This is a genomic window from Sphingomonas sp. PAMC26645, from assembly GCF_004795835.1.
Lineage (GTDB): Bacteria > Pseudomonadota > Alphaproteobacteria > Sphingomonadales > Sphingomonadaceae > Sphingomonas.
This window is the reverse complement of sequence record NZ_CP039249.1, coordinates 2,606,373-2,664,043: the sequence shown is the minus strand read 5'-3', so window position 1 is coordinate 2,664,043 and position 57,671 is coordinate 2,606,373. Positions and strand designations below refer to the sequence as shown.

Below are 57,671 nucleotides of genomic sequence, written 5' to 3'. Positions count from 1 at the left end.
GCGGGTTCGAGTCCCACCGTTCCCACAGCTTGCCCCGCCAATTGCCGTCGAACGAGACCGCAATCCCGCGTTCGGTCGCGGCACGAACCGCGGCCAGCGCCGCTTCCGCCGGGACCGGGCCGAGCGCCGGGGTGATGCCGGACAAATGTAACCGATCGACGCCGTCGAGCAGCGAAGTCCAGTCCCAGGTGTCAGCAGGTGCCTGCGCGAACGACGACCAAGCCCGGTCGTAGATGACTTCTGTGGCGCGAAGGCCCGCGCCCGACGTCACGAAATACAGCCCCATCCGGTCACCGCCCAGTGTGATCGTCGACGTGTCGACACCGTGCCCACGCAACGTCGTGATCGCCGCGCGGCCGAGATCATTGTCGGGGACCATCGTTGCCATCCCGACGTCGTGGTTGAGCCGTGCAAGCTGCGTCACGACGTTCGCCTCGGCGCCTGCGACCCAAACGTCGAGCTTCGGCGTCTGCAACAGCAACTCACGACCTGGCGGGGAAAGCCGCAACATGATCTCGCCGAACGCCAGGAATTTCGTCATATTGCCCCTTCGTCTGATCCGCCCAGCAAAGGGAGGACGGCCTTGCTTGGTCGTGGTGAAGCGTGCGTGCCACGATGGATACGCCAGCGGAAGCCCCTTCCCATCAGGTTGAGACTGGCCCCCGCTTCCGTGCCGGGACGAACGTCACCGAGCGAGCCAGCCGCCATCGATGGCGAGGATGTGGCTCTTCCTCCTGGGCGTCGATCGTATCTGCCTTGCAGCGGACGGCCTTTCGACGGTCGGCTCTGTCGAAAGTCTATGATCAGTAGTGCTATCCAGAAGACTGGATCGTCGACGGCTTCTCATCCGAGGGCCCCGAATGGACCGCATACGGCTGGTTCCGCATGAAGGGCGGCGACCACTCGATGCCGCTCACCAAGCCAAAGGGTGGCGCCGCAGTCTCGCACGGCCAAGCAAATCCGACAATTTCGAGAAGCTCGCGCTTGGCACGAAATGGAGTTTTTTCGCCTGCGTCCCAGCTAGGCAAAGCGCGCATCGATCTCCGGCAACACGCTGACCTCGCCGCTAACGGCTCCGCGCCCGTGAACTCATCTCCGCTGTAGCTGATCGCCGGGGATACGCGGAACCGCTTCGACTGCGACTCCCGGCACCACTGTTGGGCTCCTCCTGTTCTACGACGACAAGCTTTATTGCGGTCTTGGCCTCGACGGGGATCGTTTCGTCACGCATCAATGTGGCGCCCAGCGCGGCCGCCCCGCCAACCCGCATGGCCGTTCGATGTGGATCCGCGTGACCAACAACCGCCACATCGTCACGTACGCCATGAGCGGAGATGGCGACCGGACTTGGCGCCGGTTCGATCGGCGGATCGAGGTTTCGGGTTTACCACCACGACGTCCGCGGCGGCTTCGTGATGCTCCGGCCGGGGTAAACGCTGCGGGAAGAGGTAGCGCACGCTTCCGAAATTTCCGATTTACTGCTATCTGATCGAGACTACCTGCCGGTCCTGTTGATCGCGCGCCTGCGTGCTTGCTGCGCGTCCAAAACCTTGGGGAGTCCGGTTTGCAGATTGTGACCTTGTGCCTGTTCATGTTGCTCGCCGTCGTGGTGAGCGGCATCGCGTCGCGCATGCTGCCGTCGGCACTACCGCGTCCGCTCGTACAGATCGCGCTCGGCGCACTCATCGGCATGGTTGCGCATGTCCGGGTCGAACTCGATCCCGAACTCTTCTTCCTGCTGCTCGTGCCGCCGCTCCTGTTCCTCGATGGCTGGCGCATTCCCAAGGACGAACTCTTTCGCGATCGCGGGGCGGTTTTGGGGCTCGCACTGGGGCTCGTCTTCCTCACCGTGCTGGGCATGGGCTTGTTCGTGCACTGGCTGATCCCGGCGATGCCGCTCGGCGTCGCGTTCGCACTCGCAGCGGTAGTGTCGCCGACCGATCCTATCGCCGTCTCCGCGGTCGCCCAGAACGCGCCGATCCCGAAGCGGATGATGCATATCCTCGAAGGCGAGGCGTTGCTGAACGACGCGTCCGGCCTGGTCTGCGTTCGCTTTGCGATCGCCGCCGTACTGACCGGCACCTTCTCGTTCGCCGATGCCGCCGCGACGTTCGCGTGGATGGCCATTGCGGGCGTCGCGATCGGTGTCGGGGTCGCGCTCGGCATCGTCGCGACCAAGAGCGCTTTCGCGCGGCGGTTCGGTGACGAAGCCGGATCTAATATCCTCGTCAGCCTGCTGATCCCGTTCGCCGCCTATCTACTGGCCGAACACATCCATGCGTCTGGCGTCCTCGCCGCCGCCGCCGCGGGTATTGCCATGACCTTTACCGACGCGACCACCGCGGTCGCCGCCGGAACGCGCATCCGCAGGCGCGCCGTGTGGGACATGCTGCAGTTCACCCTGAACGGCGTGATCTTCGTTCTGCTCGGCGAGCAACTGCCCGAAGTGTTCGTTCGCGCTCGCGACACCGTTACGTCGACCGGGCATGTCAGCCCGTGGTGGTTGGCCGTCTATGTCATTGCCGTCGTCGCCGGGTTGGCGATCCTTCGCTACGGCTGGGTCTGGGTTTCACTCCAGTTCACGCTTCTCCGAGCACGGCGTCGCAACGATACGACCGCGGGCGAAAGCCCACCACGGCGGATCATTGCGGCGATGTCGTGCGCGGGCGCGCGTGGTGCCATCACCTTGGCAGGCGCGCTCACGCTTCCGTTGAGCCTCGCCGACGGTACGCCCTTCCCGGCGCGCGATCTCGTTATCTTCCTTGCGTCGGGCGTCATCCTGTCGTCGCTAATCATTGCCGCCGTCGCGCTACCGTTGCTGCTGCGGGGCCTCAGCCTGCCGCCCGAAACCGGTATTGGTGCCGCACGCGATCAGGCGCGGCTGGTCGCTGCCAACGCCGCGATCGCCGAACTCGACCGCGTCCAACATCGGATGGCCGAGGGGCGCGACGATCCGGACCGTTTCACCGATGTCGCGGCGCGCCTGATGGACCAGTACCGCGAACGCATCGACAGCCTGTCGTCGCGGCCGGAGGACCGCGCGCGGCAAGGCGACGTCAAAATCGAACGGGACATGCGGCTTGCGGCGGTACGTGCTGAGCGCAACGCGATCTTCGACCTTGCACGACGCCGGGAGATTGGCGTCGAACTAGCGGAGCAACTCGGGCGCGAGCTCGACCTGATCGATGCACGGTTGTCGCGGCAGGGCTTGGCTTAACCGGAGCGAAATAGCGCCCCGTCCGTCCGTGTGACTGAAACCGACGGGGCGCTGAAGGTACGCGTTACTTGGGCGATGCCTCTACTTCGCGATATGCCGTTCGAGGGTGAATTAGAAATGAACGAGGTGCCCCGCCCGTCCGTGCGACACTCTCGTATCCGGGCAGGGCACCGAGGACGCAGCGCCCTTCGGCAGCGCGTCACTGTCACTCAAGCTAGCAGGCGGCGGCGAAGTTAGAAGCGCAGTCCACCACGGGAAAGCCTCGCTTTGCCCGATATTTGTTCCAATAAGCATGGTGCTAAACCGCGCGAGACGGAGTTAGGTTTCGGGCGTGCCGGGCAACTTAACCTGGCGCAATGCTGCGATCATTTTCCGCGCGCCGGGCGGAGCTACGCGCCGGAATAGATCGAAGAGATCGTCGTCATCGAACGACTCGACATCCGTGCCGATCGGGAGTGCGATCGCCTGGCGGCTACGGGCGCCGGGCTGCGCTTCCAGGACGATCGTCCGCCACGCCATGCCGACCGGAGGGTCGCCGCTCACGTCGCCGAACTCGCCCATAACCATGTTACGGATCCGCAGCCGGCGATCGGGATGCTTCTCGAACCAGGATGCGTCCCCCGCCGTCGCAATCTCGACCGCTAGTATCTTGCCGCTCATGTCTGTCGTCCATCACATTACGTTCCGTGGCTGGTGTTGCCATATTGCCGCAGAGGCAAGCGCTATCTGGATCGGTCGGAACGCGGCTATTGATAATAGTTATCAAAAACATTAGCGGGGCGCGATAACGTAAAGGGAATCATATGACACGTCGTCTTGGCATCGCCATCCTGCTGGGCACCGCGGCTTTCGCCGCCGCGCCGGGTTATGCGCAGACTATGCACGAAGACGCCTCGGACGTGATCGTCGTGACCGGACAGCACCCGCGAGACCAGGCTTCCTCCGGGACCAAGACCGATACGCCGCTCGCCGAGACGCCGCAGTCGATCACCGTCATCACCGCCGACGACATCGCCGGACGCAGTTTGCAGAACCTCAACCAGGCGCTCCGGTTCGTGGCGGGCGTGACCCCGGAAACGCGCGGGTCGAGCGGCGAGGTCTATGATCAGTTCAAGCTGCGAGGCTTCGATGCCCCGGTCTATCTGGACGGCCTGAAGCAGTTCGGCAGCCCGTCCGGCTACGCGGTGCCGCAGGTGGACGTCTCGCGGCTCGACCGGATCGAAGTCATCAAGGGCCCCGCTTCGGTATTGTACGGCCAGTCGAGCCCCGGCGGCCTTGTTGCGGAGTCGAGCAAGCTCCCGCTCGACCAGGCGCTCTACGGCGCGATCAGCGGCACCTACGGCAACTACGATCTCTACCGCGTCGATGCCGACATCGGTGGCCGTGCCGGCGAAGGCGTGCTCTGGCGGATCAACGGCAGTGCGAACGGTGCCGACACGCAGCAGAAGTTCGGCAAGCGCGAGCGCCAGACGATCTCGGGTGCGGTGACGGCGGGTGCGGGCAGCTCGACCAGCTTCACGCTGCTCGGCGCCTATTCGCATGATCCATACAACGGCGACTACGGCGTGTTTCCAGCCAGCGGCACGTTGCTCGCCAACCCCAACGGCAAGTTGCCGACCAGCTTCGACGGCGGCGAGGCGGGCAACCGTTTCAGCCGGGAGCAGGCCGCGCTCACCTACATCTTCCGTCATGATTTCGGCAGCGGCTGGGCATTCCGCTCGTCGGGTCGCTATCAGTATGTGAAGTCGGCGCTCGGGCTGATCTATACCGCAGGCGGGCTCGATACGACCGACCCGACGCAGCAGACGTATAGCCGCGCATCCTACGCAACCCGCGAGCAGCTCAACAACTGGACGTTCGACAACCAGCTGACCGGCACCGTCCAGACCGGCCCGATCAAGCACACGCTCCTGTTCGGCGTGGATCGGCAGGTCGCGCACTCGCGCGAGCTTGCCGCATTCGGCGTCGCGCCTCCCCTTAACGGCTTTGCCCCGGTCTACGGTACGGTGCCGGTCCCGACGACCCCGGAACAGATCGGCGGCCAGTTCGCGATCGATGTGCAGCAGCGTCAGCAGGGCGTCTACGCACAGGACCAGATGGCACTGGGCGACCTTCGCGTGGTCTTGAGCGGCCGGCAGGATTGGGCGCGTGCGCATCAGGACGGGCGTGACGCCAAGCACGACGAGAAGTTCACGTATCGCGCAGCCGCACTTTATACGCTGCCGTTCGGTCTTGCGCCGTACGTCAGCTATTCGACGTCGTTCGAGCAGCAGGCGAGTCCGATCACGCAGAGCAACGGCCAGCCCGGGCTGGCAGACCCATCGCTCGGCAAGCAAATCGAAGCCGGTGCGAAGTTCAGCATTCCAGGAACGCAGATCCTGTTGTCCGGTGCATGGTTCCGTATCGACCAAACCAATGTCCTGACATCGACGCCCAATTTCAGCGTATCTCGGCAGACCGGCGGCGTTCGTTCGCAGGGCGTCGAATTCGAGGGAAGTGCTCCCCTGCCCTATGGTTTCAACGCGCGCGTCGCGTTCAGCCGGCAGCGCGTCAAGGTCACCAGCGATGCCGACGATCCGGCCCGTGTCGGTCGCGGGCTCGAAACCGTCGGACGTGGCGGGACGTCAGCCTATCTCGACTGGGCGCCACGCAGCGGTGGCCTCGAAGGGCTGACGATCGGCGGCGCGGTGCGTCACGTCGACCAGGTCTATGCGGGCGTCACGCCAGGCGAGACCGCGGGCCGCAACAGCGCGTCCTACACAGTCTATGACGCGCTGATCCGCTACGACCTTGAGAAGTTCGCCCCATCGCTGCGGGGGCTTAGCCTTGCGGTCAACGGTGCCAACATCTTCGACAAGAAGTATCTGACGTCGTGCTTCGCCAACTATAACTGGTGCTGGTACGGCAACCGCCGGACCGTGCAGGCGACGATCGGCTACCGATTCTGAGTTGAGGGCTTTGCCGCGATCGATGCCGCTCCACGGTATCGATCGCGGCAAGCGCCGACTGTTTTCAGGATCAGGCGACCTGGACGCCCGCTCGGGTTATGCAGGTCCGATGATGCCGATCCTCTACAGCTTCCGACGGTGCCCCTACGCGATGCGCGCGCGTCTCGCGATCGCGGCGAACGATCATCAGGTCGAACTCCGTGAGATCGTCTTGCGGGACAAGCCGGCGGCGATGCTCGACGCGTCGCCCAAGGGAACCGTGCCGGTGCTGGTGCTGCCGGACGGGACGGTGATCGACCAGAGCCTCGACATCATGCGCTGGGCCTGCGCGAACACAGGCGATGCCGAGTGGCCGACTGGTAGCGACGCCGGATTGATCGCGACGAACGACGGCGCCTTCAAACACCATCTCGACCGGTACAAATACGCCGACCGCTACGACGTCGATCCGATCGCGCACCGCGACGCGGCGACGGTCTTGTTCGGCGCGCTGGACGAGAAGCTCCGTGCTACCGGCAGTCTCGGCACCAGCCCGCAGTCGATGACCGATCTCGCGATCATGCCGTTCGTCCGCCAGTTCGCACAGACCGATCGATCCTATTTCGACGGACTGCCGTTCGAGCGACTGCATGCATGGCTGGCGATGCACCTCGCGTCGGCGTTGTTCGCTCGGGTCATGATACGCCCGGCGCCTTGGCAGCCGGGCGATGCTCCGATCATATTCCCGACGAATACGGGCGCGCAGTAGGAGGCCCCGGCAAGACCGAGGCCCCCTGCCCGCGTCAGAAGCCGACGCTGATCGTCCCGAACACCTGGCGGGGTGCGACCGGGAACTGGTTGAACGTCCCGCTCGCCGCGCCGATGCTGAGCGTCGAGGCGGCGCGCTTGTTGGTGATGTTGGTGACGTTGAGGCTGACCGTCGCCGTCTTGACGATCTCCCCTTCCGACAGCGGTACGCGCGCGGCAATGCGGCCGGACAGCGTGAAGTAGGACGGCACCGACAGGTCGTTGGTGTAGGTCGCGAACCGCTTGCCGATATAGTCGCCGACGAGTTGCGCGTCGAAGATGTCGTAATTGGCCGATGCGGTGAACTTGTTGAGCCAGTCGGGGCTGCCCGGCACCTTCTTGCCCGCCGTCGCGACGGTGCTCGTCCCGCTGATGTAGTCCTTCTCGTACCGCGAGTTGTTGTACGACAGCGCATCGTAGAACGAGAAGTGCGAGCCGAACCGGAACGTACCGGCGATGTCGAACCCGTCGGTCTTCACCGCACCGACGTTCTGGAGGATCGCTGCGCCGCTGACGACCGCACTCACCACTGGCGTGGGACTAATCCCGAGCAGGCGGTTGCTGAAGTCGACATGATAGACGCTGATCTGGCCATCGAAGGCGGTCAGCGGGCCAAGGTTCAGCGCATGGTGCGATCGCAGGCCCGCCTCGTAAGTCCAGCTCGTCTCCGGTTCGCCGTTCCGCTTGAACAGGTCGAACGCCGCCTGGCTGCCGAGTGCGAACGGTGACAAGCCCGCCGCCGCGCTCGTCTGGAACTGGCGAATGTTCTTCTGGACGTTGACGAACACCTGCTCGTTTTCGGTCGCATCCCACAGCGCACCAAGCTGCGGCAGGAAGTATTTGTGCGTGTCGATCTTGCCGACCGGCAGCGCGACCGAACCGGTGAACGATCCCGGGATCGGCTGCGTCGGCACGCGCTGCGACGCGTTCTGGAACGTGCTCTTGACGCCGCCCTGGATCGTGAGCGTCGGCAAGACCTTCCAGCTGTCCTGGATATGCGCCTGGTATTCGTCGACGCGGACTTCGCTGTGATATTGCGTGATCAGAGGGGTCAGTTCCTCGCGCGGACGCTGGTACGGCGTGCTCGGATCGTTGACCGGGAACGGATACCAGCGGCGATACGCGGACGAACTCTGATGCTCGTACCAGGCGCCGAACTCGACATGATGCGCGCCGAGATCGAGCGCGACGGTTGAGACGAGGCCCCCGCGGTCGATCCGGTATTCGGTGGTACGTGTCGCGAGCCCCGAACCGCCGAACACCGACGTTAGGTTCTGGCCGGGGTAGTAGAACGAGAACAGCTTGGGCAGACCGGCGACGTCGATCGGGCCGCCGATGACACCGACGCCGTCATTGTGATGATAATAGGCCTGGTTCGAGAAGGTCACGCGGTCGCTGACGTTCCAGTCGTATTTCACGTATCCCAGATAATCGGTACGCGCCGCGACGCCGTAATAATTGCGGTAGTTCGACCCGTCCGCCTTGTACGCGCCGGAGTTGAGATAGGTCAGCATTGCGTTGAAATTGGGATAGACGAACGGGCGGACATACGGCGCGGTGCCTTGCGTGGCCGTCGTGACGACGGTCGCATCCTCGTTCGGTTCGGTCTTGTCCGAAAACGCGCCGTAGAGCGTCAGCTTGCCGTTGCTGTCGTCATGAACGAACTTCGCATTGGCCTGATAGCCGCCCTGGATACCGTTGAAATCCCACGCCTTGGCCTTCTGCCGCGAGCCCGAGATATAGAACGCGTTGCCGTTGCCCAGATCTCCGCTGTCGATCCGCGCGAACAGCCGCGAGGTAGAATGGCTGCCGAGCGTCTGGTCGACCTGGACGCCCATGTCCTTTCGTGGATCGCTCGAGAAGGTATCGATCGTACCGCCCAGATTGCTGGTCGATGCGGTACCGAGATCGCCCGCGCCGCTGGCCAGCGTGACGCGCGAGACGTTCTCCGAGATGATCGCACGTTGTGGCGACAAGCCATTGTAGTTGCCGTAATTCTGGTCGCCCAGTGGCAGTCCGTCGAGCGTGTAGCCGAGCTGCTGCGCGTTGAAGCCGTGGACGAACAGCGAGATGTTCTGCTCGTTGTTGCCCCATGGATCGGCGGTAAGGAAGGTAACGCCGGGGAGCGTCTGGAGCGCCTTCAACGGGCTGACGCCGGGAAGGATCTTCTGCATGTCGACGCCGCTGACCTGCGTCACCGATCGCGTGTTGGCGCCGGTGACGACGATCGTGTCATCCTGCCCGGCGGGCGGCGTTGCTGGATCGACCGGATCGGCCACCGGAGCAGGCGAACCCGGCTCCGCGTCCTTGGCGACCAGCGACTGCGCCGTTGCGGTGACGGGCACGCCGACCACGACAAAACCGATAGCGCCGCACAACAGCCGCGCGGCCGCACGAGAAAACATCGTCATTCTTGAAAACCCCTAGCGAGATCGATCGATCGTCACTCCCGGGGCTGCGCCTATTGGTACTCCGAGACAGTCGAATGACTGCTGCGCTACAGATTTAATATGGTGCGGTGCAGCGGTTGGAAAGGCCGCCGCACCGCCGTTCCCTTACTTAGCGGCCGCCGTCAGGCCGCGGTCTTCCAGCATTGGGCCGATATCCGGGTCCTTGCCGTAGAACGCCTTGAACATTGGACCGTAATCCTCGGTATGGCCCTTCGACAGGATCATGTCGCGGAAGCGCTGGCCGTTCGCGCGCGTGAGGCCGCCATGCGCCATGAACCACGCATAGGCGTCGTTATCGAGCATCTGAGTCCACAGATACGCATAGTATCCCGCCGCATAGCCACCCGCCCAGATGTGCGCGAAATAGCTGGTGCGATAGCGTGGCGGCACGTCCTTCGTGTCCAGCCCCATCGAGTTCAGCGCCTTGGTCTCGAACGCGTCGACATCCTGCGGCCCGGCCGAGGCTGGCAGCGAATGCCAGTCCTGATCCAGCGTCGCCGCCGCGACCAGCTCGCCGAGCTCATAGCCCTGGTTGAACTTCGCCGCGTTCTTGATCTTGGTGACGAGCGCCTGCGGCATCACCGCACCGGTGCGATAATCCTTGGCATAGTTCGCGAAGACCTTGGGATCGAGCGCCCAATGCTCGTTGAACTGCGACGGGAACTCGACCCAGTCGCGCGCGGTGTTGGTGCCCGACACCAGCGGATAGGTCTGGTTCGCGAACAGACCGTGAAGCGCATGGCCGAACTCGTGGAACATCGTCGTGACGTCATCGAACGTGATCAGTGCGGGCTGGCCCGGCGCGGGCTTGGTGAAGTTGCCGACGTTATAGACGACCGGCTTCGTCTTGAGCAGCTTCGACTGGCCGACGAAGTTCGACATCCAGGCGCCGCCTGCCTTGTTGTCGCGCTTCCAGTAATCGAAATACATCAGGCCGAGTTCGGAGCCGTCCTTGTCGTAGACGGTGAAGACGCGGATGTCCGGCTGGTAGGTCGGGATGTCGCGGCGTTCCTTGAACGTGACGCCGTAGAGCTGGTTCGCGGCGAAGAACACGCCGTCGGTCAGTACGCGGCTGATCTCGAAATACGGCTTCAGCTCGTTCTGGTCGAGGTCGTACTTGGCCTTGCGCACCTTGTCCGAATAGAAATCCCAGTCGGACGGTGCGAGCGGGAACGCGGCGCCGGTCGCGTTTATGGTCTTCTGCAACTCGGCCGCTTCGCGACGCTGCTCGGCTGCGGTCGCGGGGACGAGCTGCGTCATGAAGCCCTTCGCAGCCGCCGGGGTCTTCGCCATCTGGTCGTACAACGAATAGGCGGCGTAGTTCGGATAGCCGAGCAGTTGCGCCTTCTGCGCGCGCAACTGCGCGATCGTCCGGATCAGCGCGCGCGTATCGTTCGCATCGCCGCGCTGCGACCGGTTCCAGCTCTTCTCGAACAGCGCCGCGCGGGTTGCGCGATCGGAGAGCGAGGCGAGCGCCGGTTGCTGCGTCGTGTTCTGGAGCGACAACACGTATTTGCCGGGCATGCCGCGCTCCTTCGCGCCTTCCGCAGCGGCGGCGATCTCGGCATCGCTCAGCCCGGCGAGCTTGGCCTTGTCGTCGACCACCAGCGCGCCTGCCTTGGTGCCCGCGAGCAGCTTCTGCTGGAAGTCGGTCGTCGCGGACGAGATCTGCGTGTTGAGCAACCGCAGCTTGGCCTTGTCTGCGTCGTTCAGCTGCGCGCCGGCGTGGAGGAAGTCACTGTGGTAGATCTCGAGGACCTGCTTCTGCTCGGCATCGAGACCGAGCGAGTCCTTCTTCGCGTAGAGCGCCTGAACGCGCGCGAAGAGCTTCGGATCGAGATAGATCGCGTCGCTGTGCTGCGCGAGCTTGGGTGCCTCGGCGGACCGTACCGCGTCGAGCGCATCGTTGGTATTCGCCTGCGACACGCCGAAAAACGCCTGGCTCGCGCGGTCGAGCGTGCGGCCTGAGCGCTCCATCGCCTCGATCGTGTTGGCGAAGGTGGGGGCCGCGGGGTTGTTCGCGATCGCCTTCATCTCGGCGATCTGTTCCGCCATGCCTTGTTCGAGCGCGGGCTGGTAATCGGCGTCGGTGATCTGGTCGAAGCGCGGCGCCTGGAACGGCAGCGTGCTGGGGACGGTCAGCGGATTGACGCGTGACGATTTGGCGGGGGTTTGCGCAGAGGCGGCGCTGGCGATGCAGCACAGGATGGCGGCGGAACGAAGCAGGCTGGAACGCGACATTGACGACTCACAATGGCAGGAGTGATGCCCCTATCCTTGCCCTGCTCCGGCCCTTGTTACAATCGGTTAGCAAACCACCCGGTTGAGCGCTTGCACTGCCGCCCGCTCGCAGGCAGTAGGCGGTCAAACCCCAGGAGTTCCGACATGGCAAATACCCTCGAAATCGATCAGGCGAGCGTCGTCGACAACGACATCCAGAAGCAGATCGAATTTTCCGGCGAGTTCGACGGCGACGAATACGAGTTCGCGGTCAAGTACGCGGTTCTGAAGGAGCTGAGCGGCGACGAGCCCGAGGACGACGGCATCGAGCTGTTCAATCGCTTCAACGACGATATCGTCGATGCGTGCCTCGCGGCCATCGAGCGCAAGCCGAATGCATCGACGATCATCGTCGACGAAGACGACCTCGAATAGTCAGCACTTTAGCGGCGATCGGCGCCGTCTCGAACGCGCCGATCGCCTCTTTCGAGCGTACTCAGTCGCCGGTTACGAACCGCCGGATACGGGTCGAGTAGCGACTGCCGACCAGCAGAGTCACGCCGAACCGCATAGACGCTCCCCACATCGCCGCGAAGGCGAATATGACGATCTTCATCATGGCCGGCCTCCAAACCTGTTTCGCCGCGCGGCGCTGACGCCGCACACCCCGGATCCTCCCTGAACGCGCTAGCAATCGGAGGTTCAGGGTAACCCCAGCTGATTGACCAAGGCGGCTCGACGCAAAAGATAGATGTCCATGATCCAGCCATGGCGCCTGCGAAGGATGGCTCGAGCCTGGACTATCTCATCGGCCACGTCGTCCAGCGGACCGGCGATCAACGCCTGCTGCGCCATGCCGAGATAGGCACCCCACCAGATTTCGATACCGCGCGAATCCATCGTCTGGAACGCACAGTCGCCGTCGAGCATGACCGCGATCGTATCGACTCCCGCTGGCCACCCCCCTGCCCTCAACCTGCGTCCCGTCGTGATGAGCACCGGCGCGCCGATTGTGTTCAACGGGATGGCATGCGCGGCTGTCAACGCTTGGAGACTAGTGATACCGGGTTCGACCGTCACGGTGATCGCCAGACCTGCCGCGCATAGCCGGTCTGCAATGCGGAGCGTGCTGTCGTAGAGCGAGGGATCGCCCCATACGAGCAACGCCAAGCGGCCGCCCTTCGGCAAATGCTGTGTAATCTCGTCCCGCCAGCCGAGCGCGATCGCGTCGTGCCATTGGTCGACCGCGCTTAGATAGGGCGCATAAGTGTTGCGTTCGGGCAGGTCGAACTCGACGACGCGCGTGGCACCGGTCAGGACGTCTGCGCAGATGGTGCGGCGCAGGTCGATCAGGTCCGACTTCGTATCGCCCTTGCGCGGCAGGAGGATGAGGTCGGCGGCGTTCATCGCCGCGATCGCAGCGCGCGTGAGGTGATCGGGGTTGCCGGTGCCGATCCCGATGAGGTGGAGGTCGATCATTTACCGGCCTCGGCATCCATCAGCGGGCCGTAGAGGATCAGCGCGGGCTTGCTGGAGAAGCCTGCCCCCAGCTGCGCGGCCACGTCTGCGATCGTCGAGCGCGTCAGGGACTGGTCGGGATGGCCGACATTCTCCGCGATCAGCGCCGGCGTATCCGGCGAAAGCCCGTGCCCGATCAACGATGAGGCAAGCGCTGGAAATGTGCGCTTGGGCATGAACACGACCGTGGTCGCATCGGGATCGGCAAGCGCCGCCATGTTGCGTTGTTCGGGGAGGTCGCCCGTAACATCATGGCCGGTGACGAACTGGACTCGGCGCGCGCTGAGCCGGCGGGTCAGCGGGATCTGCGCTGCGGCCGCTGCAGCACTGGCCGCGCTAATGCCGGGGATGATCTCGAAGGCTATGCCTGCTGCCCTGAGCGCAATGATCTCCTCCTCAAGGCGGCCGAACATGCCCGCATCGCCGGATTTCAGGCGGACGACGCGGATGCCGGTTTGAGCGTACTCGACCAGAAGTTGCGAGACGTGCGCCTGACTAGGCGATGGGCGACCGGCGCGTTTACCGACAGCGACGAGATCGGCGCCTGGGCGAGCATGGTCGAGAACGGTCGAGGACAGGTCGTCGAACAGCACCGCGTCGGCGGCCTGCAACCGCGCGACCGCCTTCAGAGTCAAGAGTTCAGGGTCGCCAGGACCGGAGCCGACGAAGGAGACAAAACCGGTCATGGGGTGGCAGCGATCATGTGGAAGAAACTGCCCGAGACGCGGCCGCGGTACGAGCCGGTTTCGGGAACGGCGGTGCCCTCGGCATCGGTGACGTTCGCGAGCGGAGCGTCGGGCTGGTCGAGGATCGTGGAGTAGTGGAATTCATGGCCGGTCAGCGCGGCGCCCGCTTCGACGCCGCCCATCGGTGCGAGAAGAGTCGCGCGCCGATAGCCGAGGTGCATTTTCCGCTGGGCGTAGCTGGTGACGAGGCCGAGCAGGCCTGCCATCTCGTGCCGAACGCCGTCCGCATCGATTAGCGCCTTGCCCAGCGCCATGTAGCCGCCGCACTCGCCGTGGATCGGGCGGGTTTTGGCGAACTCCGTCAGGCCTGCCTGGAACCGGTGGGCTTCAGCGAGCTTGCCCGCGTGGAGCTCGGGATAGCCGCCAGGAAGCCATACGAGATCGGCATCCGCAGCGGGAGGTTCGTCGGCGAGCGGGGAGAAGGGTAGAATTTCCGCCCCCGCGCGCCGCCAGCCTTCGAGGACGTGCGCGTAGGTGAACGAGAAGGCTGCGTCCTGCGCGAGGGCGATCCGCTGAGCAGGGGGGCTTATCCAGCTAACCGCGCTTGGAGGCCTGGTGCTGGCGGTCGCGGCGTCGCGAAGCGCGGGGATGTCGACATGCGCGCGGAGGAAGTCCGCATATTCGGCGATCCGCGCATCGAGATCGGGATGTTCGACCGCCTGCACCAATCCAAGATGGCGTTCGGGTAGCTTCAGGTCGCCGCGCCGTGGAAGTGCGCCGAACACGCGTATGCCGACAGCGTCCATCCCGCTGCGCGCGAGGCGTTCGTGGCGGGGGCTGGCCACGCGGTTGAGGATTACGCCGGCGATGTGCACGCTGGGGTCGTAACGGCTGAAGCCGAGCGCAGTAGCGGCGACTGACTGCGCCTGGCCAGAAACGTCGATAACCAGCACTACCGGCCAGCCCATCCTGCGGGCGATATCGGCGCTGGCACCGTTGCCGGTCGCGCCCGGTTTCGCGACCCCGTCAAACAGGCCCATCGAGCCCTCCGCGAGCGCGAAGTCCGCGTCGCCGGCTTTGGCGGCGAGGGTGTCGACCATGGTAGCGGGCATCGACCAGCTGTCTAGGTTGAACGACGCGCGACCGCTGGCAGCGCGGTGGAAGGCGGGATCGATATAGTCTGGCCCGCTCTTGAACGGCTGGACAGCGAGGCCGTCGTCGCGGAGGGCGCGAAGAAGGCCGAGCACTACCGTTGTTTTGCCGGTACCCGATGCGGGTGCGGCGACCATCAAGCCGGGCGTCATTCCTCATCTCCCGCGAACTGCGAGTCCATCGATTGTGGCCGGAAGCGGCGGTCATAGCCTGTCGCGTAGAGGCTGCTCTCCGCAAAATCCTGCGCGGCAAGCGCTCGGCCGACCAAGATCAGTGCGGTGCGATCGGGTTTGCCCGCTACGGTGTCGGCGATCGTCGCGAGCGTGGCGCGTCCGATTTGCTGGTCGGGCCAGCTCGCCCGCCAGACGATAGCGACCGGGCAATCGGCACCGTAGAACGGCGTGAGGTCCGCGATTACCTTTCCAAGATTGTGGACCGAAAGATGGATCGCGAGTGTCGCACCGGTCGCGGCGAATGCGGTCAGATTTTCCGCAGGCGGCATGGTGCTGGCACGACCGGGCGTGCGGGTTAGCACCACCGACTGCGCGAGTTCGGGGAGCGTCAGTTCGACCTCCAACGCGGCGGCGGCGGCGGCGAAGGCTGGTACGCCGGGGGTGATCGTGAACGTGATGTTGAGCGCACGGAGGCGGCGGAGTTGCTCGCCCATCGCCGACCAGATCGACAGGTCGCCGGAGTGGAGCCGGGCGACGTCCTGGCCGGCGTCGTGCGCGGTCTGGATCTCGGCGATGATCTCGTCGAGCGACAAGGGCGCGGTGTTGACGATCCGTGCGCCGGGCGGACAATGATCGAGCATCGCCGCGGGAATCAGCGAGCCCGCATAGAGACATACGGGCGATCCGGCGATCCGGTCGCGCCCGCGGAGCGTAAGCAGGTCGGGCGCGCCTGGGCCTGCGCCGATGAAGTGGACAGTCATGCGAGTCCTTCTGCGATGGCGCACGTCGCCATGCGGTCGTGGGAAATGTGGCGCGGTGTCAGCAACCGCGCGCCGGGTCCTGCCGCAGCGAGTGCGCAAGCTTCGGCGACGCTGCCAGTCTGGCGTATCTTCAGGCCAAAAGCCGACTTCGTGGCCGTTTGTGCAGCGCATAGCGCATCTGGGTCGATAGCGACCAGGAGCAGATCCATCGCCTCGGCAAGCCGTTCGACCAGCGGAGCCTTGTCGCGAGGAGTGGCAAGCCGCGTAACTTGCGGTTGGCCGTATAGCGCGCTGGCAAGCGCATCTTGCAGCGATGCCAGCGTGGCATCCGCGCGGAACCCGAAGCCAGCGACGATCACAGCGTGACGCTCCATTGAACGACCGGATAGCTCGCGCGCCAGCCGCGTCGTGTGCCGAGCGGGGTGGCTTCCGACAGTTCTACGCGCAGCAGGGTGCCGGCCTTCAGTCCGTGCCAGCGCGACAACAACGCCTCGGATTCGAGCGTCACTGCGTTGGCGACCAGGCGTGCGCCCTCTGGCAGCCTCGCCCATAATGTTTCGAGCAAGGCTTCGGAGAGCCCACCGCCGACGAAGACCGCATCTGGAGCGGCGTAACCTTCGAGTGCTTCCGGTACACGGCCGCGGATCACACGAAGTCGATCGACGCCAAGGGCTGCGGCGTTGCTCTTGGCTCGGCTGGCGCGGATGGGGTCGGCTTCGAATGCGGTGGCATGCGTCGACGGATGAGCAAGCAACCACTCGATGCCGATCGAGCCAGAGCCCGCGCCGATGTCCCACAGCGTCTCGCCGGGCCTTGGGGCGAGCGCGGACAATGTCAGCGCGCGAACCGGGCGTTTGGTAAGCTGGCCGTCATGATCGAACCATGTGTCCGGCAGGCCGGATGTGCGAGGCACAACCATGCCCTGCCCCGCGAAGACGATCCCGACCGCAACGGGATGCACGATGTCTTCATAATCGAGGTCGGCTGCTGCGACGTCGCGAACACGCTCGCGGGGGCCGCCGAGCGCTTCAAGGATGTGCAGGCGCGATTGCCCGAAGCCGAGGTCGGAGAGATACCGTGCCAATCCGGCAACCGCTGCGCCGGCGCGGACCAGCACGATCGCGCGACGACCGGGTACGATGTGCTGGCGGAGGCGGGCAAAAGGTGCGGCGTGGAGACCCAGGCAACTGCTCTCCTCGATAGGCCAGCCAAGGCGCGAGGCGGCGAGACCAAATGTCGAGGGCGCAGGGTGCGTTACCCATTCGCCGGAATCGAGGTGGCGGGTGATCGACGTACCCGCGCCGAACCAGAACGGATCGCCGGACACGAGCATCGCGACGCGCTTTCCGCGGTGCGCGAGCATGTGCGGTATCCCGTCGCCGAACGGGACTGGCCAGGGTTCGACCGCGCTCTTAAGGTCCGGGAGCAACGCTAGGTGGCGGGTGGCGCCGGTCACGAGCTCGGCTTGCGCCAATGCGGCCTTCGCCGACGCGGACAGGCCGTCCACGCCGTCTTCGCCTATACCGATGATCGTCAGCCAGGGAGTGTCAGCCATGTCGAACATTCTGGTGCTGGGCGGCACGACCGAAGCCAGCGCGCTTGCCGCGGCGCTGGCTGCGCGGGGCAACGACGCGGTGCTGAGCTATGCCGGACGCGTCGCCAAACCGAAAACTCAACCGATCCCAGTGCGCATCGGCGGTTTTGGCGGCGTCGAGGGGCTTGTCCGCTATCTGAGCGAACATCGCGTGACGCATCTGGTCGACGCGACGCACCCGTTCGCGGCTCGGATGAGCGCGAACACGGTCGTCGCGGCGGAGCGTGCCGGTGTCGCACATATTGCGCTGACGCGGCCGGTGTGGTTGCCGGTCGCTGGCGATCGGTGGACGCGCGTGGCCGATATCGACGCTGCGGTTGCGGCGCTGGAAGGGCCGCAGCGGCGCGTGATGCTGGCGCTGGGGCGGATGCATGTCGATGCGTTCGCGGAGCAACCGCAGCACGACTATCTGCTGCGGTTCGTCGATGTGCCCGACCAGCCGCCGGGGTTGCCGCGTCATCATCTCGTGGTCGACCGTGGGCCGTTCGATGTCGAGGGCGATCGGCGGTTGATGGAGGCGCACGGCATCGAAGTCGTGGTCTGCAAGAACGCTGGTGGCACGGGGGCGTCGGCCAAACTGCATGCGGCGCGCGTGCTCGGGCTCCCGATAATCATGATCGATCGGCCTGCCCTGCCCGCTCGACGCGAGGTGCACGCGGTGGCGGATGTGATGCGCTGGCTCGATCATGGCGCCGACCGGGGGGTGTAGAGGATCGGTCCCGCCGGGCGATCGATAACGCGCGTCAGGCTGGAGCCGATGATGATCATCGTCCGCATGTCCGCCATGTCCGCGCGGGCTTCGGTCAGGGGCACGATGCGGAGCGTTTCCTCGGCCGTGGAGACGGCGCGGGCGAACAGGACGGGGCGGTCGTCGGCGCAGGTATCGCGAAGGAGGTCGAAGATGCGGACAAGGCCGTCGGGGCGCGCCTTCGATCGCGGATTGTAGAAGGCGATTGCGAAGTCGGCTTCGGCGGCGAGGCGCACGCGGCGTTCGATGACTTCCCACGGTTTCAGGTTATCCGACAGATTGATTGCGCAGAAATCGTGCCCGAGCGGTGCGCCCGCACGCGCGCTCGCGGCAAGCATCGCGGTGATGCCGGGGAGGACGCGGATATCGATGTCGCGCCAGCTTGGCGGACCGGCTTCGAGGGCTTCGAACACTGCCGCCGCCATTGCGAACACGCCGGGATCGCCGGAGGATACCACGACCACGCGGTGGCCTTGGGCTGCGAGTTGGAGTGCATGCGTGGCGCGATCGAGTTCGACGCGGTTGTCGGTAGGATGGAGCGTGAGGCCCTCACGCGGGGCGACGCGCGCGACATAGGGGATGTAGCCGATGACATCGGTCGCTTCGGCGAGCGCCGCGGTGACTTCGGGGGTCACGAGCGCTTCATCGCCCGGGCCGAGGCCGGCGATGGCAAGCCAGCCGGTCATGGCCGCCGCCCCTGCCCGTGGATCAGCAGGATCGAGAAATACGGCGTGATCGCCTCCGCATCGCACAGCCTGGTCACGCGCTGGTCGGCCATGGCGGCGTATTCGACCAGCCATGCTTCGGCCTCGCGCCCCGCAGCGGCGACGGCGCGGCGGAGCTTGGCGAGGTGGCGGCCGATCTTCATCACCACCAGCGCGTCGGTGTCGCGGATGCGGCGGACGAGGTCGTCTTCGGGGAGCGTGCCCATCAGGACCGTCAGGACGTCGTCGCCCCAGGTGATCGGCGCACCGCTGGCCGTCCATGCGCCGGACATGCCCGTGATGCCGGGCACGACCTTCACCGGCGCGATCGTCTGAAGGCGGGTGTAGAGATGCATGAACGAACCGTAGAAGAACGGGTCGCCTTCGCAGAGGACCACGACGTCCTCGCCTGCGGCTGCAAGGGTTGCGAGGCGGTCGATGCAGGTGGCGTAGAACGCGGACAGGCAGTCGTTGTAGCGCGGGTCCGAGACCGGGATCTCGGTGGTGACGGGGTATTCCATCGGGAATTCGATCACGTCGTCGCGGAGCATGCCGTCGACGATCTTTCGCGCCTGGCCGGGACGTCCGGCCTTGCGGAAATACGCGATGTGGCGCGCGCCGCGGACGAGGCGGTCCGAACGAACGCTCATCAGGTCCTGCGCGCCGGGGCCCAAGCCGACGCCGTGGATCGTGCCCCCAGTTCGTACGAGTGTCATTCGGTGCCGCTCGCTAGCGCGTTGATCGCGGCGACGGTGATCGCGCTGCCGCCCATCCGGCCCTCGACGACGACGCAAGGCACAGGCTGATCGGCCCACAGCGCCGCCTTGGATTCGACCGCGCCGACGAAGCCGACCGGGCAGCCGATGATCGCCGCGGGACGCGGGCAGTCGGGGTCTTCGAGCATGTTGAGCAGGTGGAACAACGCGGTCGGCGCATTGCCGATCGCGACGACGGCACCGGCGAGATGCGGGCGCCAGAGTTCGAGTGCGGCGGCGGATCTGGTATTGCCCATCGTCCGCGAGAGTTCGGGCGTTTCGGGGGCGTGGAGCGTGCAGACGATGCGGTTGTCGGCGGGCAGTCTGGTCTTGGTAATGCCTTCGGTGACCATGCGGGCGTCGCACAGGATCGGGGCGCCGGCCTGTAGCGCGCGACGCGCCTCGATGGCGAACGTCGGCGTGAAGCGGATGTGCTGGGCTAGGCCGACGAGCCCGGCGGCGTGGATCATGCGGACCGCGACGGGCTCCTCCTCGGGCGAGAAGCGGGCGAGGTCGGCTTCGGCGCGGATCATCGCGAAGGACTGGCGGTAGATCGCCGCGCCGTCGGTTTCATAGGCGTACGGCATTCAGGCGGCTCCGAAATGGGCGAGGATCTGTGCGACGTCGAGGCCTGCGCGGGAGGGTGGTGCGCCGGCACGCGCATCGAAAGCGAGGTCGTAGCGGCCTTCGCGGCCGGTGAGGGTGACGTCGGCGGGGGCGGCGCGGGCGCATCCCTTGGCGCAGCCGGAGACGTGAAGGCGGCCGGTGATGTGCGGCGCCAGGCGTAGGGCTAGCGCGCGCGTTTCGACGGTACCCTGCGGACAGGCTGGCGCGCCGACGCAGGCGTCGACATGAAGCGTTGGCGAGGCGGAGTCGGTGATGAAGTCGATTGGGTCGGGCTCAACGCGAAGCGCCGCGTCGGCTTCGCAGATTGCGATATGCCAAGGGGTAATGCGGATCGCTTGAATTGCTTGCTCGGTGTCGACGTAGCGTGCCAGCGCGCGCGCTGTGATCCGACCGAATGGGAGGCCTAGCGCGAGTCCGAGGGAATGCTTTCCGATGCGAAGTGGTGGCGCGCTTGCGGCTGGAGGGGTTGTTGGGGCTGCCCAATCCGGAAGTGTGGCGCTGTGGCGTACCATGCGGCCGCTGGCGGTGCCGCCGCTGTCGACGAACCAGTGCGCGAGTGCGATCAACCGGTCGGCTTCGGTGCCGGGCGATACCGGCGTGCCAAAGGTCCCGCCGTCCGCGCGCAGGATAAGCGCTCCAGACTCAGCGCGCTCGATACGGAAGTCGGCGGGGGCGTCTTGCAACACCGGCGCTACGCCAGCGTCGATCGCGAAGCCTATTTTGCCGGGGAGTTCGGGTAAGTCCGCCAGACGCGCGCGCAAGTGTTCGGCGATGCGGTGGGTGTCGTCGCCTGTCTGCCATTCCGGCGCGACGAGGATGTTCGCGCGCGCTTCCGGGATCGGATCGGGATCGATGAGGCCGAGATCGAGCAGCGTGTCGATCAATGGACGCCAGCTATCCTCGCGGACGCCGCGGATCTGGAGGTTCGCGCGGCTGGTCAGGTCGATCAGGCCGTTGCCGTGCGTCGCCGCCGCGTCGCACAGGCCGAGCGTTTGCTCGCGCGTCAGGCGACCGAGCGTTGGGCGGATGCGGATCAACAGGCCGTCGCCGGCCATCATCGGGCGCCATGCGTCGGGGCACCAGCCTTTGACGACGCCATTTTTGACAGGCGCGCTCATGCCGGCAGGTCCAGCGCTGCGAGGATCGAGTTGCGGCGGGTCGGCCAGAGGTCGGCTGCGTGCAGGGCTGCAAAACGCGCCTGCATCGCCGCGAGCGCGCCGGGGTTGGCTTCGGCGAGGAAGGCGTGGACATCGTCGCGGCCCAGCGTGGCGTCGTAATAGAGGTCGATCAGTTCGGGGCGGACTGCGCTTGCCAGATGCGCGAAGGCGCCGAGGTGATCGAGCGTCGCGGCAATCTCGGCACCGCCGCGGAAGCCGTGGCGCATCATGCCGTCGACCCAGGCCGGATGTGCCGCGCGGGCGTGGACGACGCGGGCGATCTCCTCGTTAAGCGGGCGGGCCTTGGCCTGGTTCGGATCGCGGGCGTCGAGATGGTAGAGCGTGGCGCTGCCTCCGGCGACCGCCTGTGCGGCGGCGAAACCGGCTTCGTGTGCGGCGTAGTCGGCGGCAAGAAGCAGGTCGGTTTCGGGCAGGTCCTGGACGTGGACGAAGGCGTCGGCGGCGGCGACCCGGTCGCGGATGCCGGCGGGATCGAAGCTGTCCTGGCCCCCTTCCCCATCGGCGTCGAGCGCGTGGCTGGAGGCGGACAGCCATGCTTGGCCGGCGGTCAGGCGCGCTTCCGGCGTGTAGGTCTGGGCCGCGTCACCCATGCTGAGGCCGTAGCGGCCGGGTTCGGGGCCGTAGACGCGCGCGGTGGCTGGCTTGCCGACGAACGGGTTCCGGTCCTGCGGCTCGTCGCGTGCGCCTAAGGCTCGAACAGTCTGGCCGAACATCGTGCAGAGCGTCGGGAAGGCGTCGCGGAACAGGCCGGATACGCGCAGGGTGACGTCGATGCGGGGCCGGTCGAAGTTCGCCAGTGGCAGGATTTCGACGCCCGTGACGCGGTCGGACTGCATGTCCCAGACAGGTTCAGCGCCGAGCAGGTGGAGCGCCATCGCGAACTCCTCGCCGGCAGTGCGCATCGTCGCGGAGGCCCATAGGTCGACGACGAGGTTGCGTGGGTAGTCGCCGTGGTCTTGCAGATGGCGACGGACGAGCTCGTCGGCGAGCTTCACGCCTTGGGTATGCGCGGCGCGCGACGGGACTGCGCGGGGATCGGTTGTATAGAGGTTGCGGCCGGTGGGGAGGACGTCGGCGCGGCCTCGCCACGGGGAGCCGGACGGGCCGGACGCGACTCGTTTGCCTTGGAGGGCCGACAGGAGACCGAGGCGCTCCGCTGCGCCGTGTTCGCCGCGGCCGTAGATGTGGAGCCCGTCGCCATACTGGCTCTCCTTCACGTCGCAGACGAACGTGTCGATGCGGGTGATCGCGTCGGCTTGGGACTGTGCGTCGTCGAGGCCCAGCGTCGCGGCGAGGCCGGTGGCGGTGGCTTCGTCGCGGATGTCGCGTTGCAGGCGGTCGCGGCGGGCTGGGTCGAGGCCGTCGGCGTTGGAGAATTCGTCGAGCAGCGCTTCGAGGCGGCCTAAGCCTTCGCCGGTGCGCGTGCGTTCGAGCGGTGGCGGGACGTGGCCGAGCGTGACTGCGCCGATGCGGCGCTTGGCTTGGGCCGCCTCGCCGGGATCGTTGACGATGAACGGGTAGATGACGGGCATCGCGCCGGTCAGAGCCTCGGGCCAGCAGGCATCGGACAGTGCGACCGACTTGCCGGGGAGCCATTCGAGCGTGCCATGCGCGCCGACATGGACCAGCGCGTCGGTGCCGCGCGTGCGGAGCCAGAGGTAGAAGGCGACATAGGCGTGGCAGGGGCAGCGGAAGAGGTCGTGATACTCTTCCGCGCGTTGCTCGGTTCGGCCGCGTTCGGGTTGAAGAGCGACCAGTGCCCCGCCCTGGTCGATCGCGGTAAAGACGAAGTCTTCCGTTGGGTCGCCCCAGCTTTCCTGGAGATCGCTGCGGAGCGCTTCGGGAAGATGTGCGAGGGCTTTGCGGTACTCGGCGAGCGGCCAGTGAATGCGTGAGGTAGCGAGATCAGTTGCGTCGGGCGTGATTGCGTAGCCCGCTTCGGCGAGGTCGTCGAGGATCGCTTGCGTGGAGGCGAGTGCGTCGAGGCCGACGGCGTGCGCCATCTGGTACGCCTTGCCGGGGTAGGTCGAAAGGACGATCGAGAGGCGGTGGTCGGCGATGGGTTTGCTGGCGAGGTTCGTCCACGCTTCGATGCGCGCGGCGATCGCGGTGATGCGGGCTGGGTCGGCGCGGTGTTCGCGGCGGGTGTATTCCAGGTCGCCGTCTCGCGCGGCGGCTTCCTTGAAGCTGGCGACGCCGACGAAGAGGCGACCGTCCACTTCGGGGAGGACGACGTGCATGGCGAGGTCGGCGGGCGACAGGCCTCGGGTGGCACCGGCCCAGGCGGCACGGTCGGAGGTGGCGAGCGCGATCTGGAAGACGGGGACGTCCGCGCCGTCGAGAGGCGTGGCGTCGGTGGCGCCGCGTGCGGAAAAGGCGGTGGCGTTGACGATCGCGGCGGGTTCCAGTGTCTTGACCCAGCGTTTCGTCCAGGCGGCGGCGTCCGGAGCTTTCAAAGAGGGCGCGAACAGGCCGATGACGTCGAACCCTCTCGCGGTCAGTTCGGCATGAAGCGCTTCGATCGGGTGGAGGTCGGCGGCGGTCAGGTAGGAGCGGTAGAAGACGATCAGGATGCGGGGGCGGTTCGCGTTGAGCGCGAATGCGGCCGGGCACGTCACGCCGTCATGCGGCTGCCAGCCGCCGACGTCGGCGATCGCTCGGACGCCGGTGACCGGGCCGGCGTAAATGCCAGCCGCGAGCGCGAACTGTGCCAGTGCCGCTTGAGCTGCGACCGCGCCGCCGGTGTCGCAAAGATGGGCCAGGCGGCGGAGCGTCGAGAGCGGGATCGTCGAGGCTGCGTCGAGGCGCGTGTCGATGCGACCGTCCGCGGCGAGAACCGCTAGCGCGATGCCCTTCTCGCGCGCGAGGTTCTCGACCTGTTGCAGGCCATAACTCCAGTACGAGCGTCCGCCGATCAGCCGGATCAGGATTCCCTTCGCGCCAGCGAGCGTCTGTTCGATGTAGGTGTCGACCGAGAGCGGGTGCTGGAGCGCGGTCAGGTTCGCTACGCGCAGCGAGGGCAACCGGCTTCCAGCAACATCCGCACGTTTCCAGCCCGCGGCGAACGCGCCGAGGTCACCGTCGGAGAACGAGAGGACGACGAGGTCCGCGGGGGATTGGGCGAGGTCCTGCGGGACCGCGCTTTCCTCCAGTCCGTGGGTATCGCGGAAGACGACGTGCATCGTGGGCCTCAGCCGTTCAGCGCGGCCTTGATGCGGGCCTCGTCGATCCGGTCGTGCTCGGCGATGACCACGAGTTGCGTGCGGCGCGGTTCGTCGGCCCGCCACGGGCGGTCGTACTGCGTACGGACACGCGCGCCGACCGCCTGGACGAGCAAGCGCATCGGCTTGCCGGTGACGGCGGCATAGCCCTTTACGCGGAGGATGTCGGCGCTGCGGGCGAGCGCCTCGATCTTCGCGGTCAGGTCGGCGGGGTCGGCGATTTCGCCAAGCTCGACGACGACGCTGTCGAAGTCGTCATGCTCGTGATCGTCCTCGCCGTCGTGATGCGACGGGCGGCTGGCGATATCGTCCTCGGCCGCGGCGTTGAGGCCGAGGATCACGCGAGGATCGATGATGCCGTCGGTCAGGTCGATCACCGGGAGCGGCCGTGCGGACTCCGCGGTGATGACGGCGCGTGCCTTGGCGACGCCTTCGGGGCCGGCGAGATCGACCTTAGTCAGGAGCACCAGATCAGCGCAGGCGAGCTGATCCTCGAACACTTCCGAGAGCGGCGTCTCGTGATCGACGCTGGGGTCGGCGGCACGTTGCGCGTCGAGCGCGGCCACGTCGGGGGCGAAGCGGCCCGCGGCAACGGCTTCCGCATCGGCGAGCGCGATGACGCCGTCGACGGTGATGCGCGAGCGGATTGCGGGCCAGTCGAATGCCTTCAGCAGCGGCTTGGGCAGCGCGAGGCCGGAGGTCTCGATCAGGATGTGATCGGGGCGCGGGTCGAGCGCGAGGAGCGCCTCGACGGTCGGGATGAAATCATCCGCCACCGTGCAGCAGATGCAGCCGTTCGCCAGCTCGATCACGTTCTCCGCCGGGCAATCGGGGATCGCGCAGCCCTTGAGGATATCGCCATCGATGCCGAGCGTGCCGAATTCGTTGACGACGACGGCGAGACGGCGGCCGCTCGCGTTGCGGATCAGGTGGCTGATGAGCGTGGTCTTGCCGGCTCCGAGAAAGCCGGTGACGATCGTGACGGGGACCTTTGAAAGATCGGGCATTGGTATTCTCCTGCGAGCACACGCACGCACGACCATCGGGGCCGCACGCGTTCGTCGCTCAAACGGAGTACCGTGCCGCGACCATCCCCTGGATCGTAGCAAGAGCGACCATAACGCTGGCAGGTCTCCTGGCTCGCGGGTCGAGGCTCGACGTACGCCTTCCCAGGTTTCCCCAGTGGCTGCCCTTGCGTAAAGGGCGTGTGCGTCTCGCTCACCGCTTACAGTTGCAGGGACAGCCGCGGCATTGGGAGGAACTCCCGCACCGCATTCCCATTCAAGCCCCGAAGGGCACCGGCGCGATCTGTGAGGTTCGGTGAAACCGAGCCTCGGGGGTGGGTTAGAGCAGTTTAGCGGGACTGCCAATTCGCATATCGCTAGTTTTCGATCCTCCCCCGCCAGGGGGAGGTGGCACCGGAGGTGACGGAGGGGGCGTACACGGAACAAACGTGATCGCCGTCCTCCCCCTCCGTCTGGCAAGTGCCAGCCACCTCCCCCTGGCGGGGGAGGATTCGAAAGCGCGTCGAGCTTGGGGAACGGAAGAGCTAGCCTATCCGTGCACGACTTCGATCTCGTCGAAGCGTTTCCAGCGGTAGATCGCGAAGCTCAGCACCCAGCAGAGCACGAACAGGCCGATGATCGCGAAGCCGAGGCCGTTGAAATTCTCGCCGAGCGCCGTTGCGACGTCCCATATGCCGCCGGTGTAGCCGAGCTTCGATCCGAGCAGCGCCAGCGTCTCGATACCGCCGATCGCGATCGCAACGATCGCGGAGATCAGCGTGATGGTGATGTTGTAGTAGAGCTTGCGGATCGGCTTCACGAACGCCCATTCATAGGCGCCGAGCATGACGACGCCGTCGGCGGTATCGACCAACGCCATGCCGGTGGCGAACAGCACCGGGAGGACGAGGATGACACCGATCGAGAGACCGTCGGTGGCCTGGCTTGCGGAGAGGCCGAGGATCGCGACCTCCGTCGCCGTGTCGAAACCCAGGCCAAACAGGAAGCCGAGTGGCGCCATGTGCCAGCTCCGCGTGACCAGCCGGAACATCGGGCGGAACAGACGTGCGAGCAGCCCGCGGTTGCCGAGGAGGAGGTCGAGGTCCTCCTCGACATAGGTGCCGCCGCCCCGGACATGGCCGAAGGTGCGCCACACCGAGCGGAGGATGATCAGGTTCATCGCGGCGATCGTGAACAGGAACACGGCTGAGATGACGGTCGCGACCACCCCGCCGACTTGCTTGAATGCCTCAAACTGCGACAGCGCATTGGCGGTCAATGCGATCGCGACGGCCGCGATCAGCACGATCCCCGAATGACCGATCGCGAACCAGAAGCCGACCGCGATCGGGCGCTGGCCGTCCTGCATGAGCTTGCGCGTCACATTGTCGATTGCCGCGATGTGATCGGCGTCGACAGCATGGCGAAGGCCGAGGCCCCAGGCGAGCAGCGCGGTGCCCAGCATCAGCGGTTGCGCGTGGAACAGCGAGAACGCCCAACACCATGCGGCGATGTTGGCCGCGACCAAGCCTGCGAACATCCAGCCGATGCGCTTTCGTGTCGAACCCCGCGTCGGTCGTTCCATCGTCAAAGTCGTCATGCAAAAACCCCGCAGCGTCCGACGAGGACCGGGGCCTGCCGCGAACGGCCGGGACATACGACGACCGGACGCCATGAGCGGCCGACGCACGACGCCGATGCGGCCCCCGCCACATGGTCGTCGCTCAGCCAGTGTCACGCAGGCGGCGTTCACCGTGCCTCGGCCACCCCCTGGACCGGGACAAGAGCGACCAGACGCCGGCAGGTCTCCTGGCTCGCGGGTCAAAGCTCCTCGCCACGCCTTCCCAGGTCGTCGACCCAGTGGCTGCCCTCGCGAAAAGGGCTCGTGCGTCTCGCTCACCGCTTACAGTTGCAGGGACAGCCGCGGCATGGGACGGCGAACCGTCCGCACCGCATTCCCAATCAAGCCCTTCCGGGCACCGACGCGATCACGGGAAACGGCTCGAAGCCGCGCCCCGCGTGTTCGGTACCCTGCTTTGGGTCGCGTGCCAACGGCCGTGCTATTTCGCGAGGCCGAGTTGTTGCAGCATGAACGCCTGCCACTCGGAGTTCTGGCGATAGCGCTCGAACCGGCCCGACTTGCCGCCATGGCCTGCCTCCATGTTGACGCGGAACAGCAGCGGGTTCGTGTCGGTCTTGAGTTCGCGGAGCTTGGCGACCCACTTGGTCGGCTCGTAATATTGCACCTGACTGTCCCACAGCCCGGTGCCGACATACATCGCCGGATACGCCTTCGCCTTGACGTTGTCGTACGGCGAATAGCTCAGCATGTAATCGTACGAGGCCTTCTGCGCGGGGTTGCCCCATTCGTCGTACTCGAAGGTGGTCAGCGGGATTGACGCGTCGAGCATCGTCGTGACCACGTCGACGAACGGCACCTGCGCGATGATGAGCTTGTAGTCGGCCGGCGCCATGTTCGCGACGCCGCCCATCAGCAGCCCGCCCGCGCTGCCGCCCATCGCCGCGACGCGGTCCTTGGCGGCATATTTCTGCGCGACGAGATAGCGGGTGACGTCGATGAAGTCGGTGAAGCTGTTCTTCTTGTTGAGCAGATGGCCGTCGTCATACCAGCCGCGGCCCATCTCCTGCCCGCCGCGGATATGCGCGATCGCGTAGATCACGCCGCGATCGAGCAGGCCGATGCGACCGGGGTCGACGCCCGGATCGCTTGAGATTCCGTAGCTGCCATAGGCGTATTGGAAGAGCGGTGCGGTGCCGTCTCGCTTGGTTCCCTTGGCGTAGACCAGCGACACGGGGATCCGCGTGCCGTCCCGCGCGGGCGCCCAGACCCGTTCGGTGACGTATTTCGCGGGGTCGTAGCCCGGCACCGGGGCTACCTTCAATACTCGGCGCTCGCCGGTCTTGGCGTTGACCTCGTAGGTCGTGGTCGGCGTGACCAGCGAGCCGTAGGTGTAGCGGACCCACGGCGTCGCGGTCTCCTCGTTGACGTCGAGCGACATGCGATAGGCGGGCTCGTCGGCCGTCACCGGCGTGGACTTGCCCGCATCGTTCAGGACGCGGATCATGCGGTTGCCGCCCTCGCGCTGGTCGATCGCGACGAACCCGTCGAACGGCTTGAAGCCTTCGATGAAGACGGTGTCGCTGGCTGGCGTCAGGTCGCGCCATGCGGCTGTGCCCTTGGCCAGATCGAAGTCGGCGACGGTGACGAGCTTGTAGTTCTTCGCGGCCTTGTTGGTGCGGATGATCCAGCGGTTGCCGATATGATCCGCGCTGTAGCGAAACTCCCGCGCACGCGATGCGACGATCGTGAAGTTCGTCGGCGCGGCGGCCGGTGCGCATCGTTGCTCGTCGCTGACCGTGCTGCTCACGCCGATGCAGACGAACTTGTCGTCGGCGGTGCGCGAGACGCCCATCGAATAGGTGTCGTCCTTCTCCTCGTACAGCAGCCGATCATTGGCGACGGGCGTGCCGAGGACGTGCGCCTTCACGCGGTAGCCGCGTAGCGTGACCGGGTCTTTCTCGACGTACAGCACGGTCTTGTTGTCGTCCGCCCAAACGACGTTCGGCTCGATGTTCGAGAGCGTGTCGGCGATCGTAGCACCGGTCGCGAGGTCCTTCGCCTTGAGCACGTATTGGCGACGCCCGACGGTGTCCTCGGCCCAGGCGACGCGGCGGTTGTCGGGGCTTACCGCCCAGTCGCTCAGCGCGAAAAAGCTGTGGCCCTTCGCCATCGCCGGCTCGTCGAACAGCGTTTCGGCGGGCGCGGTGCGGCTTCCCTTGCGGCGCTCCAGGATAGGGTAATCGGCCCCGGTCTGGAACCGCGAGCCATAATAATAGCCGTTCTTCGCATACGGGACCGAGCTGTCGTCCTGCTTGATATGCGAGACGGTCTCTTCGTAGAGCTTGGCCTGGAGTGGCTTCAGCGACGCGAGTTGCGCATCCGCGTAGGCGTCCTCCGCGGCGAGATAGGCGAGCATCGCGGGGTTGTTCCGCGTGTCGTCGCGCAGCCAGTAATAATCGTCCTCACGCGCGCCGTTGGGCGACGTCACCTGGAACGGCTTCTTCGCGACACGCGGTGGCTGGACCTGCGCGACCGCCGCGGTCGAGACCAGCGCAACGCCGGCCAGCATCATGTACCGTATCGTCATTGTGCTGCTCCCTGCGCCGGCGTCGTTGCACCTGCCGGCTTCCGGTATCGATCGAACCAGGCGATGATCGCCGACGCTTTCGCCGCCGATTGCGACGGGCGAGCGGCGAGGCCACCGTGGCTCGCGCCCGGCACCTTCACCAGCGCGGTCGGCACGCCGCGGATCTGCAGCGCCGCGTAATATTGCTCGGATTCGCTGACCGGCGTCCGGTAATCGTCGCCACCGACCACGACCAAGGTCGGCGTCTTGACGTTGCCGACCAGGCTTAGCGGCGAGCGGTTCCAATAGCTCATCGGATCCTCCCACGGCAGCTTGGTGAACCAGTAGCGCGAGGTGAACAGCGTGTTGTCCATCGTCAGCGCCTCGCTGATCCAGTTGATCACCGGCTTCTGCGTCGCGGCGGCCTTGAACCGGTCGGTCTTGCCGACGATCCACGCGGTCAACAGCCCGCCGCCCGAACCGCCGGTCACGAACAGATTGTCCGGATCGGCGGTCCCGTCCTTGATCGCCGCGTCGACCGAGGCGATCAGGTCGTCATAGTCCGCGGCGGGGTAGGTCTTGTCGATCAGGTTTGCGAACTCCGCGCCGTAGGAGGTCGAGCCGCGCGGGTTGGTCCAGAGCACGGCGTATCCGGCCGCGGCGTAGAGCTGCATGTCGGTCGCGAAGCCGGGGCCGTAGGCGGCGTTCGGGCCGCCGTGGATTTCGAGGATCAGCGGCACGCGCTGGCCTGCGGCACGTCCCGGCGGGGTGGCGAGCCAGGCGTCGATCGGCCGACCATCGGGCGCGGTTACCGCAATCTTTCGGACCTGCGCTAGCGCCTTCGATCCGGTCAGCACTGCGTTGAGCGTCGTCAGGCGGCGCGGCTTTCCGCCCGCCAGCACCCAGACGTCGGCGGGGGCGCTCGCATCGCCACCGGTATAGGCGATCGTCCCGCCCTTCGAGACCGAGAACTCGCCGCCGGTATAGGGCCGGTCGAGCCCGCCACCCGCGACGTTGTCGATCAGCGGCGTGACGCGGCCATCGACTCCCATCCGCGCGACGCGGCGCTGGCCGTGATCGTCGTAGCTCGCATACAGGCTGCGGCCGTCGGCGGACCACACCGCGTCCTCGATCGCGCGGTCGAGCGTGGCGGTCAGCGAGCGGGGCGAGGCCGCGTCGCGGTCGCCGACATAGAGCTGCGTGTTCTCGTAGCTGCGGCGCTTGTCGTCGAAGCCGAGCCACGCGATCTTCGAACCGTCAGGGGATACCCGCGGCTGCGCGTCGGGACCGTCACGCGTGGTCAGCGTCCGCATCGTGCCGCTCGTCGCATCGACCGCGATCACGTCGGAGTTCATCACCTGGCGGTCGGCGGCGGGCCCGCGGATCGCGGCGAAGACGATGCTGCGACCGTCGGGCGTCCAAGACAGCGGGCCGCCATCGTCGAACTTGCCGTATGTCAGCTGCCGAGCCGCGCCCCCGTCGGCGCCGACCACGAAGAGATGGTCGTAGCCCGGCTTTACATAGCCCGGCCCGTCGTTGCGGTAGTTGACCCGGTCGATGATCGTCAGCGGCTCGGCCCATTTGGCGCCTTCGGGCTTGGGCGGCTGCGTACCGAGCTTGGTCCCCTCGCCTGCTACCGTCGCGATGTACGCGAGCTTGGTGCCGTCGGGCGACCACGCGAGCGCCTGCGGATCGCCGGGGAAGCTCGTGATCCGCGCGCTTTGGGCTCCGCCGATCCAGCGGACGAACAGCTGCGATCCTTCGCCGTCGCGTGCGGCATAGGCGATGCGCAAACCATCGGGCGACCAGCGCGGGCTGCTGCCGTCCGTGGCGAACGGCGTCTGGCGGCCGCTCGCGACGTCGATCAGCCAGAGCGAGGACTTCATCGTGTCGGTCATCACGTCGCCGGTGCGGCGGACATAGACGATCGTCTTGCCGTCCGGGCTGATCTGCGGATCGGCCGCGATCGTCAGGCCGAACAGGTCGCTCCCGGTGAAGCTGCGGGTCGGGCCGTCGGGCACGGGGGCGGCCGGTTGTTGCTGGGCGAGGGCTGGCGTTGCCGCGAGCAGGAGGAGGGCAAGGGTCAAGCGCAACGAACGGCTCCTTCGAATGAACCGCGCGAAGATGACACACTATTACGGGGTGGCAAGCGGTACGAACGTCACCGGCAAACCATCCTTCGGCCGCGGGATCGGGAAGACCTGCCACGCATCGCCGCTCCCCGCCGCCGCCTCGATCCGGTAGCGCGTGAGCAGATGCGCGATCAGCAGTCGCATCTGCATCGTCGCGAAGTGCAAGCCGATGCACATGTGCGCGCCGCCGCCGAACGGGACCCAGGCGAACCGGTGGCGGCCCTTCGACGCCTCGGGCGTGAAGCGGAGCGGATCGAACTTGTCGGGATCGGGCCAGTGCTCGGCCATCCGGTGCGTGAAAGTGATGGCGGTGTTGACGCTCGTACCCGCCGGGATATCGAACCCGCCGAAGTTGAAATCCTGGAGCGCGCGGCGCGGGATCGACGGCACCGGCGGCATCATGCGCAGCGATTCCTTGAATGCGTATTCGGTGAGGATGAGGCAATCGAGTTGCTCGGTCAGCGGCACGGCCGGGTCGAGCGCAGCGACCTCTTCGCGTAGCCGCTCCTGCCATTCCCCGTTGCGCGCGAGCAGCATCACCAAGCTGGTCGCGGACGAGGTGATCGTGTCGTGCGCGGCCATCATCAGGAAATTCATGTGGTCGGCGATCGCCAGCGCGGTCAGCGGCGCGCCGTCGTCATCGGTCGCGCGACAAAATTGCGAGAAGAAATCCTGGCCGTCGCCGGTCCGGCGCGCGGGGATTTCGCGCTCGAAGAAGTCGACCAGATACGCGCGCGCCTTCACGCCCTTACGCATCTGCGTACCGGGCCAGGGTTTGCGGATCGGCGAGACGCTCGCCTGGACCTCGTCGACGAATGCCTGGTTGATCCGGTCCGCCTCCGCGCCGAGCGGCACGCCGAGGAAGCTGGTCGCGGCGAGATCGAGCGTGAGCTTTTTTACCACATCGTAGAAGCGCAAGGTCTGCCCGGCCCAGCCGCCGATCGCGGCCTCGATCCCAGCATCTAGCTCAGTCGCATAATGCCGCATCGGCTCGGGCTTGAACGCGACCGACAGCGCCTTCCGGTCAGCGCGGTGCTTGTCGAAATCCATCAGCATCAGGCCGCGCGGGAACAGCAGATTGAGCAGCGGGCCCCAGCCCTGTTCGGACGAGAAGATCTTGTCTCGATCGAACAGCACCAGTTCGTTCGCATCGGGACCGAGCAGGTTGACGCCGGTCCCGCCGAGCGCACGATTGCGATAGATCGGGCCGTACCGCGCCGCCATGCCCTCCGAAAACGCGATCGGATCGGCGAGCAACTTGAAGGTGTTGCCGACGAACGGCAGGCCGTTGCTCCCCGGAATATGATCGAGCGCGCCCTTGGGCTGGCGCGGAAGCCAGTGCCGACTGGCGTTCTGCAACATGGCGTGGCTCATCGTCGGATCCTCAGCGACATGCCGGCTTGGCAAGCCTCGAATACCGGCATAACTATTGTTCTGCAACCGGGGCGCGGATCCCGGGGCTTTGACAGGAGAGATGTATGGACCTCGCAAACACTGCTGCCGTCGTGACCGGCGGCGCGTCGGGCCTGGGTGCCGCCACGGCGCGTGCGATGGCCGCCAAGGGGGTGAAGGTGGCGATCTTCGACCTTCAGGCGGACAAGGGCGAGGCGCTCGCGGACGAGATCGGCGGCGTGTTTTGCAAGGTCGACGTTACCTCCGACGACAGCGTCGATGCGGGGTTCGCGGCGGCGCGCGCGGCGCATGGCCAGGAGCGGATCCTCGTCAATTGCGCGGGAACGGGGAACGCGGCGAAGACTGCGGGGCGATCGAAGCAGGACGGATCGATCAAGCATTTTCCGCTCGATGCGTTCGACCGGATCATCCAGATCAACCTCGTCGGGACGTTCCGATGTCTCGCGAAGTCGGCGGCGGGGATGCTGACGCTGGAACCGGGCGAAGATGGCGAGCGGGGGGCGATCGTCAACACCGCGAGTGCTGCGGCGGAGGATGGCCAGATGGGGCAGGCCGCCTATTCCGCCTCGAAGGCGGGCGTGGTCGGCATGACCCTGCCGATCGCGCGCGACCTGATGAGCGAGGGGATCCGGGTGAACACGATCCTGCCGGGGATCTTCGACACGCCGTTGCTGGCCGCCGCCCCGCAGCAGGTGCGTGATGCGCTGGCGGCTTCTGTGCCGTTTCCGAAACGGCTCGGGCGGCCGGAGGAGTTCGCGGCGCTGGCGCTGACGATGATCGAATGCGGGTATTTTAATGGGGAGGATGTGCGGCTGGACGGCGCTATCCGGATGGCGCCGCGGTAAGATCGTCCTCACCGTTCCCACGGAGAAGGCGGCAAGGGGCTAAGTCGTTCCGTCCAGGTGAACGCGACCTGCTAATCCTCCCCCGCCAGGGGGAGGTGGCTGGCGCTTGCCAGACGGAGGGGGAGGAAAGCGAAACGCCGGCTCCGTGTCCTCCCCTCCGTCACCTGCGGTGCCACCTCCCCCTGGCGGGGAAGGATGCAAATACCGATCGCACGCACTCAGGCAGCCCGCGCCAGTTGCCGCCCCCTGATCATATCCGCCGCCTTCTCCGCGATCATGATTGTCGGCGCATTGGTGTTGGACCCGATCAGCGTCGGCATCACCGAGGCGTCCACCACCCGCAACCCCTGAAGCCCGTGCACAGCCAAGGTCACATCGACCACCGCCAGTACGTCGTCTGCGGCGCCCATCTTGCACGTCCCGACGGGGTGGTAGATCGTCTCGGCGGTCCGCCGCACCCAGGCGTCGATCTCGTCGTCGGTGCGGACATCCTCGCCCGGCGACAATTCCCCCGCCCGGTACGGATCGAGTGCAGCCTGTCGCGCGACATCGCGACCGATGCCGACGCAAGCCCGCATCACCCGGCGATCCTCCGCGGTCGCGAGATAGTTCGCGACGATCGTCGGGTCGGCGAACGGATCGGCCGAGCGCAGCCCGATCCGTCCGCGGCTCTCAGGGCGCAACTGGCACAGGTGCAGCGTGAAGCCGTCCTCGATGGCCTTGGTCTTGCCGTGATCCTGCATGATCGCGAGCACCGCGTGGATCTGCACGTCGGGCCGCGAAAGACCCTCGCGCGAGGACACGAACGCGCCCGCCTCGAGGAACTGCTGCCGCCCCACGCCCTTGCCGCGCAACAGGTAGTTGAGCCCGACGCCGATCATCCCGACGCCCTTCGTCATCGCATAGCCGGTCCGCAGTCCGCGCGACTTCCAGTTCATCACCACGTCGAGATGATCCTGAAGGTTCTCCCCCACACCCGGCAGCGCATGCACGACGGCCACCCCTGCCGCGGTCAGCCGGTCCGGATCGCCGATCCCCGACAACTGAAGGATGTGCGGCGACTGCACCGCCCCTGCGCATAACAGCACCTCGCGCGCCGCCGTCACCGACTCCGCCCGTGCGCCCTTGTCGAGCACATAGTCGACACCGGTCGCCCGCCCCTTGTCGATCCGGATGCGCGTGGTCCGTCCGCCGGTCACGCAGGTCAGGTTGCGGCGCGACAGAACCGGCCGCAGATACGCCGCCGCGGTGCTCCAGCGCTTCCCGTCCGCGACGGTCAGGTCGTAGCGCCCGAACCCCTCCTGGCTCGCGCCGTTGAAATCCTCGGTGACGGGATAGCCCGCCTGCCGTCCCGCCTCGACCAGCGCGTCGTAGAACGGGCTGTCGGACTCGCCGCCCGAGATCGTCAGCGGCCCGCCGCCGCCGTGCAGATCACACTCGCCGCGGTGATGCCCCTCGAGCCGCTTGAAATACGGCAGCACGTCGTCGAACGACCAGCCCGGCAGACCCATCTGCCGCCACTCGTCATAGTCCTGCGGATGGCCTCGCGTGTAGATCATGCCGTTGATCGACGAGCTGCCGCCAAGCCCCTTGCCACGCGGCCACCACAGGCGACGGTTGTCGAGATGCGGCTCGGGCTCGGTCGAGAAGCCCCAGTTGCTCGCATTCTTGCTCTTAATGAGTTCGCCGACCCCCGCCGGCATTCGCACCAGCACGCCGTCGTTGCGTCCGCCCGCCTCGAGCAGCAGCACCGTCACGTCGGGGTCCTCCGTCAGTCGCGCGGCGAGCACGCAGCCGGCCGAGCCCGCGCCGATAATTACGTAGTCATACGTCTGCATGCCCGCATCCTCTTGTTCGCGCTCCGCTTTTTTACGGAGTCGCGTCAGTCCACTACGCTAGCGCTCGCACAGCAGTGTCAGCAATCCCTCGCGAACGACGCTGCGCTCAATCCCTTCGGCGGCATGGACCTGGCTGAGGCCGATCGCCAACAGCGCATAGCTGCGAATCCCCGCCTCGGCAGGCGCGAACCCATGCGCCACGAGTTGCTCGACGAGGAACGCCATCACCGTGTCGTCATGCTCGCGGATCGCCGCCGCCACCCGCGCGTCGCTTTTCGCCCAGGCCCGCATCGCCAAGGCCAGCTGCGCCATGTCGTGGTCGCGAACATGATCGGCGAATGCGCGAATACGCTCGACCGGTGGAAGCTCCGACGCGGACAGCGTGACGATCAACGGATCGATATGCGCTTCGACGAAATACCCGGCAAGCGCCGCATGATACCCATCGAAGTCCTTGAAATGATGATAGAAGCTTCCCGTCGAAGCGCCAAGCGTCTGCGCCAGACCGCGAAGCTTCAGCGCGCGCAACCCGCCATCCTTGAGCAACTGCAAGCCGATTTCCAGCCAGTCGCGCGGCGCCAGATCTGCGCGTGGTGCCGCCCCGTCTTCCAACAATACCCTGCTTGACAAGCCATTCCCCATAACGAATGTTACGTCGTACCGAAGCCGGACGCAATCCGGCATCAGGCACCACGACCGAACCGGCGGGTGCAACAGGAGAGCGATGTGGCCGAGGCACTGATCATCGACGCCGTCCGTACCCCGCGCGGTATCGGCAAGACCGGCAAGGGCGCGCTTGCGCACATGCACCCCCAACATCTCGCCGCGACCGTCCTGAAGGCGATTGCCGAGCGAAACAAGCTGGATACCGCCGATGTCGACGACATCATCTGGTCGACCTCGACTCAGCGCGGCGAACAGAGCGGCGATCTCGGGCGGATGGCGGCGCTCGATGCGGGCTATGACGTCAAGGCGAGCGGGACGACACTCGACCGGTTCTGCGGCGGCGGGATTACCGCGGTAAACTTCGCCGCGGCGCAGATCATGAGCGGGATGGAAGACCTCGTCATCGCCGGCGGCACCGAGATGATGTCGCTGACCACGACGATGATGCAGGACGACATGGCGGCGGGCAAGCGGCCACTCGGGATCGGCTCGGGCAACGCACGGCTCGACGCCGCGCATCCGCAATCGAACCAGGGCATCTGCGCCGACGCGATCGCCAGCATCGAGGGGATCGACCGCGAAACGCTCGAAGCGCTCGGGTTGGAGAGCCAGCGCCGCGCCGCGGTGGCTATCGCCGAAGGGCGGTTCGATCGCAGCCTCGTCCCCGTCACCGACGATACCGGTGCGCTGGTGCTCGAAAAGGACGAATACCCGCGACCCGATACAACCGCTGAGGGCCTCGCCGCGCTACGCCCTTCGTTCGCCGGGATTGCCGACATTCCGCTCGACGACAAGGGCACGACGTATCGCAAGCAGATCAATCGCCGCTATCCCGACGTCGATATCAAGCACGTCCATCATGCCGGCAATTCGTCGGGCGTGGTCGATGGCGCCGCCGCGGTGCTGCTCGCGAGTGCCGATTACGCCGCCAAGCATGGCCTCAAACCCCGCGCGCGGATCGTCGCGATGGCGAACATGGGCGACGATCCGACGCTGATGCTCAACGCGCCCGTTCCCGCGGCGCGGAAGGTGCTGGCGAAGGCCGGGCTTACGGTCGACGACATCGACCTGTGGGAGATCAACGAGGCGTTCGCGGTGGTCGCGGAGAAGTTCATCCGCGACCTGAAGCTCGATCGCGACAAGGTGAACGTCAACGGCGGCTCGATCGCGCTGGGTCATCCGATCGGCGCGACCGGGGCGATCCTGATCGGCACGATCTTGGACGAACTCGAACGCCGGGACCTGAAGCGCGGGCTCGTGACGATGTGCGCGGGCGGCGGGATGGCCCCGGCGATCATCATCGAGCGCGTCTGATGCACCCCGTCGCGCACGCGCTGACGACGCCCGACAAACCCGCCTACATCATGGCGGCGACGGGCGAGACGGTAACGTATCGCGACTTGGACGTACGGGCGAACCAAGGCGCGCATCTGCTCCGCTCGCTAGGACTGAGGCGTGGCGACGGCATCGCGGTGCTGATGGACAATTCGCCGCGCTATCTGGAGGTGATGTGGGCGGCGGAGCGCACCGGCGTCTACTGCACCTGCCTCTCGTCCAAACTGACCGCGAGCGAAGCGGCGTACATCATCCGCGACGGCGATTGCCGCGTGCTTATCGCGAGCAAGGGTTGCGCAGAGTTGGCAGCGGCCTTGGTTCCGATGCTCGATGACGTGCGGCGCTACGTCGTAGACGGCGCGATCGACGGGTACGCGTCTTACGAAGCCGCGCGCGATGCGAAACCCGCCACGCCCATTGCCGACCCGTCTCCCGGTGGAATTCTGCTCTATTCTTCGGGGACGACCGGCAAGCCCAAGGGCGTCAAGCACGCGCTGTCGGACGAGGCGTTTGGCACCAACATCTCGCCGCTCGTGATGCTCGGCAAGGGGCTGTACGGTTTCACGCCCGACATGGTCTATCTCTCGCCCGCGCCGCTCTATCACGCCGCGCCTTTGCGCTGGTCTATGGCGGTGCATCAGGTCGGCGGCACCGTCGTCGTGATGGAGCATTTCGACCCGGAAGCCGCACTCGCCGCGATCGAACGGTTCCACGTCACGCACGCGCAATGGGTGCCGACCCACTTCATCCGCCTGCTCAAACTGCCGCCCGAAGTCCGCGCTCGCTACGATGTGTCGTCGCTGAAAGCGGTGTGGCACGCGGCCGCCCCCTGCCCGCTGCCGGTCAAGCAGGCGATGATCGACTGGTGGGGCCCTATCATCGGCGAATATTACGCCGGCACCGAGGGCAACGGGTTCTGCGCGATCTCCAGCGCGGAGTGGCTGACGCACCAAGGCTCGGTCGGCCGCAACCTCACCGCGCAGACGATGATCTGCGACGAGGACGGCAACGCACTCCCCGCGCGTTCCGAAGGCGACGTCTATTTCGCGGGGGGCGGCGCGTTCGAATACCACAATGATCCCGCCAAGACCGCTGAGGCTGCCAACGCGCATGGCTGGACGACGCTCGGCGACGTCGGCTGGTTAGATGAGGAAGGCTATCTCTATCTCACCGACCGCAAGAGCTTCATGATCATCTCAGGCGGCGTGAACATCTACCCGGCTGAGATCGAGAACCTCCTCGTCACGCACCCGAAGGTCGCCGACGTCGCGGTGATCGGCGCGCCCGACGACGAGATGGGCGAGCAGGTGGTGGCGATCGTCTGTCCCGCCGATCCGTCCGAGGATCGCGTGCAGCTCGCCGCCGAACTCAGTGCCTTCGCCCGCGCGAACCTCAGCCATGTGAAAGCGCCGCGCCGGATCGACTTTCGCGACACGCTGCCGCGGCACGAGACGGGCAAGCTCTACAAGCGCCTGCTCCGCGACGAATATTGGGCGAAGCCTAAGGAGTCCGCATGAACTTCGATTATTCCGACGACCAGAAATTTCTCAAGGACGAAGCGCGCAAGTTCCTGTCCGCGCACTGCGGCAGCGACCGGGTCCGCGCAGTGCTCGACGATGCCGCCAACGCCTATGACGCTGATCTCTGGAAAGCGGTCGGCGAACAAGGCTGGCTCGGTGCAGCAATCCCCGAGCAGTTCGGCGGACTAGGCCTCGGCCATATCGAACTCTGCGCGATTGCCGAGGAACTCGGGCGGGCCTGCGCGCCGATCCCGTTCGCCTCGACCGTCTATTTCGTCGCCGAAGCGCTGATGCTGTACGGCAGCGACACCCAGAAAGTCCGATGGCTGCCGAGGATCGCGGCGGGCGACGTCATCGGCGCGTTCGCCACCTCGGAAGGTGCCGGCCCGGTCACCGCACGCTCGATCCACACCAGCGTTTCCGGCGGCAAGCTCACCGGCGAGAAGATTCCCGTCACCGATGGCGATGTCGCCGACCTGATTATCGTGCTCGCACGCGATGGGCTCTACCTCGTCGAGAAGGGCGCTGGCGTCACCGCCGAAGTCCTCGAAACGCTCGATCCGACCCGCAGCGCCGCCCGCCTCTCCTTCAACGATGCGCCTTGCGAAAAGCTTGGCAGCGACGACGGCATTGCCGCTATGCAGACGGTGTTCGATCGCGCCGCTGTCCTGCTCGCGTTCGAGCAACTCGGCGGCGCGGATCGCTGTCTTGAGATGGCGAAAGGCTACGCGCTCGATCGCTACGCGTTCGGCCGGCAAATCGGTGGCTACCAGGCGATCAAGCACAAACTCGCCGACATGTACGTCAAGAACGAACTCGCGCGCTCGAACGCGTATTATGGCGCGTGGGCGCTCAACGCGGACGCTGCGGAGTTGCCACTCGCCGCCGCCACCGCGCGCGTTGCCGCGTCCGACGCCTATTGGTTCGCGTCGAAGGAGAACATCCAGACGCATGGCGGGATGGGCTTCACCTGGGAGTCCGACTGCCACCTCTATTACCGCCGATCGCGCCAGCTTGCGCTCGTCGCAGGCTCACCCGCGGCGTGGCGCGAACGCCTCGTCGGCCAACTCGAAATGCGCAACGCCGCCTGATCGGAGCAGCACATGGACTTCAAGGACAGCGACGCCGAAGCCACTTATCGCGCCGCGGCGCGCGCGTGGCTCTACGCGCACATCGCCGAACATGACGCCGGCCATTACCCCGACGACATGACCAGGGCTAAGGCGTGGCAAGCGCGGAAAGCGGCCGGCGGTTATGCGTGCATCACCTGGCCGCAGGAATGGGGCGGCGGCGGCGGCACCCCGATCGAAAGCGTCATTTTCGGCCAGGAAGAGGCGAAGCATGCGGTCGACGGCAGCTATTTCACGATCGGGCTCGGCATGTGCGTGCCGACCGTGATGGCCTATGCCGACGACGCGACCAAGCACCGCTTCGTCGGCCCCGCGGTGCGCGGTGACGAGATCTGGTCGCAGCTCTTCTCCGAACCCGCCGGCGGCTCCGACGTCGCCGCGATCCGTGCGCGTGCGGTGCGCGCCAAAAATGCCGACGGCAGCGACGACTGGGTGATCAACGGCCAGAAGGTCTGGACCTCGGGCGCGCATTACAGCGACTATGGCATCGTCCTGGTCCGCACCAACCCCGACGTGCCGAAGCACCAGGGGCTGACGATGTTCTGGCTCGACCTCAAGGCGCCGGGGATCGAGATCCGCCCGATCCACCAGATGTCCGGCGGATCGAGCTTCAACGAGGTCTGGTTCGAGGACGTCCGGATTGCCGACGCGCAACGCCTAGGCCCCGTAGACGGCGGCTGGAAAGTCGCGCTCTTCACACTGATGAACGAACGCCTCGCGATCGGCACGAGCGGCGGCGTCGGCCCCGAGGATATTCTCGCCTTCGCCGCCCAGGCCAACGGCGCAGACGGTCCGCTGCTGAAGGACACCGCGTTTCGCCAGACGCTCGCCGACTGGTGGGTGCAATCCGAAGGCCTGCGCAACACTCGGATGCGGACGATCACCGCGCTGTCGAAGGGTCAGGTCCCCGGTCCCGAAAGCTCGATCGGCAAGATCGTCGCCGCCAACCAGTTGCAGGCGATCGGCAACACCGCGGTCGAGGCGGGCGATCAATACGGCATCATATCCGACCCCGCGCTGACCCCGCTTAAAGGCGCGTTCCACGCCGCGACGATGTGGGCGCCGGGTTTGCGGATCGCCGGCGGCACCGACGAGATCCTCAAGAACATCATCGCCGAACGCGTCCTCGGCCTCCCCGGTGAAATCCGCGTCGACAAGGACCAGGCGTTCCGGGATTTGCCGGTGGGGGCTTGAAAGCGGTACGCGTCTCGGCGCTGGCGGCGGACCTGTCGGGCGTAGCGCTCGACGACGTCGCAGAGCCGATGCGGGCGCCGGGCCAGTTGCTCGTGCGCATGCGTGCGACTTCGCTCAACTATCCGGACTTGCTGATGACGCGCGGCGAGTATCAGCTGAAACCGCCGCTCCCGTTCGTGCCGGGCATGGAAGTCGCGGGCGACGTGATCGAGGCCGATGCAGCTAGCGGTTTCGCTCCCGGTGACCGGGTGGTGTGCGGCACGAGGCTCGCCGCGTTCGCCGAGATCGTCGCGTGCGATGCCAGCGCCGCCCGCCTCATTCCCCCGCGCCTAGACTATGCGATGGCAGCCTCGATCGGCGTCGCCTCCCTGACCGCCTATGTGGCGCTCGTCCGTCTGGGCGCACTTGCGACCGACGACTGGGTTTTGGTCCACGGTGCTACCGGCGGGGTCGGGCTTGCCGCGGTCGATCTCGCGCAAGCCCTGGGTGCGCGCGTAATCGCCACGTCGCGCTCGCTGGAAAAGTTGCGGGTCGTCGCCGACACCTACACGGCCGTCGCCACCCTGCCCGCGCCCGGCTTTCGCGACGCGGTGCGCGACCTGACCGGCGGGGGCGCGGATATCGTCGTCGATCCCGTGGGTGGCGACGTATTCGACGAGTCGACCCGCTGCATCGCATTCGGCGGACGCCTGATGGTCGTCGGGTTCGTCTCGGGCCGGATCGCGACGTTCCCGACCAACATCGCGTTGATCAAGGGTTTTGCCGTCATCGGCGTACGCGCCGGTGAACACGCCCGCCGCTTCCCGCGGCTCGGTACAGAGAACCTCGATGCGATATGGGCGATGGCAGGCGAAGGTCGCCTCCGCCCCCGCGTCCATGCCATCTACCGCCTGGCCGATTGGCGGAATGCCTTTGCCGCAATGGCAACCGCCACGCATGTCGGTAAGATCGTGCTCGTGCCTTGAAGGACCGCCAATGACCGATATGCAGACTATCCTCGCTGGCCAGCGCGATGCGTTTATGGACGAGCTGCCCGTCACCAGAGCGGTGCGCCTCGACCGGCTCAAGCGTGCGGCGGCGATGGTGCGGGATAATGCTGCGGCGTTCTGCGACGCGGTATCGGAGGATTTCGGACACCGTAGCCGCGAGCAGACTATGATCACCGATATCGGCGCTTCGCTTGCGCCCATCGCGCATGCCGCGAAGCATCTCGATCGGTGGTTGCGGCGGGAGCGGCGCGCGGTCCAGTTTCCACTGGGGCTGCTCGGGGCGAGGGCGTGGGTCGAATATCAGCCCAAGGGTGTCATCGGCATCATCGCTCCGTGGAATTTTCCGGTTAATCTCCTGATGGCGCCGCTCGCAGGCGTGTTCGCCGCGGGCAATCGCGCGATGGCGAAGACGAGTGAGTATACGCCCGCGACGGCCGCACTGTTCGAGGACCTCGTGCCGAAGTATTTCGCGCTGGACGAATTCGCCGTCATCTCGGGCGGTGCGGATGTCGGGAAGACGTTCGCCGCGCTGCCGTTCGACCATTTGATCTTCACCGGTGCGACTGCGATCGGTCGCCACATCCTCCACGCTGCCGCCGATAATCTTACGCCCGTCACGCTGGAACTCGGTGGCAAGTCGCCCGTCATTCTTGGCGCATTGGCGGATATCGCGCGGGCGACCGAACGCGTCACGCTCGGCAAGATGATGAACGCGGGGCAAATTTGCCTCGCGCCCGATTACCTGCTCGTGCCCTCCGCAAACGAGGCGCAGGTCGTCGACGGCATCAAGGCGGCGGCCAGTGCGATGTACCCAACGCTGCTTGCCAACGCCGACTACACGTCGGTCGTGAATGATCGTCACCACCAGCGGCTTACCGACTGGATCGCCGACGCCCGTGCGAAGGGCGCGACGGTCGAGGTCGTGAACCCCGCCAACGAGGATTTCGGCGCCGCCAACTCGCGGAAGATGCCGCTGCACATCGTCCGCGACGCGACCGACGACATGATCGTGATGCAGGAGGAGATCTTCGGCCCGGTCCTGCCAATCCGCCGCTACGATGGCATCGACGACGCGATCGCGCAGGTGAACCGCCGCGACCGGCCGCTCGCGCTCTATTATTTCGGCACCGATGACACCGAGCGCCGCCGCGTGATGGACCGGACGATTTCGGGCGGCGTGACGCTCGACGACGTGATCTTCCACGTCTCGATGGAGGACCTTCCCTTCGGCGGCAGCGGGCCGTCGGGGATGGGCGCGTATCACGGTATCGACGGCTTCCGCACGTTCAGCCATGCGCGGGCTGTCTACAAGCAATCGAAGCTCGATGTGGCCAAGCTTGCCGGGCTTAAGCCTCCTTATGGTGCGGCGGCGGCGAAGACAATCGCGGGGATGATGCGGGGGTGAATGCAGGCATGATTATCATAAGTGCCCTCACCCTTCCCACGGCAAAGTAGCCGCGGGCCCCTTCTCTCTCCCGTTAGGAGAGGCATTCGGGTCACTACCGTAACAATATCGCCGACCGTCTCGAAATCGTCTTCGATCTGTCGCCGACGCGTCACGTCGATCGGCAAAGGGCCGCTGAGCGCCGTCGCGCTTCAGGGGACATCATGCAGACCATATCGTCGCTTTTCGCCGGTGTCGCACTCGCGGCGCTCGCCACGCCTGCCGCGTTTGCCCAGGCCGCCCCGGAGTCCGCACCGGAAACCCCGGTAGCTGCGCCGGCAGAAGTCCAAGCCGATCCGGCGCCCGAGACGTCGTCCGACATCGTCGTGCTCGGCTTCGGCCAGAGCCGCCAGGTGCAGAGCGTCAGCGCCGTCGATCTCGCGCGCCTCACCCCCGGTTCGAGCCCGTTGAAGGCGATCGAAAAGCTTCCCGGCGTCAATTTCCAGGCATCCGACCCGTTCGGCGCGTATGAATGGGCGGTCCGCATCTCGCTGCGCGGGTTCAACCAGAACCAGCTCGGCTTCACGCTCGACGGCGTGCCGCTCGGCGACATGAGCTATGGCAACGTCAACGGCCTGCACATCAGCCGCGCGATCATCTCCGAGAACGTCGCCCGCACCGAAGTCGCACAGGGCGCCGGTGCGCTCGGCACCGCATCGACCAGCAATCTCGGCGGCACGATCCAGTTCTTCAGCGACAAGCCGCGCGACACCGCGAACGTTACCGGCGGCGGCACCTATGGCTCCGACAGCACGTACCGCGGCTATGCGCGTATCGACAGCGGCGATCTCGGCGGTGGGCTGAAGGGCTATCTCAGCTACGGCTACCTCACCACCGACAAGTGGAAGGGCGACGGCGTCCAGCGCCAGCATCAGGCGAACGGCAAGATCGTCAAGGATCTGGGTGCGTTCGGCAGCCTGTCCGCGTTCCTGAACTTCTCCGATCGTCGCGAGCAGGACTACCAGGATCTCAGCTACGACATCATCCGTCGTCGCGGCCTGCGTAACGACAACATCGCCGACAACTATCCGCTCGCGCTGCAGATCGCGAAAACGTACCAGAACCAGGGTGCGCTCGCGACGTATACGAAGGCGAACAACGGTTCGTCGATTGGCTTCGTCGCGCCGTGGGCCGGCACCGGCACGACCTTCCCGACCGGGTTTGGCACGGTCGACGATGCGTATTTCGATGCAGGTGGCGTCCGGCGCGATTACCTCGGCGGCGTCACGTTGGACGCGAACCTGACGCCCGAGCTGACCATGACCACGACCGGCTACTATCATAACAACAAGGGCCAGGGGTCGTGGATCACGCCGTATTCGCCTACCCCGGCCGGCGCGCTGAACCAGGACGGCAGCGCGATTACGGCGCCGAGCCCGCTCGGCTTCCGCACGACGGAGTACAGCATCAAACGCGGTGGAGCGCTCAGCAACATCGCCTATGAGACCGGCGCGAACACCTTCGAGATCGGTGGCTGGCTGGAAACCAACACCTTCACGCAGGCGCGGCGTTTCTACGGCATGACGGACAGCGCGGAGCCCAACCGCGACGTGCTGAAGTTCCAGAAGAACTCGTACGCGACGCAGTGGGACGGCAAATACGGCACCGATACGATGCAGTATCATGTCGAGGACACGCTGAAGCTCATGAACGACCGCCTGATCGTCAACGCCGGGTGGAAGGGCGCGTATGTCGTCAACAGCGCGACGATGCTGCCCGATACGAGCTCGCCGCTCTCGGTCGGCCGTATCTCGGCCAAGGACTGGTTCCAGCCACAGGCCGGTATCCTGTTCAAGCTGACCCCGGCGGCGGAAGTGTTTGCCGACTATACCGAGAACATGCGGGCGTTCGTGTCATCGGCGACGACCGGACCGTTCGCGGCGACGCAGGCCGGCTTCAACGCCGTCCGCGGCCGCCTCAAGCCCGAGCGCTCGAAGACCGCGGAGGGCGGCGTCCGCCTCCACAGCGGACCGTTCCAGGCTTCGGCGGTCGGCTATTATGTCGACTTCTCGAACCGCCTGCTCGCTTTTGCGAACGGTGTCGGCATCCTCGGCAACGCGCCGACGCTCAACAACGCGGGCAGCGTGCGCACGTATGGCGCCGAAGTCTCCGCCAATTACCGCGTGTTCCGCCCGCTCTCGCTGTTCGCGAGCTATTCCTACACCAACGCCGAGTATCAGGACACGGTCACCGACGCTTCCGGCTCGGTCCAGGTCCGCAAGGGCGACACCGTCGTCGATACGCCCAAGCACATGGTCAAGGGCGAGATCGTGCTCGAACAGTCGGGCTTCACCGGCCGGGTCGGCGCGGATTACATGAGCAAGCGCTACTTCACCTACCTCAACGACCAGTCGGTGCCGAGCCGCGTGCTGGTCGATGCCAGCATCGGCTACCGCTTCGAAGGCGATGGCGCGCTCCACGGTGTCGCGATCGAGGGCAACGTCACCAACCTTACCAACAAGAAGTATATTTCTACGATCGGGTCGAACGGCTTCACCGCCAGCGGCGACAACCAGACGCTGCTCGCCGGCGCACCACGCCAGTTCTTCGTATCGTTGAAGAAGGGCTTCTAAAGTCCGACAGGAGATCGGACCGGGTGGCGTTCCCCCGGTCCGATCTTACTCGACTGCGCGGAGCTTGGGGCGGCCCGGCGGCGACTGGCGCAGCAGTTCGTCGACCCGCGCGGCGAGATCGGTCTGGCGGAACGGCTTCGACAGACGGGTGACCCCCTCGGGCACGTCCTCGCCCGCCGCGGCATAGCCGGTCACCAGCAAAGCCGGGATGCGATTGCCCGACGACCAGAGTTCGGTGATGAGTTGCCCACCTGTCATCCCCGGCATCAGATAATCGCTGACGAGGATGTCCGCATCCACGCCGGATCGGATTGCCGACAGCGCCTGACTGGCGGAGGGGACCTCGACCACGACATAGCCGATGTCGCGCAGCATGTCGGCGGTCGCCGCACGTACCAGATCCTCGTCATCCACTAGCAACACCTTGGCCGCACGCCGCGCGATGACCGGCTCCGCGGTATTCTCTACCGTCTCGGTCGCCGCTTCCTCGGTTGCCGGCAGCCACAGTTCGACCGTCGTGCCGGACCCGGGTTCGCTCGTCAGGCGGAGCGTGCCGCCCGATTGCGCGGCGAGGCCGTGGACCATCGAGAGCCCCAGCCCGGTGCCCTTGCCGACGCCCTTGGTGGAGAAGAACGGCTCGGTCGCGCGGGCGAGCGTGGCGCGGTCCATGCCAACGCCGGTATCGATCGCAGCGATCCGTACGTAGCGATCCGGGGCAAGGCCGACCATGTTGCGATCGTCGACGACGACCTCACTAACGGTCAGCGTCAGTTTGCCACCGCCGGGCATGGCGTCGCGCGCGTTGATCGCCAGATTGAGCAATGCGAGTTCGAGCTGGTTGGGATCGACGCGCGCCGAGGACAAATGCCGCGGAATCTCAAGCGTCACTGCGATCGACGGCCCGAGCGAGCGCCGCATCAGGTCGACCAACCCGTCGATCAGCGCGCCGATATCGACGGCGCGCGGTTGCAGCGCCTGCCGCCGCGCGAACGCGAGCAGTCGCTGGGTCAGCGTCGCGGCGCGCTCTGCTGCCTGCAACGCGCCGCCGATCATCCGCTGCGTACGCTCGTCATCCTTGTGCCGCCGGCGGAGCAGGTCGAGGCTGCCGACGATCGGGGTCAGCAGATTGTTGAAATCGTGCGCGACACCGCCGGTCAGCTGACCGATCGCGTCCATCTTCTGCGCCTGCGCAAGCTGCGCGTCGGCTTCCTTGCGATCGGTGACGTCGGAGACCACGCCGGTCATCCGCGCGGCCTTGCCGGCATCGTCATACTGGACCCGCCCCTTGGCGACCAGCCACCGTGACGCGCCGTCGGCCGCGTCGATCCGGTACTCGACGTCGATCACGCCGGTTCTCGTCGCCTCGGTCATCGCGCGCGTAATGGTGCCGCGTTGTTTGACGTCGATATGGCTCAGGAAGGTTTCCATGGTCCAGTCGGGCCGGCCGTCCGGATAGCCATAGATCGCGTCGTGCCGCAGCGTCCGGCGAGACTCACCGGTCGTCAGATCGATGTCCCAGCTTCCCATGCCGGCAGCTTCGAGCGCGATCTCCAGGCTCTCACGCGCGGTGCGCAACTCGCTGGTCCGGTCGAGCACCGCGCGTTCGAGCGTCACCGCGACATCACGCAACTCATATTGCCGACGTCGCGCCGTGAGCGCCGACCGGATCGCACCCAGCATGGCCTCGGCATGCAGCGGGCGCTCCAGCAACAGGACATTGCCAAGATCGGTAAGGCGTTGCGTGGCCCGCGGCGTCCGCGGCGTCCGCGTTCCGTTGGCCAGCACGACGAACTGGATATCCGCCCAATTGGGTTGCGCCGCGACCCATTCCGCCAGCGGGGCGACTTCCTCGGTGGCGAGTGCTTCCTCCGTCAGCATCACCGCGCCCGCGCCCTTGGCGAGTTCGGCGATCAGGTCCATCTGATCGCGGCACACATAGGCGACGATGTCATTCCGCCCGAGCAGGTCCGACGCGATTGCCGCATCGCGCCCGCGGGGCGCCAGGATCAGGACGCGATCGTCCATGTCAGACGCGCGAGTCCTGCATCCCCATCCGACTGGCCATCAACGTCTTTCCTTCGCCCGAGAATGTCGGAACGCCGGTCAACACGCCCTGGAATTCGCGAAGGGGCTCGCCGACCAGCAATCCGTTGCTACCGATCTGAAACTCCCGGATCGTGCGTTCGTGCCGTGCGGTACGCGTCTTGATGACCGAAATCGCCTGCCGCACCTCGCCGTGCGCCTCGAAATAGCGGAGCTGGACGATCGTATCGGACAGATAGCTGAGGTCGACGTCAGAGCGAACGTCTCCGGTGATCCCGTGCAGGCCAAGGATCAGCAGGCTGACGATCCCCTTCTGACCGAGATACGTCAGCATCTCGTGCATCTGCAGGATCAGGAACTGCTCGTTCGGCATCGCCTGGAGGTAGGCATTGAGGCTGTCGATCACGACGATCTTCGCCTTGTGCTGCTCGACCGCGGCCCGCACCGCGCCGGAGAACTCGCCTGGCGACATCTCGGCGGGATCGATCGCCCGCAGCTCGAGCTGCCCGTTCTCGACGAACGGCATCAGGTCCATGCCGAGCGACGCGCTGCGCTTCAGCAACGTCGGCAAGCGCTCGTCGAACAGGAAGTACGCCGCGCGCTCGCCTCGCTCCAGCGCTGCGATCACCGACTGGACCGACGCGGTCGTCTTGCCGACACCGGCAGGCCCCGTCAGCAACGTCGCGGTGCCCGGAATCAGGCCGCCACCCAACAACGTATCGAGTTCGGTCGAGCCGGTCGAAACGGCCTCGTCCGAATATTTCATGACGTGCTCGGACGCGACGAGGCGCGGGTAGACGCACAGCCCACCGCGCTCGATCTCGAAGTCGTGATAGCCGCCGCGATACCGAACGCCGCGCATCTTGACGACGTGCAGGCGTCGACGTTGCGCGCCAAACCCTGACAAGGTCTGTTCGAGCGAAATCACGCCGTGCGCGATGCTGTGCAACTGGAGATCGCTGCCCGATCCGCTCTTGTCGTCGAGGAACAGCACGGTGCAGGCGCGCGTCGAGAAGAAGTGCTTGAGCGCGAGGATCTGGCGGCGATAGCGGATCGGGCTTTGCGCGAGCAGGCGCAGTTCGGACAGGCTGTCGATCACCACGCGCTTGGGCCGAAGCTCATCGACCTTCGCCATCACGTCGCGGATCGTCTCGCCGAGTTCGACCTCGCTCGGATGCAGCAACGTCTGTTCATGGTCTTCGCCGAGGCCATCGGCCGGTACCATCTCGAACAGCGTCAGCGGGTCCAGCGACCAGCCATGCGTCTGCGCCACCGCGCGCAACTCGACTTCGGTCTCGGCCAGCGTGATATACAGACCCGCCTCGCCCACCGATGCGCCGGCGAGCAGGAAGCCGAGCCCGAGCGTCGTCTTGCCCGTGCCGGGCGTACCCTCGACAAGGTACATTCGGTCCGGTGTCAGCCCCCCATTCAGAATGTCGTCGAGCCCGTCGATACCGGTCCGTGCGAGCGCCGGTAGTTGTCCGTTCAGTGCCAAGTGGCAGTCCTTCCTGTGATCGTACCGCGCGTGGTGCGACCATATGTACCGACCCTAGGTTATAACCGGCGTATCGCATAGTCTTGCGGTCGTGGCAGCCCGGGGATCTTAATGTCGCTCAAGCACTCGTTTCCGCCGGTTTTCGATTCTAAAGCGCGGGTTCTGGTTCTGGGCAGCCTGCCGGGCGACCGGTCGCTTGCCGCGCAGCGCTATTATGCGCATCCGCAGAACCAGTTCTGGCAACTGATGTCGCCGGTCGTCGGCTGCGACCTCGTCACGCTCGACTATGAGGATCGGGTGGCGGCGTTGCGGGCGAGCGGCGTGGCGCTGTGGGACGTGATCGGCTCGGCGCGGCGGGCGGGAAGCAGCGATGCGGCTATCCTCGACGCCGAAGGCAACGACATCGTCGCGCTCATCGGCCGATTACCGAAGCTTCGCGCAGTCGCCTTCAACGGCGGCACCGCGCTCAAGCAGGGCCTGAAGCTGCTCGGACCGAACTTTGCTGGACCGAGCGTCGTCGCGCTTCCCTCCAGCAGCCCGCTGCACACGATCGGCGTCGCGGCAAAGCAGCCCGCCTGGAGCCAGCTCGCCGCGTTCCTCCTCGACTGGACGTGATTGCGCGCCTACGCCTGCGTGCATGACCCAGCTCTATGACCTCACCGTCCCCGCGTTTCGCCGCGGTTTCGCCAGTCTTTCGGCGATCCTGAAATCGGGCGAAGCCTATGCACAGGAGCACGGCATTGCCGAGGCGGACATGCTCGGCACGCGCCTGATCGACGACATGGCGCCACTGACCGCGCAGGTCCAGCGGGCGAGCGATACGGCCAAGGGCGCGATGGTCCGGCTTGGCGGCGTCCCGACGATCGCGATGGCCGACGACGAAACGAGTTTCGCAGCGCTGCAGCAGCGCATCGCCGCAACGGTTGCGTTTCTCGATGGCGTCCCGCGCGAGGCGATCGACGGCAAGGAAGACGCTGTCGTCACGATCGTCACGCCCAGCCGGACGTTGGACTTTACGGGGCAGAACTACGTGCTCGGGTTCGTGCTGCCCAATTTCTATTTCCACATCACGACCGCCTACGCCCTGTTACGGATGCGCGGCGTGCCGATCGGCAAGATGGACTATCTCGGTCGATAGCAGCCCGCATCGACGTCGATAACCGCCTGTAGCGAGGCGGATAAATGATACTGGCGGAGAACTCCGCGCTGCGGCAAGGGCGAGCGATGTCGATCGAAACGCTCATCGCCCAATACGGCCTCGCCGCGATATTCCTGGGTGCGGGGCTTGAAGGCGAAACCGCGGTCGTGACCGGCGGCGTGTTGGCGCATCAGCACCTCTTGCCGCTCTGGGGCAGCGCCGCCGCGGCGGTCGCGGGATCGTTCGCCGCGGACCAACTCTTCTTCCTCGCCGGGCGCCGCTACCGCGACACCGCCCGCGTCCGCAAGATCGCCGCCAAGCCGGCCTTCGCCAAGGCACTCGACACGCTGGAACGCCATCCGACCGTCTTCATCCTCGGCTTCCGCTTCCTCTACGGCCTGCGCACGATCAGCCCGATAGCGATCGGCACGTCGCATGTCCCCGCACGCACGTTCATGATGCTCAACGCGATCTCCGCGGTGGTCTGGGGCGTGATGTTCACCGGCATCGGCTATCTGTTCGGGGATACGCTGCTCGACGCGGTCCACAGCATCATGCCGAAGCACAAGTTGGCGGGCGTTGCGATCCTCGCAGTCGTTGTTGCGGTGGTGATGACCGCGATCCGCTATTGGCGCGGACGCCGATCCAACGCGGTACCGAAGACCAGCTGACTAATAGCGAATACTCGAGAATACGGCCCCTGCCAAATGCCGGCACGCCGCGAACTCTTCCAAACCTCGCGCTCAAAAATAGTGGCCCAGCAGAAGGGCTCCGCTGGACCACTAGGTTCCGTCTAGGGAGCTTCACTTCGCCTTGACGTTGCCCCGTTGTAATACCCACTTATCAAATAGGAATAGAGTTATTCATCACCCTCGGTGAGTAGAGTATAAATTGCGTCGAAATGCATCGGCCAGAAAACGTACTTAGATCGCTCAAAAATACAAAAGGCGACGACTCCCCTAAAACGGAAAGTACGTCGCCTTTCGAGTCTTCGTACAGATGGCTCGATTACCATACCAAGCCATCTGTTACAATTTCAAGTCATCGATCAGAGCGCGTTGCCGCTCGAATTCGTATCGACCGAGTTCTCGAGATCGGCCGAGTTGCTCGTTTCGATACCGTCCACCGCGGAAAGATTCGCGTCCGGCTCTTCGACGACCGTGTTCGACTGAATGTCGGTAACGTTCTCGGTCGCTGCGGGCTTCGTGCAAGCGGCGAGGCTAAGTGCCAGGACTGCAATCATTGGCACGATCGTGATCTTCTTCATCGAATGGTCTCCGTGATGACTAGTGCAGAATTACGACCGCAACGCGCGAAGTCGATCCTGGAACCGAAAGCTACCCAGCGATGCGACCGAACGCAATACCCTATCGTACTACTATGATTTAATCACCAGCTCAGGCCTGCACGGGCGTAGACGTAGCGGCCGTTGAACCCGAACGGCGAGTAATAGGGGTAGCCGATGACCCCGGTCGGGTTGTTCGCGATGCTCGTCGCGTCGGGATAGACGTCGAACAGGTTGCTGACGCCAAGGCCGATCTGTGCGCCCTTCTTCGCCTGGTAGCGGAGTTCGAAATCGGTGATCAGGTGCTTGCCGCTGTGCACGTCGCCGGCCGCGGTCGTGCCGGGTTGAGTCACGTCGCCATAATAGGTGACACGGGCGAGTGCGCCGAGCTGGTCGAGCGACCAGTCGATCGATCCGGTCACCTTCTCGCCCGGCGTGCCGTTCTCCAGCGATTCGATGCGGTTGCGGGCGAACAGTGTCGGTGCCGGGTTGAGCGTCGAGGTCGATGTCGGCACGTGCGTCACGTTCACGTCGTTGACGTTGCCGGCGATCGTCAGGTCGAACGTCCCAGCAGCATCGGTCGGCAGGCGGTAATGCGCGACGGCGTCGATGCCCTTGGTGGTCGAGGCGATGCCGTTGACGAAGAACCGCGCTGCAGTTGCCCCGGATCCGGCTAGCAAGCTGAGGATCTGCGCATTGACCGCAGCGGATTGGGTCGGCGACGTGGTGATGTTTTCGGAAAGACCGATCTGGTTGCGGATGCGGATGCGGTACGCATCGACGGTCAGGTCGAACCCGCCGAACCGAAAGACCGTACCAACCGAAAAATTGGTCGACTTCTCAGGCTCGAGCGGAAGACCTCCAAGCCTAGCTGCAATAGGGCTTACCGATGGGTAGGTTCCGGTCTGAACTGGGTTTCCGTTTTGAATGACGGTTGCGACCGAGGTGAAATACTGTTGCTGAAGCGCCGGCGCGCGGAAGCCGGTCGACGCCGTTCCACGCAATGCAAACCAGCGCGCGAAGTCATAGCGCGCGGAGACCTTGCCAGTGCCGGTCGAACCGAAATCGGAATAGTCTTCCCCGCGTCCGGCGAGCCCGAGCAGCAACTTGTCCGTCACCTGCGCTTCTACATCGAGATAGACGCTGCCATTACGACGGCTCCGCTCGATCGCGTTGTCCGGCGAGAATCCGCCAAAGCCCTGCGCGCCGGGAGGTGCGGTCGGCAATGCGCCGGTCACTGTCCTATCGGCGGGATAGCCATAGGATGCGAGTTCGCCCGACTGGATCTTGAACCCCTCGCGGCGCCCTTCGAGCCCGAACGCGACGTTGACGCCCTGCAACACGTCGAATTTGCGATCGACGTCGAGCCCGACGATGTACTGGTCGTAGATCAGCGCACCGTCGGAGAAGTCGCGCTGCGTGGTGCGGCCATAGGCGTAGTTCGCGGAGTCCAGCGTCCGGAACCCGATCTTGTTGCGGCCATAGCTGGCGTTCAGGTCGACGTTCCAGTCGGCGACCACGCCCTTGATGCCGATGGCCGAGTTGATGTCGCGCGACTTGGTGTTGATCAGCGGCAGGAAGCCATCGGAAAGTCCTGCCAGCTCCAGTCGCGCGACTGCTACCGGGTCCGACTGCAGCGGCAATCGCGGGAAGGCCGCGCTGCGCGTGTCGCGGTCCTGATAGCCGAGCCAGCCGTACAGCTTCCACGTGCCGGTCAGCGTCGTGCCGGCGTTGGCGAAGATGCTGTATTGCTCGACCTTGGGATCACCGAAGAGCCCGGTCACACGACCCGGCGTCCCGGGAATTTTGACCAGCGCGCGCGTGTCGAAGTCGGCGCGGTTGGTCGCCTGGCGATCCAGATACTCGCCCGAAACGGTCAGGAAGCCGTCCTCGCCAAAGCCGATGCCCTGCCAGCCGGACACGGTCAGCGCATGCTCGCCGTTCGTGCCGCGGCTGCCGCGCGCGGTGTCGATATCGGTGTTGTAGAAGCCGTAATTGACGGTCATGCCACCGCCCGACCGGGCTTCGCGCAGCCGCAGGTTGACGACGCCGGCGATCGCATCCGAGCCATATTGTGCGGACGCCCCGTCACGCAGCACCTCGATACGATCGAGCGCCACTGTCGGGATCGTATTCAGATCGACCGCAGCCGAGCCGCGCCCGACCGACCCGCCGACGTTGAGCAGCGCCGCAGTATGGCCGCGCACGCCGTTGACCAGCACCAGCGTCTGGTCGGGCGAAAGGCCGCGCAACGTTGCCGGGCGGATCGCGTCGGTGCCGTCGACCGCCGACGGCCGCGGGAAATCGATCGACGGCGCGATTGCCGACAGCGCCGCGCCCAGTTCGGTCGTCCCCTGGCGCTGGATCGCGGCCGAACTCAGCACGTCGACCGGCGACGCGCTGTCGAGCCGCGACCGACCAACCGCGCGGGTGCCCGTGACGATGATATCGTCTCCCGTGTCGGGCGCCGCAGCGGGGTCTGCGGCAGGCGCGGTCGCTGTTTGCGCGGGCACGTCCTGCGCATAAGCAACATGCGCGCTGGCGAAGGCGAGGGTCGAGGCGGCGAGCGTCAACGCGGTACGATAAGCAGTCATGATAGTGTCCCTGTTAGTGGATCGCTCTGCGACGATCTCCGTGCGAACCAAACGAGCGGTCGCAGTCATCGGTCCCGATAGGTCCCAAGCGACTGGCCGATAAGTGAAAAGAATGCGCGGCTGGATGCGCTGGCTGCAACGTCCCATTCGGGATGCCATTGGACCGCGAGCACGTCGCCGCCGCATGGGCGCGCCGAGAAAGCCTCGACCAGCCCGTCCGAAACCGCATGCGCCTCGACGCTGAGCCCCTCCCCCAGCCGATCTATACCCTGGCGGTGAACCGACGTGACCGAGATGCTGGGCTCGGCGATCGCGGCAGCGAGCATCCCGCCCGATCGCAGTCTCACGTCGTGGACATGGTCGAACAGCGTCTCGTACGCGGTCGCGTCGTCGGTCGATCGGTGATGGCCATCGTCCAGCGCATCGGTCAGCGTACCGCCGAACAGCACGTTCAATTCCTGCAACCCGCGGCAGATGCCGAACACCGGCCGCCCTGCCTCGATCATCCGGCCCGCGAGTTCGAGCGCCACCGCATCGCGGTCCAGATCGAGCGCATCGTCGGCCGCATCGGACTTGTCATAGCGCGCACCTGCGACGTTAGACCGCGATCCAGTCAGCAACAGGCCGTCGAGCCGTCCGGCCAACGCCCGCGCGTCCATCGCATCCGCCACGGCCGGCACCAGCAGGACGGTGGCGCCGGCATAGCGCACCAGCGGCTCGACGAAGCGGGTGGCGACCGCCTGGATCGGACGATCGACCACTTCGTTGCAACACAACACGCCGATCACCGGTTTCGGTGGCCCATCCTCTCGCCGACAGCAGGCGAAGCGCATCATGCGGCGCGCCCTCTCAGCGTCTCGTGCAACTGGTCGGCGGCATCGCCCGCGAGGATCACAGCGGTCGGCTGGGCGACGACGCTCCCCGCGGGCACGTCCTCGAGCAGCCAGACATTGCCGCCGATCGTCGCACCCTGCCCGATCGTCACGCGGCCGAGGATCGTCGCGCCGGCATAGATCACGACGTCGTCCTCGACGATCGGATGCCGCGCCAGCCGTTCGCGCGCCGACACGTCGGTCACGCCGAGCGGACTGCGCGCGCCGAGCGTGACGTGCTGGTAGATCTGCACGCGATCGCCGATGATCGCGGTCTCGCCGATCACGACGCCGGTGCCGTGATCGATGAAGAAGCTGCGGCCGATCGTCGCGCCGGGGTGGATATCGATACCGGTGCGGTTGTTGGCGAGTTCGGAGATGATCCGTGCGACGATCGGAGCGCCGAGGCCGTAGAGCGCGTGCGCGATCCGGTGATACAGGATCGCGACGATGCCGGGGTAGCAGATCAGGATCTCGTCCGCGCTGCGGGCCGCCGGATCGCCGAGGAACGCCGCGCGGACGTCGTCGTCGACCAGTTCGCGGATGGGTCCGAGTTCCGCGCAGAACAGGCCGATGATCATGCTCGCATGGCTGACGTCGAACGACAGCACCGCCTCTTCCTGCCAATAGGCAAATTCGCGTTCGACCTGCCGTTGCAACCGTTCCAGCGACTGTCGCAGCCGCGTCTCGACGAACGCATCCTCGCGCTCGACCGGACCTGGGAACATGCCGAGCCGCCCGGGAAACAGCGCCGCGACGAGATCGTCGAGCGCGCGACCGGTCTCGTCCAGCGACGGAAAGCGCGCGACGCTATGCCGGCCGTCCTGTTCCTGCCGCCAGGCGCGACGCGCGCTGCGCAGTTCGTCGATCGTCGTGGCGAGGTCGATCGGGTCGGATACTGATGACACGGCCTTGTCCTTCATGTCAGCGGAGCGTGGGGTAGCCGGCCCGGACGGCCTCGGCTTCGAGTGTCGATATCGGCGTCAGCGCGTCCGGCTCGGCCGGTACGATCCCGGCGAGAAACAGCGTCTCGCGTACCGCCGCCAGATCGGGATCGGCTGCGACATGATCAAGCGCACTTTGCAATGCCGCCAAAGTTGCGGCGTCGGTCCCGGCGGCGGTCACGAAGGGCAGGCTCGGCGATGCAGGACTCGGCGCGACGATCTTCAGGTGCGCGACCAACGCCGGCTCGAACCGTGCGATGGTCGCATAGGTCACGCGGTCGATCGCCGCGAGGTCCGCCTTGCCCGTCCCGACCGCGACGATGCTGGCCCG

At 65.9% G+C, this 57,671-nt stretch carries 46 protein-coding genes and 2 riboswitches (2 of these 48 cut by a window edge); of the genes, 16 read left to right on the top strand and 30 right to left on the bottom strand.

Annotated elements, in window-relative coordinates; translation table 11 throughout:
- Positions 1-541: the 5' portion of a sugar kinase gene (locus tag E5673_RS12260; RefSeq protein WP_136190223.1), read on the bottom strand. 467 nt of this gene lie to the left of the window's left edge; only the first 541 of its 1,008 coding nucleotides appear in the window; the start codon lies at positions 539-541; its stop codon lies beyond the left edge, outside the window.
- Between the two features lie 1,023 nt (positions 542-1,564).
- Between E5673_RS12260 and E5673_RS12250 the strand changes: the two genes are divergently transcribed.
- Complete coding sequence (locus E5673_RS12250) at positions 1,565-3,217, top strand: Na+/H+ antiporter (protein WP_210731736.1); 1,653 nt, start codon at positions 1,565-1,567, stop codon at positions 3,215-3,217.
- A gap of 318 nt (positions 3,218-3,535) precedes the next feature.
- Here E5673_RS12250 and E5673_RS12245 read toward each other — a convergent pair whose 3' ends face one another.
- Positions 3,536-3,877, bottom strand: coding sequence for a hypothetical protein (locus E5673_RS12245; RefSeq protein WP_136190222.1), 342 nt, complete (start codon positions 3,875-3,877; stop codon positions 3,536-3,538).
- A 143-nt stretch (positions 3,878-4,020) separates the two neighbouring features.
- Between E5673_RS12245 and E5673_RS12240 the strand changes: the two genes are divergently transcribed.
- Complete coding sequence (locus E5673_RS12240; RefSeq protein ID WP_136190221.1) at positions 4,021-6,165, top strand: TonB-dependent siderophore receptor; 2,145 nt, start codon at positions 4,021-4,023, stop codon at positions 6,163-6,165.
- A gap of 22 nt (positions 6,166-6,187) precedes the next feature.
- Positions 6,188-6,913 (top strand): glutathione S-transferase, encoded by a 726-nt coding sequence (locus tag E5673_RS12235; protein ID WP_348769867.1) that lies wholly within the window; start codon positions 6,188-6,190, stop codon positions 6,911-6,913.
- Between the two features lie 34 nt (positions 6,914-6,947).
- Here E5673_RS12235 and E5673_RS12230 read toward each other — a convergent pair whose 3' ends face one another.
- Both E5673_RS12230 and E5673_RS12225 read right to left on the bottom strand, forming a co-directional pair.
- A complete protein-coding gene (locus E5673_RS12230; protein WP_247599369.1) occupies positions 6,948-9,362 on the bottom strand; it encodes a TonB-dependent receptor in 2,415 nt (804 codons plus the stop codon).
- 144 nt (positions 9,363-9,506) lie between these two features.
- Positions 9,507-11,642 (bottom strand): M3 family metallopeptidase, encoded by a 2,136-nt coding sequence (locus E5673_RS12225; protein WP_136190220.1) that lies wholly within the window; start codon positions 11,640-11,642, stop codon positions 9,507-9,509.
- A 144-nt stretch (positions 11,643-11,786) separates the two neighbouring features.
- Between E5673_RS12225 and E5673_RS12220 the strand changes: the two genes are divergently transcribed.
- Positions 11,787-12,056 carry a DUF1488 family protein gene (locus E5673_RS12220; RefSeq protein ID WP_056058830.1) on the top strand — a complete coding sequence of 90 codons (270 nt, stop codon included), beginning with the start codon at positions 11,787-11,789 and terminating at the stop codon, positions 12,054-12,056.
- A gap of 61 nt (positions 12,057-12,117) precedes the next feature.
- Here the strand turns inward: E5673_RS12220 and E5673_RS20170 are convergent, their stop codons facing one another.
- The 7 genes from E5673_RS20170 to cbiE form a co-directional block, all read right to left on the bottom strand.
- Positions 12,118-12,240: a hypothetical protein gene (locus E5673_RS20170; RefSeq protein WP_281727869.1), complete on the bottom strand. Its 123-nt coding sequence runs from the start codon at positions 12,238-12,240 to the stop codon at positions 12,118-12,120.
- A gap of 83 nt (positions 12,241-12,323) precedes the next feature.
- The gene (gene cobF / locus E5673_RS12215; RefSeq protein WP_136190219.1) at positions 12,324-13,100 is read right to left on the bottom strand and encodes a precorrin-6A synthase (deacetylating); all 777 of its coding nucleotides are present in this window, start codon (positions 13,098-13,100) and stop codon (positions 12,324-12,326) included.
- Positions 13,097-13,825 (bottom strand): uroporphyrinogen-III C-methyltransferase, encoded by a 729-nt coding sequence (gene cobA, locus E5673_RS12210; protein WP_136190218.1) that lies wholly within the window; start codon positions 13,823-13,825, stop codon positions 13,097-13,099. The genes cobF and cobA overlap by 4 nt, the downstream gene beginning before the upstream one ends.
- On the bottom strand, positions 13,822-15,129 hold the full coding sequence (locus tag E5673_RS12205) for a cobyrinate a,c-diamide synthase (RefSeq protein ID WP_136190217.1): 1,308 nt from the start codon (positions 15,127-15,129) through the stop codon (positions 13,822-13,824). The genes cobA and E5673_RS12205 overlap by 4 nt, the downstream gene beginning before the upstream one ends.
- Positions 15,126-15,911, bottom strand: coding sequence for a precorrin-4 C(11)-methyltransferase (gene cobM, locus E5673_RS12200; protein ID WP_136190216.1), 786 nt, complete (start codon positions 15,909-15,911; stop codon positions 15,126-15,128). Before cobM ends, E5673_RS12205 begins: the two co-directional genes overlap by 4 nt.
- A complete protein-coding gene (locus E5673_RS12195; RefSeq protein ID WP_136190215.1) occupies positions 15,908-16,285 on the bottom strand; it encodes a cobalamin biosynthesis protein in 378 nt (125 codons plus the stop codon). Before E5673_RS12195 ends, cobM begins: the two co-directional genes overlap by 4 nt.
- Complete coding sequence (gene cbiE / locus E5673_RS12190) at positions 16,267-17,475, bottom strand: precorrin-6y C5,15-methyltransferase (decarboxylating) subunit CbiE (RefSeq protein ID WP_136190214.1); 1,209 nt, start codon at positions 17,473-17,475, stop codon at positions 16,267-16,269. Before cbiE ends, E5673_RS12195 begins: the two co-directional genes overlap by 19 nt.
- Here cbiE and E5673_RS12185 point away from each other — a divergent pair.
- Complete coding sequence (locus E5673_RS12185; protein WP_136190213.1) at positions 17,465-18,214, top strand: cobalt-precorrin-6A reductase; 750 nt, start codon at positions 17,465-17,467, stop codon at positions 18,212-18,214. The genes cbiE and E5673_RS12185 overlap by 11 nt on opposite strands.
- On the opposite strand, the gene cobJ is transcribed toward E5673_RS12185, so the two are convergent.
- The 10 genes from cobJ to E5673_RS12135 form a co-directional block, all read right to left on the bottom strand.
- Positions 18,190-18,939, bottom strand: a complete 750-nt coding sequence (cobJ, locus tag E5673_RS12180) for a precorrin-3B C(17)-methyltransferase (protein ID WP_136190212.1) — start codon at positions 18,937-18,939, stop codon at positions 18,190-18,192. The genes E5673_RS12185 and cobJ overlap by 25 nt on opposite strands.
- Positions 18,936-19,673 (bottom strand): precorrin-2 C(20)-methyltransferase, encoded by a 738-nt coding sequence (gene cobI / locus E5673_RS12175; protein ID WP_136190211.1) that lies wholly within the window; start codon positions 19,671-19,673, stop codon positions 18,936-18,938. Before cobI ends, cobJ begins: the two co-directional genes overlap by 4 nt.
- The gene (locus tag E5673_RS12170) at positions 19,670-20,299 is read right to left on the bottom strand and encodes a precorrin-8X methylmutase (protein WP_136190210.1); all 630 of its coding nucleotides are present in this window, start codon (positions 20,297-20,299) and stop codon (positions 19,670-19,672) included. The genes cobI and E5673_RS12170 overlap by 4 nt, the downstream gene beginning before the upstream one ends.
- Positions 20,300-21,457 (bottom strand): precorrin-3B synthase, encoded by a 1,158-nt coding sequence (gene cobG, locus E5673_RS12165; protein WP_136190209.1) that lies wholly within the window; start codon positions 21,455-21,457, stop codon positions 20,300-20,302.
- Complete coding sequence (gene cobN, locus E5673_RS12160; RefSeq protein WP_136190208.1) at positions 21,454-24,699, bottom strand: cobaltochelatase subunit CobN; 3,246 nt, start codon at positions 24,697-24,699, stop codon at positions 21,454-21,456. Before cobN ends, cobG begins: the two co-directional genes overlap by 4 nt.
- 8 nt (positions 24,700-24,707) lie before the next feature.
- Positions 24,708-25,745 (bottom strand): cobalamin biosynthesis protein CobW, encoded by a 1,038-nt coding sequence (gene cobW, locus E5673_RS12155; RefSeq protein WP_136190207.1) that lies wholly within the window; start codon positions 25,743-25,745, stop codon positions 24,708-24,710.
- Positions 25,746-25,845: 100 nt separating this feature from the next.
- Positions 25,846-26,056, bottom strand: a riboswitch (cobalamin riboswitch).
- A 236-nt stretch (positions 26,057-26,292) separates the two neighbouring features.
- Positions 26,293-27,342: a HoxN/HupN/NixA family nickel/cobalt transporter gene (locus tag E5673_RS12150; RefSeq protein ID WP_136190206.1), complete on the bottom strand. Its 1,050-nt coding sequence runs from the start codon at positions 27,340-27,342 to the stop codon at positions 26,293-26,295.
- 181 nt (positions 27,343-27,523) lie between these two features.
- Positions 27,524-27,741, bottom strand: a riboswitch (cobalamin riboswitch).
- A gap of 61 nt (positions 27,742-27,802) precedes the next feature.
- Positions 27,803-29,911, bottom strand: a complete 2,109-nt coding sequence (locus E5673_RS12145; RefSeq protein WP_210731735.1) for a S9 family peptidase — start codon at positions 29,909-29,911, stop codon at positions 27,803-27,805.
- Positions 29,908-31,983 (bottom strand): S9 family peptidase, encoded by a 2,076-nt coding sequence (locus tag E5673_RS12140; RefSeq protein WP_136190205.1) that lies wholly within the window; start codon positions 31,981-31,983, stop codon positions 29,908-29,910. The genes E5673_RS12145 and E5673_RS12140 overlap by 4 nt, the downstream gene beginning before the upstream one ends.
- Positions 31,984-32,025: 42 nt before the next feature.
- A complete protein-coding gene (locus tag E5673_RS12135) occupies positions 32,026-33,396 on the bottom strand; it encodes a cytochrome P450 (RefSeq protein WP_136190204.1) in 1,371 nt (456 codons plus the stop codon).
- A gap of 104 nt (positions 33,397-33,500) precedes the next feature.
- Between E5673_RS12135 and E5673_RS12130 the strand changes: the two genes are divergently transcribed.
- On the top strand, positions 33,501-34,280 hold the full coding sequence (locus E5673_RS12130) for an SDR family NAD(P)-dependent oxidoreductase (RefSeq protein ID WP_136190203.1): 780 nt from the start codon (positions 33,501-33,503) through the stop codon (positions 34,278-34,280).
- A gap of 218 nt (positions 34,281-34,498) precedes the next feature.
- Here E5673_RS12130 and E5673_RS12125 read toward each other — a convergent pair whose 3' ends face one another.
- Complete coding sequence (locus E5673_RS12125; protein ID WP_136190202.1) at positions 34,499-36,118, bottom strand: choline dehydrogenase; 1,620 nt, start codon at positions 36,116-36,118, stop codon at positions 34,499-34,501.
- Between the two features lie 57 nt (positions 36,119-36,175).
- Positions 36,176-36,748, bottom strand: coding sequence for a TetR/AcrR family transcriptional regulator (locus tag E5673_RS12120; RefSeq protein WP_168711618.1), 573 nt, complete (start codon positions 36,746-36,748; stop codon positions 36,176-36,178).
- 96 nt (positions 36,749-36,844) lie between these two features.
- On the opposite strand from E5673_RS12120, the gene E5673_RS12115 reads away from it, so the two are divergent.
- The 7 genes from E5673_RS12115 (at position 36,845) to E5673_RS12085 (ending at position 46,969) form a co-directional block, all read left to right on the top strand.
- A complete protein-coding gene (locus E5673_RS12115; RefSeq protein ID WP_132739425.1) occupies positions 36,845-38,098 on the top strand; it encodes an acetyl-CoA C-acetyltransferase in 1,254 nt (417 codons plus the stop codon).
- On the top strand, positions 38,098-39,636 hold the full coding sequence (locus tag E5673_RS12110; RefSeq protein ID WP_136190200.1) for an acyl-CoA synthetase: 1,539 nt from the start codon (positions 38,098-38,100) through the stop codon (positions 39,634-39,636). The genes E5673_RS12115 and E5673_RS12110 overlap by 1 nt, the downstream gene beginning before the upstream one ends.
- The gene (locus E5673_RS12105; protein WP_136190199.1) at positions 39,633-40,730 is read left to right on the top strand and encodes an acyl-CoA dehydrogenase family protein; all 1,098 of its coding nucleotides are present in this window, start codon (positions 39,633-39,635) and stop codon (positions 40,728-40,730) included. The genes E5673_RS12110 and E5673_RS12105 overlap by 4 nt, the downstream gene beginning before the upstream one ends.
- Before the next feature lie 12 nt (positions 40,731-40,742).
- Positions 40,743-41,963: an acyl-CoA dehydrogenase family protein gene (locus E5673_RS12100; protein ID WP_136190198.1), complete on the top strand. Its 1,221-nt coding sequence runs from the start codon at positions 40,743-40,745 to the stop codon at positions 41,961-41,963.
- The gene (locus E5673_RS12095) at positions 41,960-42,928 is read left to right on the top strand and encodes an NADPH:quinone oxidoreductase family protein (protein WP_136190197.1); all 969 of its coding nucleotides are present in this window, start codon (positions 41,960-41,962) and stop codon (positions 42,926-42,928) included. Before E5673_RS12100 ends, E5673_RS12095 begins: the two co-directional genes overlap by 4 nt.
- A 10-nt stretch (positions 42,929-42,938) precedes the next feature.
- Positions 42,939-44,357 (top strand): coniferyl aldehyde dehydrogenase, encoded by a 1,419-nt coding sequence (locus tag E5673_RS12090; RefSeq protein ID WP_136190196.1) that lies wholly within the window; start codon positions 42,939-42,941, stop codon positions 44,355-44,357.
- 203 nt (positions 44,358-44,560) lie between these two features.
- Positions 44,561-46,969 (top strand): TonB-dependent receptor, encoded by a 2,409-nt coding sequence (locus tag E5673_RS12085; protein ID WP_136190195.1) that lies wholly within the window; start codon positions 44,561-44,563, stop codon positions 46,967-46,969.
- Positions 46,970-47,014: 45 nt separating this feature from the next.
- Here E5673_RS12085 and E5673_RS12080 read toward each other — a convergent pair whose 3' ends face one another.
- Together E5673_RS12080 and E5673_RS12075 are read right to left on the bottom strand one after the other, a co-directional pair.
- Positions 47,015-48,994 carry a PAS domain-containing hybrid sensor histidine kinase/response regulator gene (locus E5673_RS12080; protein WP_136190194.1) on the bottom strand — a complete coding sequence of 660 codons (1,980 nt, stop codon included), beginning with the start codon at positions 48,992-48,994 and terminating at the stop codon, positions 47,015-47,017.
- Position 48,995: 1 nt separating this feature from the next.
- Positions 48,996-50,507, bottom strand: a complete 1,512-nt coding sequence (locus tag E5673_RS12075; RefSeq protein WP_056058899.1) for an ATPase domain-containing protein — start codon at positions 50,505-50,507, stop codon at positions 48,996-48,998.
- Between the two features lie 111 nt (positions 50,508-50,618).
- On the opposite strand from E5673_RS12075, the gene E5673_RS12070 reads away from it, so the two are divergent.
- The 3 genes from E5673_RS12070 (at position 50,619) to E5673_RS12060 (ending at position 52,316) form a co-directional block, all read left to right on the top strand.
- A complete protein-coding gene (locus E5673_RS12070; protein ID WP_136190193.1) occupies positions 50,619-51,122 on the top strand; it encodes a DNA-deoxyinosine glycosylase in 504 nt (167 codons plus the stop codon).
- Between the two features lie 22 nt (positions 51,123-51,144).
- Positions 51,145-51,645: a DUF1993 domain-containing protein gene (locus E5673_RS12065; protein WP_136190192.1), complete on the top strand. Its 501-nt coding sequence runs from the start codon at positions 51,145-51,147 to the stop codon at positions 51,643-51,645.
- Between the two features lie 86 nt (positions 51,646-51,731).
- On the top strand, positions 51,732-52,316 hold the full coding sequence (locus tag E5673_RS12060; RefSeq protein WP_136190191.1) for a DedA family protein: 585 nt from the start codon (positions 51,732-51,734) through the stop codon (positions 52,314-52,316).
- Positions 52,317-52,693: 377 nt separating this feature from the next.
- Here the strand turns inward: E5673_RS12060 and E5673_RS12055 are convergent, their stop codons facing one another.
- From E5673_RS12055 to E5673_RS12035, 5 genes are all read right to left on the bottom strand, one after another.
- On the bottom strand, positions 52,694-52,912 hold the full coding sequence (locus E5673_RS12055) for a hypothetical protein (RefSeq protein ID WP_136190190.1): 219 nt from the start codon (positions 52,910-52,912) through the stop codon (positions 52,694-52,696).
- A 122-nt stretch (positions 52,913-53,034) separates the two neighbouring features.
- Positions 53,035-55,524 (bottom strand): TonB-dependent receptor, encoded by a 2,490-nt coding sequence (locus E5673_RS12050; RefSeq protein ID WP_168711617.1) that lies wholly within the window; start codon positions 55,522-55,524, stop codon positions 53,035-53,037.
- A gap of 65 nt (positions 55,525-55,589) precedes the next feature.
- Positions 55,590-56,360, bottom strand: a complete 771-nt coding sequence (locus E5673_RS12045; protein ID WP_210731734.1) for a gamma-glutamyl-gamma-aminobutyrate hydrolase family protein — start codon at positions 56,358-56,360, stop codon at positions 55,590-55,592.
- Positions 56,357-57,319 carry a serine O-acetyltransferase EpsC gene (epsC, locus tag E5673_RS12040; RefSeq protein ID WP_136190189.1) on the bottom strand — a complete coding sequence of 321 codons (963 nt, stop codon included), beginning with the start codon at positions 57,317-57,319 and terminating at the stop codon, positions 56,357-56,359. Before epsC ends, E5673_RS12045 begins: the two co-directional genes overlap by 4 nt.
- 1 nt (position 57,320) lies before the next feature.
- Positions 57,321-57,671: the end of a PhnD/SsuA/transferrin family substrate-binding protein gene (locus E5673_RS12035; RefSeq protein ID WP_136190188.1), read on the bottom strand. It continues 447 nt past the right edge of the window; the window shows 351 of its 798 coding nt (coding positions 448-798); its start codon lies off the right edge, out of view; its stop codon occupies positions 57,321-57,323.

What these genes read in the sequence shown, in the direction of transcription:
- E5673_RS12245 (WP_136190222.1), bottom strand. Translation starts at nt 3,877, where the DNA reads ATGAGCGGCAAGATACTAGCGGTCGAGATTGCGACGGCGGGGGACGCA.
- E5673_RS12240 (WP_136190221.1), top strand. Translation starts at nt 4,021, where the DNA reads ATGACACGTCGTCTTGGCATCGCCATCCTGCTGGGCACCGCGGCTTTC.
- E5673_RS12235 (WP_348769867.1), top strand. Translation starts at nt 6,188, where the DNA reads ATGCCGCTCCACGGTATCGATCGCGGCAAGCGCCGACTGTTTTCAGGA.
- E5673_RS12230 (WP_247599369.1), bottom strand. Translation starts at nt 9,362, where the DNA reads ATGACGATGTTTTCTCGTGCGGCCGCGCGGCTGTTGTGCGGCGCTATC.
- E5673_RS12225 (WP_136190220.1), bottom strand. Translation starts at nt 11,642, where the DNA reads ATGTCGCGTTCCAGCCTGCTTCGTTCCGCCGCCATCCTGTGCTGCATC.
- E5673_RS12220 (WP_056058830.1), top strand. Translation starts at nt 11,787, where the DNA reads ATGGCAAATACCCTCGAAATCGATCAGGCGAGCGTCGTCGACAACGAC.
- E5673_RS20170 (WP_281727869.1), bottom strand. Translation starts at nt 12,240, where the DNA reads ATGATGAAGATCGTCATATTCGCCTTCGCGGCGATGTGGGGAGCGTCT.
- cobF (WP_136190219.1), bottom strand. Translation starts at nt 13,100, where the DNA reads ATGATCGACCTCCACCTCATCGGGATCGGCACCGGCAACCCCGATCAC.
- cobA (WP_136190218.1), bottom strand. Translation starts at nt 13,825, where the DNA reads ATGACCGGTTTTGTCTCCTTCGTCGGCTCCGGTCCTGGCGACCCTGAA.
- E5673_RS12205 (WP_136190217.1), bottom strand. Translation starts at nt 15,129, where the DNA reads ATGACGCCCGGCTTGATGGTCGCCGCACCCGCATCGGGTACCGGCAAA.
- cobM (WP_136190216.1), bottom strand. Translation starts at nt 15,911, where the DNA reads ATGACTGTCCACTTCATCGGCGCAGGCCCAGGCGCGCCCGACCTGCTT.
- E5673_RS12195 (WP_136190215.1), bottom strand. Translation starts at nt 16,285, where the DNA reads ATGGAGCGTCACGCTGTGATCGTCGCTGGCTTCGGGTTCCGCGCGGAT.
- E5673_RS12185 (WP_136190213.1), top strand. Translation starts at nt 17,465, where the DNA reads ATGTCGAACATTCTGGTGCTGGGCGGCACGACCGAAGCCAGCGCGCTT.
- cbiE (WP_136190214.1), bottom strand. Translation starts at nt 17,475, where the DNA reads ATGTTCGACATGGCTGACACTCCCTGGCTGACGATCATCGGTATAGGC.
- cobJ (WP_136190212.1), bottom strand. Translation starts at nt 18,939, where the DNA reads ATGACCGGCTGGCTTGCCATCGCCGGCCTCGGCCCGGGCGATGAAGCG.
- cobI (WP_136190211.1), bottom strand. Translation starts at nt 19,673, where the DNA reads ATGACACTCGTACGAACTGGGGGCACGATCCACGGCGTCGGCTTGGGC.
- E5673_RS12170 (WP_136190210.1), bottom strand. Translation starts at nt 20,299, where the DNA reads ATGCCGTACGCCTATGAAACCGACGGCGCGGCGATCTACCGCCAGTCC.
- cobG (WP_136190209.1), bottom strand. Translation starts at nt 21,457, where the DNA reads ATGAGCGCGCCTGTCAAAAATGGCGTCGTCAAAGGCTGGTGCCCCGAC.
- cobN (WP_136190208.1), bottom strand. Translation starts at nt 24,699, where the DNA reads ATGCACGTCGTCTTCCGCGATACCCACGGACTGGAGGAAAGCGCGGTC.
- cobW (WP_136190207.1), bottom strand. Translation starts at nt 25,745, where the DNA reads ATGCCCGATCTTTCAAAGGTCCCCGTCACGATCGTCACCGGCTTTCTC.
- E5673_RS12150 (WP_136190206.1), bottom strand. Translation starts at nt 27,342, where the DNA reads ATGACGACTTTGACGATGGAACGACCGACGCGGGGTTCGACACGAAAG.
- E5673_RS12145 (WP_210731735.1), bottom strand. Translation starts at nt 29,911, where the DNA reads ATGACGATACGGTACATGATGCTGGCCGGCGTTGCGCTGGTCTCGACC.
- E5673_RS12135 (WP_136190204.1), bottom strand. Translation starts at nt 33,396, where the DNA reads ATGAGCCACGCCATGTTGCAGAACGCCAGTCGGCACTGGCTTCCGCGC.
- E5673_RS12130 (WP_136190203.1), top strand. Translation starts at nt 33,501, where the DNA reads ATGGACCTCGCAAACACTGCTGCCGTCGTGACCGGCGGCGCGTCGGGC.
- E5673_RS12125 (WP_136190202.1), bottom strand. Translation starts at nt 36,118, where the DNA reads ATGCAGACGTATGACTACGTAATTATCGGCGCGGGCTCGGCCGGCTGC.
- E5673_RS12110 (WP_136190200.1), top strand. Translation starts at nt 38,098, where the DNA reads ATGCACCCCGTCGCGCACGCGCTGACGACGCCCGACAAACCCGCCTAC.
- E5673_RS12105 (WP_136190199.1), top strand. Translation starts at nt 39,633, where the DNA reads ATGAACTTCGATTATTCCGACGACCAGAAATTTCTCAAGGACGAAGCG.
- E5673_RS12100 (WP_136190198.1), top strand. Translation starts at nt 40,743, where the DNA reads ATGGACTTCAAGGACAGCGACGCCGAAGCCACTTATCGCGCCGCGGCG.
- E5673_RS12090 (WP_136190196.1), top strand. Translation starts at nt 42,939, where the DNA reads ATGACCGATATGCAGACTATCCTCGCTGGCCAGCGCGATGCGTTTATG.
- E5673_RS12085 (WP_136190195.1), top strand. Translation starts at nt 44,561, where the DNA reads ATGCAGACCATATCGTCGCTTTTCGCCGGTGTCGCACTCGCGGCGCTC.
- E5673_RS12080 (WP_136190194.1), bottom strand. Translation starts at nt 48,994, where the DNA reads ATGGACGATCGCGTCCTGATCCTGGCGCCCCGCGGGCGCGATGCGGCA.
- E5673_RS12070 (WP_136190193.1), top strand. Translation starts at nt 50,619, where the DNA reads ATGTCGCTCAAGCACTCGTTTCCGCCGGTTTTCGATTCTAAAGCGCGG.
- E5673_RS12065 (WP_136190192.1), top strand. Translation starts at nt 51,145, where the DNA reads ATGACCCAGCTCTATGACCTCACCGTCCCCGCGTTTCGCCGCGGTTTC.
- E5673_RS12060 (WP_136190191.1), top strand. Translation starts at nt 51,732, where the DNA reads ATGTCGATCGAAACGCTCATCGCCCAATACGGCCTCGCCGCGATATTC.
- E5673_RS12055 (WP_136190190.1), bottom strand. Translation starts at nt 52,912, where the DNA reads ATGAAGAAGATCACGATCGTGCCAATGATTGCAGTCCTGGCACTTAGC.
- E5673_RS12050 (WP_168711617.1), bottom strand. Translation starts at nt 55,524, where the DNA reads ATGACTGCTTATCGTACCGCGTTGACGCTCGCCGCCTCGACCCTCGCC.
- E5673_RS12045 (WP_210731734.1), bottom strand. Translation starts at nt 56,360, where the DNA reads ATGATGCGCTTCGCCTGCTGTCGGCGAGAGGATGGGCCACCGAAACCG.
- epsC (WP_136190189.1), bottom strand. Translation starts at nt 57,319, where the DNA reads ATGAAGGACAAGGCCGTGTCATCAGTATCCGACCCGATCGACCTCGCC.